This is a genomic window from Hoeflea phototrophica DFL-43 (assembly GCF_000154705.2).
GTDB lineage: Bacteria > Pseudomonadota > Alphaproteobacteria > Rhizobiales > Rhizobiaceae > Hoeflea > Hoeflea phototrophica.
Genome location: NZ_CM002917.1, coordinates 3,943,568 through 3,999,903, shown reverse-complemented (window position 1 = coordinate 3,999,903; position 56,336 = coordinate 3,943,568). Strand labels below are relative to the sequence as shown.

The following is a 56,336-nucleotide window of genomic DNA, read 5'->3' as shown; positions in this document are numbered from 1 at the left end:
TATCGGCTTCATTGCGGGGGCTGAGGATTCTTCGACCAATCGCGATCGCGAAGCCGGATTTTACAATGGGCTCGCTGAACATGGCCTGGCCGTCTTTGAACGCGTCGTCGGCGGCTACTCCTTTGAAGGTGCGGCCGCTGCTGCGCGCGTTCTGTTTGATCGGCCGGACCGTCCAGACGCGGTTTTTGTTGCCAATGACCATATGGCATTTTCAGTTATGGACGTGCTCCGTGACGAGCTGGGGCTTCGAATCCCGGAAGACGTTTCTGTCATCGGTTACGATGATGTGCCCCAGGCTGCATGGAAGGGGTATGACTTGACCACGGTGTCGCAAGCAGGTGCGCAGATGGTTGAAGCTACTGCCGAAATCCTGGTTGAGCAGATAGAACAGGCTGCTGTTCGTAAAAGGGCCGCCGTTCTTCCTGCAGAACTCATAGTGCGCAGTTCGGCCCGGATTCCCCAGGGCTGACGGGTCTCAAGACAAACCAAAAGTTTGCTCGCCCAAATGGCGTTCGTTTGAATGCCGTGTAATCAGAATTTGCCGCGCCGGAACTGACTTTGCAGGCGATCCATCACATCAAACCCCATCTGGTTGAGAAGGTCGAGCATATCGAGCGGGACCCAGTTTTCGCGGATCAGGCCTTCATGGTGGAGGTAGAAATCCATCACCCTCATGGTCACCGGTTTGCCGGTCGGCGTCGTTCCGGCGAAGCCGCCGCCATTGTGGATGGCGTAGACCGACGGCCATCCTCCGGTGACGGAATAGGGGCCGTCGCCGATGCGAATGTAATGGCCCGCACCCTTGGCATTGCGGGCTGCGTCAACTTCCTCGAAGGTGCCTTGAGGCCGTTCGAAGGCGATGCGGAACGGAAGTTGGTGGTAATCGACGAAGCCCTGTAGTCCGCGTGTGGTCCCGATTCCCGAGGGCCCATACCACATCATCTTCGGGTGCCAGTGTTCCTTCTGGGCCATGTTCATCAGGGATTCGCGATTCATGTTCCCGATATCGTTGTGCTCAAACAGGGTGCGATGCATCGCCAGTGTTTGCGTGATCGAAGCGCTGGATTGATCGGCGTCCGAGGGATCGAAACGAAGGCCGTCGCCGGTGATCGGTCCTGACCACATGCCTTCCATGCCGAGACTTGGCGCCAGCGGCCAGAAGCCCGCCTGCCGGATGAAATCGAGTATGTCCCAAAGGCAGTTGGCCTGAACGATCTTGCCATCTGCGATCTGATAGACCTCGCCGTAACGCAGATACATGGTTTGACCGTTCGAGGGGATGCCGAGCCAGTCCGAGCGAAATGTGCCGCAGTAATTTCCCACCGCGGCGATGTAGGTGCGGCTTTCATATCTGCCTGCGACGAAGATCTGGTCCCGGCGTTCGAGATCCGGTAGCGCCCGTTTGAGGGGTGCCCAGACGCTTTCGCCAACGGCCTCGACTCCACGCATTTCATTGATTGGATGGGCCGCGCGCCATTCTACGTCTGAAGCACAAAGCTCTGACAGAAAGCCAGATAATTTGTCCGAAGGCGCCTCCGCCAGCCTTTGCAGCATATCAAAAAGCCGCCGGCGCTCACCGGAACCAATCGCATTGTCGCTCATTGCAATACCCCTAAGATGTTCTCAGAATTCATGAAAAAACGATGCGTGCCAAGCCGATAAAAAAACTTTCATCAAGCCATTGCATACGTATTCAATTTTTGTCAATCTCTTCTCACGCTTCCCTTGCAGAGGAAGGTTAGGCCAGTTGAATATGGCTGGCATTAAAGAAACCGGAGTCCAGTCCGGCAACAAGGAGAACAGCAATGCTCAAGAAAATTTTGATCGCATCGGTGTTTACGCTGGCGAGTTCGGCTATCGCACAGGCCGGTTGCGGGCTGTCCGGCGGAACCGTGAAAATCCTCGGAAACGAATTCCCGGCAATTCAGACTGTCGCCAAGGGTGCAATGGCTTGCGCCGATGACAATGTGACGGTCACGGCCAACCTGACGACGGAGCACCGCGACCTGCAGGTTGCCGCGATGACTGCCAACCCGGCGGAATATACGGTTGCGATTGTGGCCAACAGCTCGATCGTCCCGCTGATGAACGACGGGCTCATCCGCCCGCTGAATGACCTGGTTGAAAAGTTCGGCGGCAAGCTCAAGAAGAACCAGCTGATCACCATTGACGGCAAGATCATGGCCGTGGCTTTCATGGCCAATGCACAGCATCTGTTCTACCGCAAGGACATCCTCGAGCAGGCGGGTCTGGACGTTCCGGCCACCTATGAGGACGTCATTGCCGCAGCCAAGGTCATCAAGGAAAAGGGCCTGATGGAATACCCCTTGTCTGGCACCTTCAAGTCCGGATGGAACCTGGGTGAAGAGTTCGTCAACATGTACATGGGGACCGGTGCCGACATGTTTAAGGCCGGCACCGCCGAGGTTTCGGTCAACAATGAGAATGGGGTTGAGGCGCTCAACATGCTCAAGGAGCTTGCGAGCTTTATGAACCCGGATTTCCTGACCTATGATTCCAATGCCGCTGCTGCGGAATGGGAAGCGGGCAACGTTGCGATGATGAACATGTGGGGCTCGCGCGCTGGTCCTGTCGTGGATGACGAGGGCTCGACCCCTGATATTGTTGCGGCAACCGCCTTCACCGGTGCGCCGACACTGGGCGGGGGATCCGTGCCGGCGACCACGCTGTGGTGGGACGGTTTCACCATTGCCGCCAATATCTCCGATGAGGACGCCGAAGCCAGCTTCCGCGCCATGGTCAATGGCGTTGATCCGAGCATTCTGACAGATGAAACCAAGTCGCAGGCTGTCTGGCTGATTGACGGCTTTGAGCCTGGCCTGACGGCAGAGGGCGTGTTTGCAACGGCCAATGCGGGCGCAAAGCCCTATCCGATGTTGCCGTTTGGCGGACTGCTGCATACCGCCGCAGGTGCCGAGCTTGCTGATTTCCTGCAAGGCAAGGAAAGCGCCGAGCAGGCGCTGACCGATCTCGAGGCTGCCTATACGACGGCTGCCAAAGAGGCCGGCTTCATCAAGTAAGCTGCTCTTTTCCGGGCGGGTGTTGAACGCCTGCCCGGATAGTCTGAAGCCGGGATTGGCGTGAAACAGCGCCAAACCAGACTGCATGCGCCAGAGCAAAAGGCTTTCAGGCATGTGATGACATCGGTCAGGCAAGATGTGTTTGCGAGGGTGGAAGGAAACCGGACATAGGGTTGCTTCCAGGGGCCCAAGAGTGCTGCAGCCGCCGGTCTTGGCATGACCTTGTAAGCATACCCTGATCAGTCCGATGGAAAGATCCGTGTTTTGAGGCGCCCCGTCGCGTCGAAGCGCAAAGTCAGCAGAGGGACCAATGCGGCACAGCACATTTTTTTGGTTTGTACTGCCATCGGCTTTGGCGATGTTCCTGTTCATTGCCTTGCCAATCGTCTCGGTTTTCATGCAGTCTCTGTATATTGCCCACGATCAGGTGGTCGAGGAAGTTGAGACCTGTGCGGTCTTCAGCTGCGAAACCGAACTGCGGGTCAACGCGGAGGCCACCGCACAACTCTATGACGAGGCACCGCTGGGCAAATTTGCGGGCCTGAGCAACTACACCAACCGTTCGCATCTTGCGTTTGAGGAATTGGGTGCTGTCTGGGCGAGTTCGGATGGCTTGGGAGACTTTCTGGGTGGCATGTACAATCTGCCATTCTACAAGGCGCTGAGTTTCACGCTCATTTATACGTTCATTGTCACACCTTTGGTGATCATCTTCGGGTTCATGATCGCGGTTGCGGTCAACTCGCTGTCGAGCGTCTTCAAGGGACCGGTCATTTTCGTGTCGCTGCTGCCGATGATGGTGACGCCTTTGATCGGGTCGCTGATCCTGTTCTGGATGATCGATGCGCGCGGTATTCTTGGTGCGACGCTGCAATCCCTGATGGGTGATCCATCGCTCTCGCTCAAGGCCTCGTCGACGCTGACCTGGGTGATGCTGATGGTCTACGGCGTCTGGCACTCTGCTCCCTTCGCGTTCGTCGTGTTTTACGCCGGGCTGCAGACGGTACCGCAGGACACGCTGGAATCGGCGATGATCGATGGCGCCAGCCGCTGGGAGCGAATTCGCTACGTAGTGCTTCCCTACCTCATGCCGCTGACGCTGTTTGTCGCGCTTATACAGTTGATGGACAATTTCCGGGTGTTTGAGCCGATTGTCGGCTTCAACGCGGAGGCGCATGCCACCTCGTTGTCCTGGGCGATCTACAACTACATGAACGCGGATTCGAAGCTTCTCAATTCAGCCGCCACCACCTCCATGCTGACCATCCTCGGTGTGGCCATTCTGCTCTCGCCGGTGCTGGTGCGCACCTGGCGCGACTTTAACCGGCGCTAGGGGGACGACGACATGAGCCAAGTTGCACAAAGGCGGTCGCCTCTTCTGACCATCGTCTCGATCTCGTTCCTGGTTGTCTGGCTGATCATGGCCGCATTCCCGTTCCTGTGGACCCTTTGGGGTTCGTTCAAGGTGCAGGGGGATTTTTTCTCCAAGGCGGACTGGAGCAACGCGATCTTCGGCGTTCGCACCCTGGCCGAGACCGGCAGCACCTTCACCGGAGCGGGTTATTACGGCGCCTGGGTCCAGGAGGAGTTCTGGCGTGCAGTTCTCAACACCGGCATCGTGGTGATCTTCGTCGTTATCATCTCGCTTACCTTCGGCGCGCTTGGCGGCTATGCGCTGTCGCGGTCGAACTTCCGTTATGTGTTCTGGCTCTTGATGCTGGCGCTGATCTTTCGGGCGATGCCGCATATCACGCTGGTGTCGGGCTACCTGTTGCCGTTCTTCGAATGGAACCTGTGGGGGCATCTCTCGACAACGGTGATTGTCCTGGTGGCGATCAACCAGCCGTTCACGCTGTGGATGCTGCATTCGTTTTTCCAGAACATTCCCAAGGATCTCGATGAGAGCGCGATGGTGGATGGTTGCACCCGCTTTCAGGCATTCCGCTACGCGATCGTGCCGGTGATGTGGCCGGGCATCGTGACCACCGGGCTGTTCTCGTTCCTGCTGGCCTACAATGATTTTGCAGTGACAGCGCTTTTGCTGACGAAGGAGAACCAGACCATGGTTCCCAAGATTGCGGGCTTCCTGGGATCCACCCAAACCGAGGGCAACGTCATGTTTGCCGTCGCATCCGTCGTTTCCGCAACCGCGCCGCTGTTCGTGCTGGTGCTTTTCTTTCAGCGTCAAATTGTCAGCGGACTGACCGCTGGCGCTGTGAAAGGTTGAAATCATGGCTGGTATCACACTCAAGAACGTCACCAAGCGCTGGGGCAATTTTGTCGGCGTCGAGAATTTCGATCTGGAAATCGCGGATCGGGAGTTCCTAGTGTTGCTGGGACCATCGGGCTGCGGCAAGACCACGACGATGCGGATGATCGCGGGTCTGGAAGATGTCAGCGATGGCGAAATCTGGATCGGCGACCGGATGGTCAACAGTCTCGAGCCCAAGGACCGGGATATCGCCATGGTGTTCCAGTCCTATGGGCTCTACCCGAACATGACGGTGAAGGAGAACATCCGGTTCCCGCTCAAGATCCGCAAGGTCGATCCGGCGACACACGAGGAGCGGGTGGCGCGGGCCGTCGCCATGGTGGAGCTCGAGGATTTCGTCGACCGCCGGCCTGCTGCGCTCTCCGGCGGGCAGCGTCAGCGGGTGGCGTTGGCGCGCGCTATCGTGCGCGAGCCCACCGTGTTCCTGATGGATGAGCCACTGTCCAATCTCGACGCCAAGCTCCGGGTTTCGACGCGTGCGCAGATCAAGAACCTGCAACATGAGCTCAAGACAACAACCATTTATGTCACCCACGACCAGATCGAGGCGATGACGCTCGCAGACCGGGTCGTGGTCATGAACAAGGGCGTTGTCCAGCAGGTCGGCACGCCCAAGGAAATCTACAGCCGCCCCAACAATGTATTTGTCGCGGGCTTCATGGGAACGCCGGCCATGAACCTGATCGACGGTGAAATCGCCGACGGGGTGTTTGCCGCGCATAACATCCGGGTGCCGGGCTTGTCAAAGCAGGTGAATGGCAAGGTTACGCTGGGCTATCGCGCGGAGGATGCGAGCCTTTCTCATGGGGATGCCGCAGGTGAAATCACCGCGCCGATCTACACGTTCGAACTGCTGGGCGATGCGTCTATGGTTGCGGTCAAGGCCGGTCAAAGCATCGCCGCCGTCAAAACGGACAAGGACTACAAGGCCGAGATCGGCGAGCCTGTTTCGATCTCCGTGCCGGCTGGGATCTGTCACCTGTTTGACGCAGAAACCGGCGGACGGCTGGACGGCTAGTCCGGGAGGAAAACGCTTGGGATCAAGGCCTCGGACTTGCTGTCGGCGGACGGCACGGAGGCCGGACCCAAGACAACTGAAGCTGATAACTGGTGCCATCGGGAGATCCAGGAATGAACAAGACGACGAGCGGCTTTGAAGACGCCGGTTTTGATGCGGTCGAGCACGCGCGCAAGAGTGCTGAAAGCCTCGCGGTGGTGCGACGCATGGAAGATGCGTTGGCGTCCGGATCAAACGACATGCGGGCGCACTTCCATGATGATTTCCGCTGGATCGGCAATTACGGCTGCGGCACCAAACATGGCGTCGACGCCTTTCGCCGGGCCTGGCAGCTGCCGTTCCGGGCTGCCTTTAGCGAACGGGATTACCGGACCGAACGCTTCATGGCGGACGGCGAATGGGTGTCCTGTTTCGGTCATATCGACGCGACGCATTCGGGTGTTTTCATGGGGATAGAGGCGACCGGCAAGCGCATAAAAATCCCGTATATCGATTTCTGGCTGATCCGCGACGGCAAGATTGCCGACAATTGGGTTTCGGTCGATTTCGCGCTGGTGCTGGCGCAACTGGGCAAGGACGTTTTCGCCGGGGAAGGCTGGGAGGCCTTTGACAGCAATGAGAAGACGCCCCCGTCACCTTCTGTAAACTGAGGATCACCATGACCATCCGGCATCTCAAAACCGCCAGGACTGCTTCGGATCGCAACGATGATGATGCGAGGGTCCGGGCCACCGTTGAAACCATCCTGAACGATATTGGAACGCGTGGTGACGCGGCCGTGCGTGAGCTGTCCAAGACGTTCGATTCCTATGCGCCTGCTTCGTTCCGGCTGAGCGCCTCGGAGATTGAAGCGCTTGTGAACCGGGTTACGGCCCGCGAGATGGAAGACATCAGGTTTGCGCAGGCGCAGGTGCGTAGATTTGCCGAAGCCCAGCGCGCCTCGATGCTCGACATCGAGATCGAAACCATGCCCGGTGTGGTTCTCGGCCACAAGAATATCCCGGTGCAGTCAGCGGGTTGCTATGTGCCCGGGGGCAAGTTTCCCATGGTGGCTTCGGCGCATATGTCGGTGCTCACGGCATCGGTTGCCGGTGTGCCGCGGATCATTGCCGCAACGCCGCCATTCAAGGGCGAGCCCAATCCCGCGGTCATCGCAGCGATGCATCTGGGCGGAGCGCATGAAGTCTATTGCCTAGGTGGTATTCAGGCGGTGGCGGCGATGGCGCTGGGCACCGAGACAATCAAGCCGGTTGATATGCTTGTCGGGCCTGGCAACGCCTATGTGGCGGAGGCCAAGCGCCAGCTCTTTGGCAGGGTCGGGATCGACCTTTTTGCAGGTCCGACGGAGACCATGGTGATTGCGGATGAAACCGTGGATGCCGAAATCTGCGCAACCGACCTGCTCGGTCAGGCCGAGCACGGCTACAATTCACCGGCGGTGCTGGTCACCAATTCGGAAAGACTGGCACAAGGGACGATTGCCGAGATTGCGCGGCTCCTGAAGATCCTGCCCACGGCCGAGACCGCATCAAAAAGCTGGGAAGACTATGGCGAGATCATCGTCTGTGACAGCCATGAAGAGATGCTCGATGTTGCCAATGATATCGCGTCAGAGCATGTGCAGGTGATGACCGACCGGGATGACTGGTATCTTGAGAACATGCATTCCTATGGCGCGCTGTTTCTTGGGTCCCGCACCAATGTCGCCAATGGCGACAAGGTGATCGGCACCAACCATACGCTGCCCACAAAGAAAGCCGGCCGCTACACCGGCGGGCTCTGGGTCGGCAAGTTCCTCAAGACCCATTCCTACCAGAAGATCACGACCGACGAGGCGGCGGCCGAGATCGGCGAGTACTGCTCGCGTCTGTGTATTCTCGAGGGCTTTGTTGGCCATGCGGAGCAGGCAAATGTGCGGGTCCGCCGCTATGGCGGACGCAATGTTGCTTACGGGGCGCCGGCGTTGCCGGTCAATGAGGCAGCCGAATAATGCAACTCCCGCGCACCCCATCTTTCCGCCTCGATGGACGGACGGCACTGGTGTTTGGTGCCTCGTCCGGCATAGGGCTGGGAGCCGCGATGGCGTTGGCTGAAGCCGGCGCACATGTGATCTGTGCGGCAAGGGGCGCGGAACGCCTCGAGGAGGCAGCTGCCGCTATCCACGAGGCGGGTTTTGATGCTGAAGCTCTGGTGCTCGACATCGCCGATATCGACGCGGTGAAGACGGCGATTTCAGCTCTCGACCGGCTTGATGTCATGGTCAACTCGGCCGGCACTGCCCGCCACGCTCCGGCGCTTGAGACCTCGCCGGAAGACTTTGACGCGGTCTCCATGGTCAACTGGAAGGCTGCGCATTTCGCTGCCCAGGCCTCTGCATCAAAGATGATTGCCGGCGGGAGGGGTGGTTCGATCATCACCATTTCGTCACAGATGGCGCATGTCGGCGGAATCGACCGGGCGGTCTATTCCGCATCAAAACACGCGGTCGAGGGCATGACCAAATCGATGGCGATCGAATGGGGCGGAGAGGGGGTCCGGGTCAATACGATTTGCCCGACCTTCATCCGCACACCATTGACCGAGCCGACATTCAACGATCCGGCGCGCGTGGCCTGGATCAGGGACAAGATCAAGCTCGGCCGGGTGGGCGAGATTGAAGATATCATGGGTGCGGTGCTGTTTCTGGCGTCCGACGCTTCGGCGCTGGTGACCGGCGCTTCATTGCTGGTGGATGGCGGCTGGACCGCCGGATAGGAGAGACGATGAGTGTTCCAGGCTTTTCACAGCGTTGGAAGGATTTCCCTGATTACATAATCGGCATCACCAAGGAGATCTGGGAGGATCGCGGTGTCGAGACGCTGAACCGGTATTATTCCAAGGACATTCCGGTGCGTTCGCCGATGGGCATCCAGACCGGCAACCAGTCGGTGATCGCCGCGACGATGGCGACGATCAATGAGTTTCCGGACCGCGAACTGCTGGGCGAAGACGTGATCTGGTCGGGTGATGAAACCACCGGGTTCCTTTCGTCCCACCGGCTCCTGACCACGGCCGCCCACACACGAGACGGTGCATTCGGCAAAGCGACGGGCAAGCGCTGGAAGGTCAGGGTGATCGCTGACTGCGCGGCAAAGAACGACACCATCTATGACGAATGGCTGGTACGCGATTACGGCGGCATCGTCCGGCAGCTGGGCATGGAGCCGCGCGACTATGCGGCCGGCCTGATCGCCCGCGAGGGCGGGGCAGATAACTGTGCGAGGCCGTTTACACCAGAGATCGATGTCGATGGCGGGTACCACGGAACCGGCAATGACAATGGCTGGGGGCTGAAATACGAAGGCATACTTAACCGCCTGATGGACAAGGATTTCAATCTGATCCTTGCGGAGTATGACCGTGCGGTCATTGGTGAATACCCGGGCGCGGTGACGGCTGTCAGTCATCGCGAGGTGACGGAATTCTGGGTCGGACTGCGCTCATCATTTCCAAACGCAACATTTGCGATCCATCACCGTATCGGCATGGATGCCGACATGCTCAGCCCGCGCGCAGCGATCCGCTGGTCGCTTGATGGCCTGCATGAGGGTTGGGGCGCGTTTGGCGAGCCGACAGGGGCAAAGGTGCATGTGATGGGCATGAGCCATGCCGAATTCGGCCCCTGGGGCTTGCGGCGTGAATACACGCTCTACGATGAAATCGCGATCTGGAAGCAGATCCTCATGCAGGCCGGAGTTTGATCAATGACACCACAAGAGATGGACAAACGGATCGTCCGGTATGGAGAGCTCAAGCCCTGCAAGACCGCTTTCATCGATGCGCATACGCCCGGATCGGATCAGAAGGAGAACTTCACCATCATCGGTGGCGGGGTTTCGGAAAGCCCCGATCAGCATGTCCATATCGGCATTCCGCATGGCTTTAACATCGGCGCGGCGGGACAACCGCCGAAATGCCGCAATTCGCTGCATTCGCACCGCACCGCGGAGGTGTTCTTCGTGTTTTCGGGCCGCTGGCGTTTCTTCTGGGGCCGCTGGGGTACCGCCGGGGAGGTGGTGCTCGAGGAAGGCGATATCTTCAACATTCCAACCGGCATCTTCCGCGGCTTTGAGAACATCGGCACCGATTACGGGATGATCATGGCGATCCTCGGCGGTGACGACGCCGGTGGCGGTGTGATCTGGGCACCACAGGTCATCGAGGACGCCAAGGATCATGGCCTGGTGCTTGGTGCCAATGGCAAGCTTTATGACAGCAAGAAGGGCCAGGCACTTCCTGACGGCATCGATCCAATGCCAATCCTGAGCGAAGACGAACTGAAGCAGTTTCCGGAACCCGCGACGGCGGATGTGGTCCCCAATTTTGTCGCCCGCTACTGGGATCTTGTGGCGCTGGCAGACCGCGAGCCCGCCAAAGTGATTGGCGAAACCGGGAAGCTGCGCGACAAACCGGGTTTCGAGGTTGATCTGATCACCCGCGGATCAGCCAGTGAGACAATGCACAGCCACGACCGGCCTTCTGTATTGATGCCGGTCAAGGGGCACTGGCGTGTCGATTGGGAGGGTGGTTCGGCAGTTTTGGCCCCTGGCGACACGATGAGTGTGCCGGAGACCATCGCCCACCGCGCGCTGCCGTCGATGACGGGCGAAGCAGCGCTTTATCATGTCGTTTCCACGGGTGATCCGGCGGGCTTGACCTGGGTCCCAAAGTGAGGAGAGGTGCATGACCAAAATCAACGTTACTCATGTCGGCTCGTTGCCACGCACTCAGAAGGTGGTCGATTTCATTTTCGCGCGCGAGCGCGGGGAGAGTTACGATCAGGCGGATTTTGACGCGGCCATGCGTGAGGCGGTGGACGAGACTGTGGCGAAACAGGTTGCCGCCGGGGTCGATATCGTCTCCGATGGCGAAACCTCGAAGATCTCCTACGCGACTTATGTAAAGGACCGCTACACTGGCTTTTCCGGCAACAGTCCCCGCAACGCACCGGCGGATCTCAAGCTGTTTCCCTCATTTCTCAAGCGCCTGGCGGATTCTGGCGGAACGCCGACCTATGCAAGACCGATGTGCACCGGTGATGTGGCATCGAAGGGCCAGCAAGAGCTTGGCAAGGACATCGCCAATCTGAAGGCGGCCATGACGAAGCACGGTGCCGATCGCGGGTTCATGAATGCTGCGTCACCTGGGGTGATTTCCCTGTTCCTGCAGAACGACCATTACCCGACGCGCGAGGCCTATCTTGCAGCTCTGGCTGACGCCATGCGTGAGGAGTATGAAACCATTGTCGCCGCCGGGCTCGATCTGCAGCTCGACTGTCCTGATCTGGCGCTGTCGCGGCACATGCTTTTCAACGATCTGAGCGACGCGGAATTTGTCAAGATTGCCAAGAGCCATGTGGAGGCGCTCAATCATGCGCTCGAAAATGTGCCGCAAGACAGGGTACGGGTGCACATCTGCTGGGGAAACTACGAAGGTCCGCATGTCTGCGACATCGATATGGCCAAGGTGTTTCCTGTCCTGATGAAGACCAAGTCACGCTATGTTCTGTTTGAGACCTCCAATCCGCGCCACGGTCATGAATGGACGGTGTTCCGCGACCGCAAGGCCGAGATTCCCGATGAAAAGGTGCTGGTGCCCGGCGTGGTCGACACCACCACCAATTTTGTCGAGCATCCGGAACTGGTGGCCCAAAGGCTTGAGCGGTTTGTGCCGCTGGTGGGTGCTGACCGGGTGATTGCCGGCTCGGATTGCGGCTTCGGCACCTTTGCCGGATATGGCGCGGTCGATCCCGAGATCGCCTATGCAAAGCTCAAGGCCTTGCGCGAGGGTGCTGATCTGGCCGCGGCCCGCGGATAACGAGCGTGGCTGCGCGGGAAAAACTCATTCTGTTGCCGGGTATGCTGTGCGACGCGCGGCTCTTCACGCCCCAGGCTGAGGCATTGAGCCGGACCCATGATGTGGAGATTGTCATGATCGACAGTGCCGACAGCATAGAGGCGCTGGCGGATCATGTGCTTGAGCGGGCCCCGGAACGGTTCGATCTTGCCGGGCTCTCGATGGGTGGCATTGTCGCCATGGCGATGGCCGGGAAGGCTCCGGAGCGGATCCTCCGGCTTGCTTTGCTCGATACCAACCATCTGGCGGACGCCGAAGGCCGAGACAAGATCCGCAACCGGCAAATCGATGCCGTCGGCAAGGGGGACATGCGCAGGGTCGTGGTTGATGAGATGAAACCCGTCTATCTTGCAGCGAGGAACCGGTCTGATCAGGCGCTTTTGGATCTTCTGGTGGACATGGCGATGGATCTCGGGCCCGAAGTGTTCGTGCAACAGTCGCTGGCGCTGCGCGATCGTGGCGACCAGACTGCTGCGTTGAAGGCCTATACCGGGCCTACACTGATCCTGTGTGGCGAAGAAGACATGCTGTGCCCGCCTGAGCGGCACCGGGAAATGGCCGGGCTGATGCGCAGGGCAGAGCTCAGACTGATTCGCGATGCTGGCCACATCTCGACGCTTGAAAACCCTCATGCGGTCAATGACGCGCTGAGCAGTTGGCTGGGTGCAGCTGTTTCGCCATCTGCCTGATCGACCCCTGCCAGAAGCCGGCTTTCGTGCCTGAAAAGGAAACACAATGGACCAGAACCTGATTGATCTGCTCAAGCGCGTTGATACGCCAACGGTCTGCAACGCCATTGAAGTGGCGCAGGGCAAAAGGGGCTTTGACCGTTTCACCCGCCAGACCGTGCTGAGCGCGGACCCGCAGCTGCCAGCGATTTGCGGCCGCGCCAGAACCGCGCGGATTCGCGCCGCAGCGCCGCCAAGTGAAGCCGCTGAGGTGATCCGTGCCCGGCGGATGGCCTATTACAAATACATGGCCGAAGCACTGTCACCGGCGATCACTGTCATCGAGGATCTGGACTGGCCCGATTGTATTGGTGCCTTCTGGGGTGAAATCAACACAACGGTGCACAAGGGGCTCGGTATTGCCGGAGTGCTGACCAATGGCGTGATGCGCGATCTTGGCGATCTGGCGCCAGGGTTTCAGGTGTTGGCGGGTTCGGTCGGACCCAGCCATGGCTTTGTGCATGTGGTGGATTATGACCAGCCGGTTGAGGTGTTCGGGCTCGAGATCCGCCCAGGGGACTTCATCCATGCGGACCGGCACGGGGCTGTTGTGGTGCCTGAAGATGTTCTTCCCGTCCTCTCGGGCGCGATAGCAAAAATGCAGGCCAGCGAATCACTCATACTGGACCCCGCGCGTGAAACCGGGTTTGATTTTGCGAAATTCGAGGAAGCCTGGGCTGATTTCGAGCGCGCGCGTGTGTGAGTGTTGCCGGAGCTGTTAGCGCTTTTTCCGACGCTGGGGTGTTGTTCGAAGTGTTTTTGTGGGTAGATGCGATGGGCTGTTACGTCATTCCGGAGGGCTTCTGATGGGTGCTATACACCGTTTGGTTCACTGGAAATTAAGAAGCGGCAACGATTTGACACCCGAATATGCAGCAGTCACTGGCAACTCCATGACTGATGCGGGGCAATTGTCGGCATGAACGCTGCGTTGGGCGCCACTCTCCTTGTAGCAAATGACAGCCGAGGCGAGGTGCTGGTTTGCCAGGAAGGCTTGAGTTTTTGGGGCGGCGTCGACCCCGATACCGGAATGATCATCGATGCGCACCACCCGAACCACGGGGCCAACCTCGCAGGCCGTTTCGTGCTGATGCCAACTTCCAGAGGGTCTTGCAGCGGAAGCGGTGTGTTGCTGCAGCTGGCGCGCAATGGACAATCGCCGGCTGCACTCGTTTTTCGTGAAAGCGAGGATATTCTGACCCTCGGCGCGATCATTTCGACGCGGCTCTTCGATCGCCCAATTGCGGTTCTGCGTCTCCCATCCGTTCTTTATGACGAACTTTCCTATGCGGGTGAGGCCGAGATAAAGGGCAATACGCTGCATTTTTCTGGCCAATCCGTGCTGCTGTTGCAACCGGACACACAACATCTCCGTCTGAGTGAATCAGACCGGACGTTGCTCGCAGGCCACGATGGCCAAGCCCGGCAGATCGCGATGGAAGTCATCTGCCTGATGACGGCGGTGCAAGGTGCGCATGAGTTGATCGATGTGTCGCGCGCCCACATAGATGGATGCATTCTGGCCCATGACGCCAATCTCGATTTTGCCGAGAAGATGGACCAGATGGGCGCAAAGACCCTGATCCCGACCACCATCAACGCAATTTCCGTGGACAGGGAAAACTGGCACTCCCAAGGTGTCATGCCGGATTTCGGCAACAGAGCCAGCCGGCTTGCGGATGCTTACGTGCACATGGGCGCACGTCCGACATTCACGTGCGCGCCCTATCTGCTTGATGATGCGCCCGGTGAGGATGAAGCCATCGGATGGTCGGAATCGAACGCTGTTGTGTACGCAAACTCCGTACTCGGCGCACGCACGCAGAAACATCCGGATTATCTTGATCTGTTCATCGCGATCACGGGACGCGCGCCCAAGACCGGTGTCTATCTGACCGAGAACCGGGTGCCGGTTTGCGAGTTGCGCGTGATCCTGCCTGAGCGTGCCGATGATTCCCTGTGGCCCATGTTGGGATGGCTGGCGGGGAGCAAATCTCCCTCTGGCATCCCGGTGCTCACGGGTCTTGAGAAATTGTCTCCAACGCCAGACGATCTCAAGGCGCTCTGCGCCGCGTTTGCCACAATGTCAGCAGCGCCGATGTTGCATGTGAGAGGACACACGCCAGAAGGCGATGTGCCTCTGTCTCCCGGCGCGAAGCGGCTCGACATCACTATGGGGGATCTGAGAGAACTCTGGCAGGGGTTCAATGCGGCCGATGATCAGGTTGACCTGGTGGCAATCGGCAGCCCGCATGCGTCCCTGGCTGAAATGCGTAAATTCGCTGATTTGCTGAGCGGCCAAAGCTGTCCCACCATGATCAAGACGATTGTCACTGTTGGCCGAAAGGTTCTTGCTGATATGACAGAGGAGGGCATTCTGGACCGATTGCAGCGGGTTGGCGTTCAGGTGATCCCGGATGTTTGCTGGTGTTCAATGACAGAGCCGGTTTTCCCGATGACTGCATCGGTCTTGATGACAAACTCCGGAAAATATGCCCATTACGGCAAAGGCCTGACAGGGCGGGGAGTGCGGTTCGGGAGTCTGGAAGACTGCGCGAAAGCCGCCGTGAGCGGGTATGCAGACAAAGGGCTTCCCGCCTGGCTTTCATCAGAGTCTTGAGTGGAGCCAACGACGGTCTTGGTTTGGTCCCGGGCCGCTGCTTTACCTGTCTGGTCCTGCGTGTAGTGAAAATGGAAAACCGTACGTTACATCGCGGGTTTCAGGCTGCCTTGCACATCGCGCATACACCACGCAGTTCGATTGTGGTTTTCTTCAATGCGAAGCCCCGCTTTTCGGCAAGGCCCTTGAGATGATTTGCCAGCACCATGTCTGACAGTTCAGTGACCTGACTGCAGGTCTCGCAAATCATGAAGGCAAGAGTTTCGTGGCCGTCGCAGTCGGGATGGCGGCAGGCGACAAAGGCATTGAGGCTTTCGAGACGATGGACAAGCCCGAACTCCACCAGCTTGTCGAGCGCCCGGTAGACCTGGAGCGGGGCGCGGAAGCCGTGATCGCGCAGCTGGTCGAGAATGGTGTAGGCGCTCAGCGGGCCGTCGGAATTCGTCAAAGCCCCCATGACCAGTGACTGGTTCTTGGTCAGGTCCACGGGTGCGTGCAAATGATCATTCATGGCCGGCTCCTTTCTGAGGCTGGGGGCCCTTGTCGAGGTCAAGCCGGCGACGCAAGTGGATTGCAGGCCAGGGCAGAATCGAGAGGACAAACAGGCCCAGCGCCGCCACGACGATGCTTGGGCCTGCGGGGGTGTCCCATTCCAGCGAACCGAACAGGCCGCCGACAACCGATGCGGCCCCGATCACTGCAGCGAGTATGGCCATCTGTTCTGGGCCTGAGGCAAACCGGCGTGCGGCGGCAGCGGGGATGATCAGCATGGCGGTGATCAGAAGCACGCCGACGATTTTCATGGAGATGGCGATGACTGCCGCCATCAGAAGCATGAAAATGATGTTGGCGCGATCCGGGTTCATGTTCTCCGCCTCCGCCAGCTCGCGGTTGACGGTGGCGGCAAAGAATGGCCGCCAAATCAAGGCGAGAATGACCAGCACGATCGCGCCGCCGAGCCAGATGATGCCCACGTCGATTCTGGAGACGGCAAGAATATCGCCGAACAGGAAGCCCATGAGGTCCATTCGCACCCAGGTCATGAAGGCGAGCACAACAAGGCCAAGCGCCAACGCGGAATGGGCCAGCAGACCGAGCAGTGCGTCGGATGAAAGTGTGGCGCGCTTCTGAAGCAGCAGCAGTGCGATCGACACACAGGCCGATACTGCAAACACGGCCAGTGTGATGTTGATTTCAAAAAGGAAGGCCAGCGCCACACCGAGCAGAGCCGCATGCGACAGTGTATCGCCGAAATACGCAAGGCGGCGCCAGACAATGAAACAGCCGAGTGGTCCAGCGACCAGCGCCACGCCAATACCGGCCAGAACCGCGCGGGTGAAGAAGTCGTCAAGCATTGCGATTTCCTCCGCCGCCGGGATTGGCGTGATCATCGGCCGGATCTGAATGATGGTGATGATGTCCGTCTTCGGGATGGCAATGATCGGTGATGCTTCCGTCGCCGTGGCGCACGCGTCCATCGGGCAGATGGGTGTGGTCATGGTGATGCTCATAGACCGCCAGCGTCGAGGCGGCGCGGGCGCCGAACAGGGCCTTGTATTCCGCGCTCGAAGCGACCACGGTCGGTGTGCCGGAGCAGCAGACGTGGCCGTTGAGGCAGATCACACGGTCAGTGGCTGCCATGACCACGTGCAGATCATGAGAGATGAGAAGAATTCCGCAACGGAGATCGTCACGTATCTTTTGGATCAGATTGTAAAGAGAGATCTCACCAGTGAAGTCGACGCCCTGTACAGGTTCGTCGAGCACCAGCAGATCAGGTTTGCGTGCCATGGCGCGCGCCAGCATCACCCGCTGGAACTCACCGCCTGAAAGCGTGCGCACTTCCGCTTGTTCAAGGTGACTGACGCCTGTGGCAGCCATTGCATCGTCCGCTTCGGAAGCGCTGACCTCACCGGTGAGACTCATGAAGCGGCGCACAGTCAGTGGCAGAGTCCAGTCGACTGTCAATTTCTGCGGCACATAGGACACTTTCAGATCCGGACGGCGGCTGACTTCGCCCTCATCGGGTTTGAGGATTCCGAGTGCCATTTTTGCGCTTGTGGATTTGCCCGACCCGTTGGGGCCGATCAGGGTCACGATTTCGCCCTTGTCGACTGAAAAGCTCACACCGCGCACCAGCCATCGGCCGGAACGGTGAATACCCGCATTGTCGAGCGTTGCGAGCGCGTCAGGTTTTTTCAACATGGCTTTGAACGTATCTTTGTCAGGAGTCTCGAAGCAGGGGCTTGTCACACCATATCGCACACGTTATACAGTTACGCAATCATGTTATGAGATAACGTGACGTTGCTGTGAACAACAAACATGCCATACGCAAATCAAAAGGGATTCCCATGTGCAAAGCCCGAGCCATTCTTCTCGCCTCAACGCTGCTTGCCGCATCGGTAATCTCGGCTCATGCTGAGGTCAATGTGGTCGCGTCGATCAAGCCTGTCCACTCGCTGGTTGCTGCGGTCATGGAAGGTGTTGGTGAGCCTGGGCTGATTGTGGACGGTGCCGGTTCGCCGCACAATTACGCACTCAAGCCATCGCAAGCGCAGATGCTCGAGTCTGCTGATGTGGTGTTCTGGATAGGTCACGAATTGGAGGCCTTCCTTGAAAAGCCTTTGGAGACAATCGCGGCGAACGCGAAGTCCATCGAACTGATCAATGGGCATGATCTGGTAAAGCTCGGCTTTCGCGAGGGCGGCGCATTTGAGAGACATGATCACGGCGACGAGGATGGTCATGAGGATCATGCGGAAGCCGGGCACGAACATGACCATGAGGAGAAGGCAGAGGCTCACGGCCATGATCACGACCACGATCATGATCATGAAACCGCAGCGCATGAGGACGATCACGACGAACATGCCCATGGCGAATATGATGCGCATATCTGGCTCGATCCGATCAACGCCAAGGCAATGGTGCATGAAATCGAGGAGGCACTTGCCAGCGCAGATCCGGCGAATGCGGCGAAATATGAGGCCAATGCCGAAGCTGTCTCAGCCAGGCTTGATACGCTGATCACCGAGGTCTCGGCCAAGCTGGAGCCGGTCAAGGGCAAGGGCTTCATCGTGTTTCACGATGCCTATCACTATTTCGAGAATCGCTTCGGCGTTACCGCCGCAGGTTCGATCACGGTGTCGCCCGAGGTGATGCCCGGCGCGGAACGCGTCACCGAGATCCGTGCCAAGGTGCAGGAACTGGGTGCGGCCTGCGTTTTCGCCGAGCCGCAGTTCGAGCCGAAACTGGTTTCGACCGTGATCGAGGGCACTGCGGCAAAATCCGGCATCATCGATCCGCTGGGCGCGGAGCTCGCGGATGGGCCGGACCTCTATTTCGAGGTGATCGAAAACATGGCTGATTCCATCAAGACCTGCCTCTCCGAGGCAAGCTGAACCTCCGGATCCTAAAATCCACGGGCGGCTCTAGGCCGCCCGTGACAGCAATCAGGTCTCTGATCCAGCAGATGATCACCGCTCCCAGGCTGGCTTGGTTGGGTTGTCCCGGTATCCGGTTGAAGCTGGTGTCTTAGAATTCCAGCTCACCCACGTCGCGCAAATAGGCCTCGAAGAAGTCTGAAAAACTGGCGACGAGTGGCGGCAGGGTTTCATAGGGCGGATAGAACAGGGTGAGCCAAAGAGGCTGGATTTCCCAGTCATCAAGCAGCTGTTCCACTTCCTCGCGGGCAAGTGCATCCTTAAAGATGAAATCCGGCAGCACGGCTATCCCGTCGCCGGATTTGACCAGGGAATAGAGAAAATCGCCGCTGTTTGAGACCAGCTCTGTTCCAGCCGGAATGTTCCGCGTGATCTGCGCCTTGCGGAATCTCCAGATCTCCGATCCGCCGTTGGCGGAATAGGACATGCAAAACTCTCGTTTGAGGTCGTCAGGGGTCTGCGGCCGGTCGATCCGATCGAACAGGCCTGGCGCGGCGATCGCGTGGCGCGGTACCTCACAGATCTTCCGCCAGATTGTCGATTTGTCAGTGGGCGGACCCGATATGCGGATTGCCAGGTCACAATTTTCTTCCACGATGTCGACGAGCGTGTCGGTCAGCTGCACATTCAGGGTGACGTTAGGGTAGGCGAGCCGGAAGCTGTCTATCAGGTCGGGCAGCAAGCGCAGACCCAGTGACATCGGAGCATTGATCGCGAGCCGCCCGTGATCCGGCCGTGCGGCGCGGGCGACCTCTCCGGCGATCTGATCGAACTGTTCCACAATCGGTGCAAACCGAGCAGCAACCCGTGCTCCGGCACTGGTCAGTGCGACCTGGCGGGTTGTGCGCTTCAAAAGCTGGGTGTCCAGATCATTCTCAAGTCTGGCAACAATCCGCGTCACCGATGCCGGAGTCATGTTCAGGTTGCGCGCAGCCGCTGCAAAGCTTTTAAGCTCTGCGACCTTTAGGAAAACGCGAATGGGTTTGATGTCCTGCACTGCCCATTATTGCAATAACGACAACAGTAAATGCAAGCGGGTTTCTATTCTTGGGACCGCTTGTTTTCCCTATCTTGTTGGCAGCAGCAATTCCAAACCTACGGAGCGCCATTATGATCAAACAGATCAAGGGTCTGCACCACGTCACATCAATGGCGGCAGATGCGAATGAAAACAACGCATTCTTCACCCACACACTCGGCTTGCGCCGGGTTAAGAAGACGGTGAATTTCGATGCGCCGGATGTCTACCATTTGTACTATGGCGACGAAGTCGGCACGCCCGGCTCGGTGATGACCTATTTTCCCTTTGGCGAGATGCCGCGCGGCCAGCGCGGCGCGGGCGAAGTCGGTGTAACCGAATTTGCAGTGCCCAAAGGTGCGCTCGAATTCTGGAAGGGCCGGCTGTCCGGCAAAGGGGTTAGCGGACTTGCCGAGGATTCCTTCCTGGGAGAAGCCCGGCTGACATTCGATGGACCGGATGGCGACGGGTTTGCCCTGGTGGAAAGTGAAGCGCAGGGCCGGACAGCCTGGACGGGATCAGATGTGCCCGATGATGCAGGGATCTTGGGATTTCACGGTGCCCGGTTTCTGCTGCGCGATGCGGCGGCGACTGGAGAGTTGCTGTCTTACATGGGGTACCAGAAGGAAGAGACATCCGGTGTGGTTACCCGTTACCGGGTGGCTGGCGGCAACGCTGCCGACACGATCGATCTGGAAGAACTGCCAGGCGCGCAGGCTGCCGGTCAGGGCGCAGGTTCGGTACACCACATTGCCTTTGCAGTTGAAGATCGTGCTGCACAGCTCGAGGTTCGCCGCGCCTTGATGGAAACCGGCTATCAGGTCACCCCCGTGATCGACCGGGATTATTTCTGGGCGATCTATTTCCGCGCCCCGGGTGGCGTGCTGTTCGAGGTGGCGACCAATGAACCGGGTTTTGATCGCGACGAAGACACCGCCCATCTCGGTGAGGCGCTGAAGCTGCCCACGCGTTATGAACCGCACCGCGCCCAGATCGAGGCACTGCTGCCTCCGATCGCAGGCTGAGGAGAGCAGGATGTCGATCGATAGCTATCATGCCTTGACCAAGGCACCCGCTCCTGGCGCACCGTTGATGTTCGCCTTTCATGGCACCGGTGGAGATGAAACGCAGTTCTTTGACCTGGCACAGCAGATCCTGCCTGAAGCGGGAATTGTGTCGCCGCGGGGTGATGTGTCCGAGATGGGAGCCGCCCGCTTCTTCCGCCGGACAGGGGAGGGCGTCTACGACATGGACGACCTTGCGCAAAGAACCGAGGCGATGGCCGGGTACGTAGCAGCTCACAAGGCTCTGCACCCGGACGCCGCGATATACGGCTTCGGTTATTCGAATGGCGCCAACATTCTCGCGTCTGTGGCCATGGCGCATCCGGAACTGTTTGACCGGATCGGGCTGTTGCACCCCTTGATACCGTGGGAACAGTCACCTGTTCCCGGGCTTGAAGGCCGGCATGTGCTGGTGACAGCCGGTCGGCGGGACCCGATCTGCCCATGGCCGCTCAGCCAGACGCTGATCGACTGGCTTGCGGCTCAGGGTGCAAAGGTTGTCACCGAGGTGCATGATGGCGGACACGAGCTTCGCCAGCCGGAGCTTCTGGCCTTGCAGGCGTTGCTGACCGCAGCCTGACCAACCGACTGCGAGATATTACAAGGTAATCGCCTACCGCCAGCTCTGGTCCTGTCGTTTCAAGTTCTGGCGTTGGTAATCGCCGGACTGAAGAGCATCAGGCTGAGGATCTCGAACAGCACCTGAGCGCCTGCATGGGCGGTGGTTGTGGCGTCATGTTGCGGGGCGCTCTGACCACGTCACCACTGGCGATCTCTCCGCCCTGACTCTGCCCGTATTTGTCTTTCAACGCATCAAGCTTGGTTTTGTTCCAGATCATGCGGCCACCTTTGCCAGCTGTTTCGGTGCCCTGCGGGGCACGAAGGAAAAATGTTGCAAAGCAGTATGGCGAAAGCAGTTGATATTGTTTGCAGGGGGAGGGCATGACAGGTTCAGATCGAAGTCTTCCTGAGCGGTGCAGGCCGTTCGGACAATCATTCGAAAGTTCCGTCATGCCCAGTCCTCGCATAAGTCCTTTGGTCGCAAACCTTACGGCGCCACCGATCCCCGAAGTTCAGGCCTGGAAGCAGGACTATCCCGGCCATTTAGGCCCCTTGATCGATCTGTCTCAGGCTGTGCCCGGGTATCCGCCGCATCCTGATATGCTGCGATGGCTTGGTGAGGCCGCGAGTTCTGTGGCGATGGCTGGCTACGGGGACATCGAAGGCGAGCCGGAATTGCGCTCGGCCTATGCTGGTTGGATCAGTGACCTCTATGAGGCCGAGATCAGACCCGCGCATATCCATGTGACCTCAGGCTGCAACCAGGCCTTCATGGCAGCGATGATGACGGTTGCCGGCCCTGGCGACCGGGTGATGTTGACCAGACCATGCTATTTCAACCATGAGACAACACTTTCGATGTCGGGCGTCACGGTCGACTATGTCGATTGCGAGGCGGAGAACGGCTTTCTGCCCAGACCCGCTGATGTGCAGGCGATGATCAGCGATGGCGTTCGCGCGCTGGCGGTGGTCACGCCCAACAATCCCACCGGTGCCACCTATCCGGCGGGTTTGTTGCAGGAGCTGTTCGACCTTTGCCGGACCCATGAGATCTGGCTGTTTGTGGACGAAACCTACCGTGACTTTCTGCCATTTGATTCGGGTCCGCCGCATGGGCTTTTTGCGCAGCCTGACTGGCAGGATACCCTGGTCGGTCTTTACAGTTTCTCGAAGTCTTTCTGCATTCCAGGCCATCGGGTTGGTGCGGTGACCGCGGGGCCGGAAATGGTAGCCCAGATTGCCAAGGTGATGGACAACCTTCAGATCTGCGCACCTCGGCCGCCGCAACAGGCGTTGACCAGGGCGATCCCCGAGCTTGGTACTTGGCGTCGTCACAACACGGTGGAGATCACCGCCCGCAGCGCGGCGCTGACAAAGGCCATGCTCGGTGCGCCTGGTTGGGAGATTGAGGCGTTGGGCGCATATTTTGCCTTTGTTCGCCATCCCTTCGACGATCTCAGCGCCTATGAGGTTGCCCGCCGACTGGCTCAGGAGACCGGGGTGATCACTATCCCCGGCTCGTTTTTCGGAGCCGGGCTTGAGCGCTACCTGCGGGTTGCGTTTGCCAACGCCGATGTCGCCACCATCGGCGGGCTTGGAGCGCGGTTCTCCGCTTGCTCCGGTTGATCCGTGAGTTAGGGTTTTGAGACTCCAGGCCTGACAACCGCTTCGGCTTCGATCTCGACGCGGAAATCCCCGATCAGATTGCCGACCAGAAAGGTCGTATTGCCGTCGCGATGCTGATCGGCAACCTGCCACAGGCCGGTCAGAATCCGGCTGATTGTCAGCCCGGGAGCGAGGTCTTTGCGATCGGGTTGCATGGTCATTTGTCCTCGTTGCGGCGTCCAAGGTGACGCGAGACGGAGCGGGTTTCGGGCAGGATGCCCTGGGGCCGCCACAGCAGAATGATACAGAGCATGACCCCGATAATGACGATCTGCAAAGATGCGGCTCTCGCCTGCTGGTCGGCGGTGTCAACGGCGGAGTAAAAACCGGCCTGATGGCGGCATAAAACCCGGCCACTTGCGGCGCGCGAGCTGCTCGGGCATCGCAGGCTCACAGTGGTCACCAATTCATCCGATATCGCCCGGACGCTGGCCACGGTCAACGGCAACAAGGTTTACATGGCAGGAGGCGAACTGCGGAGCGATTCCGGTGCCGCCTTCGGGGTTTCAGCCATTGAGTTCATCTCCAAATTCTCTGTCGCCCACGCCATAATATCAGCCGGTGCAATAGATGCCGGCTCCGGGGTCATGGATTATGATCTCGAGGAGGCCGAGTTTGCGCGGATGATGCTCTCGCGCGGCGAGAACACCTATGTGGTCACGGATCACAGCAAGTTTGGCCGTCGCGGACTGGTGCTTGTCTCCGGCTTTGACGCGGTCGGTCATCTTCTGACTGACCAGCCCGCCAGTCAGGAGATTGCCGGAGCCCTGGACGCCAATGAAACTCGATTGATTGTTGCTGCGGAAACCTGATTGCAATTGGAGCTCGGGTGCTGGAGAAATGGGCCGTGTCTGGCCTCTCCAATCAGCCTGTTTTCGCGTGCCTATACGTTCAGTAGAACACAGTGTTTCCGTTTGCGGTACTTCGCATCTGCACAGAGTCGTGACAATGGGTTCGTTGGACTGACGTGTTTCCTGTGATCTTGCCCATGGCTATACGGGGTGTCGCGTTGTAAAAAGCGCCGTATCGCAATCAGGTTTGGAAGCCATGGTCACAAAAACCGCATCATCTCTCGCCTGTCTTGTCGTGTTTCTTTTCACGGTGCCAGTGCCTGCCATTGCGCAACAGCCGCTCGCGGTTGAGATTGTCGAGGCGGTCAGGGCACCGGAACATCGTAGCTATTCACTTACTGGTGAAATTCGTGCCGATCAGAGCGTAATGTCAGCCTTCCCAGTTGGGGGGCGGGTCATTGAGGTGCTGGCCGACGTAGGCGACATGGTCGAAAAAGACATGATATTGGCGCGACTGGATCCAATCCAGAGCGAATTGGCGGTGAGAGCTGCCGAAGCCGGGCTGGTGACGGCGCAGGCCGACCATCGGCAGGCAATCGAAGATTATGAACGCGCGAAATCCTTGCTTGTCAGTGGAGCGGGCACCCTGGCGACGCGGGATTCTGCCGAAGACGCGCTGGGTGTCGCGCGAGGCGCTCTGCAAAGGGCCAGGGCGGAACTGCAGAGTGCGCGTAAAACACTTTCTGATACAGTTTTGCGCGCACCGTCGGCATCGACGGTTCTGGACCGAATGGTCGAGCCCGGACAGATCGTCGGGGCAGCACAAGCGGCAATGGAACTGGCACTCGACAAGGGGTACGAAGCAGTTTTTGAAGTCTCTGAAGCGATGGTGCTGCAGGGGGCGCCAACATCGGATATTCAGCTGTCACGATTGTCGTCGCCGCAGAGGACTTTCCTGGGGCGCATCAAGGAGATCTCGCCTCTGGTGGATGTCAGCACCGGAACAGTTGAAGCCAAGGTGGAGGTGATAGATCCGCCGACCGGTCTTGATTACGGCGAGCCTGTGCGAGGCACGGCGACCCGCTACGAAGGTGATTTGATCCGTCTGCCGTTCGAAGCGATCAGTGCTTCGCGCGAAGGGCCGGCGGTGTGGAAGGTCGATCGCGAATCCATGCAGGTTTCGCTGCAACAGATCGAGATTGATCGCCACGAAACCGGCCTTGTGCTCGTTTCAAACGGCATTGAAGACGGCGACTGGATAGTAACGAAGGGTTCGCAGTTGCTCTACCCTGGCCGCAAAGTTAGACGCGTCGAGGTGAGCCAATGAGAACGCTCATTGCAATTCTGGCGATTGCTGTCGCAATGCCAGCCTTTGCCCAGGATAGGCCTCGTCCGGTGGCCTCGATTCTTGTTGATGCCAAAGAAGCAATTCTTCGCAGCTACACAGGAAGCGTCGTAGCGGGTACGGAAGTCGAACTCGGATTTCCGATGATTGGTACCATTTCGAACCGTCCAGTCGATGTGGGCGATCAGGTTTCAAACGGTGATATGCTGGCCCAATTGAGCGCCGAAGACCTGACTTCCGATCTGAGAAGCGCCGAAGCTAGTGTTGTGGTTGCGCGTTCTCAGCTTCGCTCGGCAACCAATGCCCGCGATCGCGCCAAGGAATTGGCGGAGCGTGGAGTAAGCAGCAGCACCACCCTCGAGGACAGGGAGCGTGCGCTGGTTGCCGCTCAAGCGCAATTGGATCAGGCTTTGTCTGGAAGTGCCCAGGCTCAGGATTTGCTTGATCTGGCAACTTTGAAGGCCCCCTTCGATGGTGTGGTTACCGAAACCGAAGCCGAAATCGGGGCGACAGTTTCCGCCGGCCAAACCGTCCTTCGCTTTGCTGATAGCGGCACCCGTGAAGTCGTCATAGACGTCTCTGAACAGGATGCGGGTCTGGTCAATAAGGGAGACCGTTTCACTGTGCGGCTTCTGGCAGATGATTCTGTTAGCGCGGAAGCTGTTCTTGACCGGATCAATCCTGTTGCCGAGCGGGCAACGCGTACCCAGCGCCTGCATCTGGTGCTGGAGAATCCTTCACCATCGTTCAGGCTCGGTGCGCTTGCCCGTGTCGAACCCTCCCGGAATGCTGCCTTGCAAATCATTGTTCCACTCTCTGCCGTTCTTGAACCACCAGCGGTTTGGCTCGTTGAGCGAGGATCCAACACGGTTGCCAAGCAACCAGTGGTGATTGCTGAGACCAACGAGGATTTTGCGGTGATCGCATCCGGGCTGACCCCCGGAGACGAGGTGGTCACCAAAGGTACACATTCTCTAGAAGACGGCCAAATTGTTGGCCCGCGGATTTCCGAATGAACAAGTTCAATCTGTCCGACTGGGCTCTCCATCACCGTTCCTTTATCTGGTTCCTGATGCTCATCTCAACGGTGGCGGGTATTCTGTCATATATGTCGATCGGACGTGAGGAAGATCCGAACTTCGATATCAAGACGATGATCATCGCCGCTTCGCTTCCTGGTGCCGATACCCGCGAAACGCTCACCCAGGTTACCGATCGGATTGAGAAGAAACTCGAGGATCTCAATGAACTGGATTTCACCCGTTCGGTAACGCGGCCCGGAGAAAGCATAGTTTATGTCGAACTGCTGCCTTCGACCCCCGGCAAGGATCTTAAAGAAATCTGGCAACGCGTACGTAACATGATGGCGGATATCCGACCTGAATTCCCGACTGAGTTCGCAGGATTTCAGTTCAACGACAATTTTGGTGACGTCTTCGGGAATATCTACGCCTTTACATCGGACGGTTTTTCACCGCGCGAAGTCCGCGATTATGTGGAAACTGTTCGTCGTGGTGTTCAGGCGCTTCCCGACGCGGGGAAGATCGAGCTCTTCGGAACCCGCGACGAGGTCATTTATCTCGAGTTCTCAACCGACCGCCTCGCTGCGCTCGGCCTCAACCAGCAAGCGGTTCAGGCAACACTTTCTGAGCAGAATGCCATTATTCCGTCTGGTGTTATCGATGCAGGGCCTGAGCGGGTTCTGGTGCGCATTGGCGGACAGTTCTCGGATGCACAAAGCCTTGAGGACATCAATCTTCGGGTTGGTGACCGGTTTTTCCGTCTGGCTGATGTTGCTGACATACGCCGTACCTACGAACATCCGCCATCGTCCATGTTTCGCTTCAAGGGGGAAGAGGCAATCGGGCTGGCTGTGGGAATGCGGCAGGGTGCCAACATTCTAGATTTCGGAGCTGAGCTTAATGAAGTCATTGCCAAGGCTCAATCAGAGTTGCCGATTGGTCTGGAGATCCATCAGGTCGCAGATCAGCCAGATGTGGTTGATGAAGCCGTCGGCCACTTTCTCAAGGCGCTCCTGGAAGCGGTGCTGATCGTTCTGGCGGTGAGTTTTATCTCGCTTGGGCTTCGAGCCGGTCTTGTGGTTACACTCACCATTCCGCTGGTTCTGGCCATTACCTTTGTAATCATGGACGTCGCCGGGTTTACGCTGCAGCGTATCTCGCTGGGCGCGCTTATTATCGCCCTGGGACTTCTTGTTGATGATGCCATGATTGCAATCGAGACGATGATATCGCGATTGGAGAAGGGTGAGACTCTTGCAAAGTCCGCCTCGTACGCCTGGACCTCAATCGCTTTTCCGATGCTCACCGGAACCCTGGTCACGGTTTCCGGGTTTATTCCAATCGGCCTCAACTCATCGGCTGCAGGCCAGTTCACCTTCTCTCTGTTTGTTGTGATTGCTGTATCGCTACTGATCTCCTGGGTTGTGGCGGTCTTGTTTGCGCCGCTGTTGGGCGTGACGTTCCTGCCAGCAAGAATGAAACACCACGAAATCAAGGCTGGGCGGGTGCGTCGGGCGTTTCGTGCAGCGCTGCGATTTTGCATGGGTCATCGCTGGATTACGATTTTCTCGACCATCCTCGTGTTCGCGGTATCGGTTTATGGGATGCGCTTTGTGGAGCAGCAGTTCTTTCCAAATTCTGACAGACCGGAATTGATCATTGATTTTACACTGCCTCAGAATGCATCGATCACCCAGACATCCGAAGAAATTGCACGAATGGAAGAGGTCCTTGGCAACAGCGACAAGGTCCTTTTCTGGTCAGCCTATGTGGGTCAAAGCGCGCCGCGTTTTCTTTTGTCCTATGACGTGCTCACACCTGGCCCCAACGTTGGTCAGATTGTGATTCAGACGCGATCTATTGAAGCGCGCGATGAACTGAAAAAAGAACTCACGGAAGTGGCCGCGGAGCAGTTTCCGGGAGTTGATCTCTTCGTCAAATTGCTCGAAATCGGGCCGCCTGTTGGCCGGCCGGTGCAGTACCGGATGTCGGGGCCTGACATTGAATCAGTGCGTGACCGGGCTCGGGACCTGACAGCGATAGTTGCATCTGATGACCGTCTCGATAGCATCATCATGGACTGGAACGAACCGGTGCGGGTGGTTCGCGTCGAAATCCTGCAGGACAAGGCGCGCCAGCTCGGTATCTCCCAATCCGAGATATCCGCAGCTTTGAGCGCGATTTATGATGGAACGACGATCACGCAATTGCGCGACCGCGACTATTTGATAGATATCGCTGCACGCGGAGATGATGCATCCCGGCAGTCGGTGGAAGCGCTGTCCGAATTGCAGCTCTCAGGTTCCGGGTCGGTCACGATACCACTGCGATCAGTGGCAACCTTCAGCTATGAAACCGAGCAACCGGTTATTCACCAGCGCGGTCGCATGCCGACCATTACCATCAAGGCTGCCATTCTGGGCAAGGATCAGCCGGCAACGATCGTTGCGTCGCTGTCTGACAAGATTGCTGCGTTCAATGAGAGTCTGCCGTTTGGATACAAGGTCGAGGTTGCGGGATCAGTCGCCGAAAGCGCAAAAAGCCAAGCGCCGATCGCTGCCGTGGTGCCGATCATGCTGCTCATCATGCTGACGCTGATCATGATCCAGGTGCAGAGTTTCCGCCTCATGTTTGTTGTTGTCTGCGTTGCGCCGCTGGGCCTTATCGGGGTTGTTGGTGCACTGTTGCCGTCCGGCGCACCATTGGGGTTCGTCGCCATTCTGGGTGTGCTCGCCCTTATTGGCATCCTGATCCGCAACTCGATCATCCTGATTGATGAAGTCGAGGTGCTGCGTGCAAAAGGCCACTCGGCGTGGATTGCAGTGTTCGAGGCTTCGGACGCTCGAGCTCGTCCGATCGTGCTTACGGCGGCCGCCGCCAGTCTGGCGCTTATCCCGATATCCCGCCAGATTTTCTGGGGCCCGATGGCCTATGCGATGATGGGCGGCATTATCGCCGGAACCGCCATCACGCTGTTTTTTGCACCAGCGCTGTATCTGGCGGTATTCCGGGTCAAAAAGGATGAAGAGCCGCCGGTGGAAGAGACCCCGGACGGTGAAGCGTTGGAAGCCCAGCCGACGACATAACGTGTTCTTGAACAAAGCTGGGGACGGTTTGTCTCGGCCCGGGGACTGCCGTGTTCCCGTTCAGGCGCCCTGAGCTGTCTGTTTTGCTTTTGCCATGTGCGCATCAAGCCCCTCTGTGTATTCGGCGATCAGCGAGCGCACGACCTCTTTCTGAGCTTCCTTCGCGCTGGCTCCGGCTGCGATTGCATGGGCATGAACCGATCGCTGCCGGTCTGCACTGGTTCCATTCTTGACGATGCGGCGCGCCGATTGCACCTCCTGCCAGCAGCCGAGCGCTTCAGCGTCCTCCTGCACCATCTCGATGATCTCTTCCAACAACTCCGCGACCGGAACAACCTCGCCCCTGGCATAATCGATCAGGCCGTTGGAGACTCCGTAACGCTGGGCGCGCCAGCGGTTCTCGCCAATGAGAAAGCGGTCATAGATCCGCCAGCGCTGGTTTCTGGTGCGCAAACGCCACAGCATATGGGTGATCGATTGTGTCAGTGCCACGATCGCAAGTGTGTCATCGAGCCTTGGCGAGACATCGCAAATGCGGGACTCCAATGTGGGAAACCGGTCGGAAGGCCGCAAATCCCACCAGATCTTGGTGCAATCCTCGATCAGGCCGCTGTCGATGATGATCTGCACCGAGCGTCTGTATTCCGACCATGACGAAAAGCGCGGCGGCAATCCGGTGCGGGGGAGATTGTCGAACACCGTCAACCGGTAGGCGTTAAGTCCGGTATCGTCACCTTTCCAGTAAGGGGATGAAGTGGAAAGTGCCAGGAGATGGGGCAGGAAGTAGGGAATCTGCGACATCAGATCGATGCGGGTTTCATCATCGTCGATGCCCACATGCACATGCATCCCGCAGATCAGCATGCGCCGTGCAACGCCGCCCAGATCGCGCTCAAGCTCACGGTAGCGCTGCTTGTCGGTAAAGTGCTGCTTGTGCCAGTCGGCGAAAGGGTGGCAGGAGACTGCAAGAGGGGCCAGACCGTGTTCGCTGGCAATGCGTGCGATCACGGTGCGCAGGCGGGCAAGATCGCCCCCCGCTTCCGAAACGGTCTGGCAGACCTCTGTGCCCACCTCGATCTGGCATTGCAGGAATTCGGGGCTGACCTGGCCCTCGAGCTCATCCATGCATTGCTGCATCATTTCTTCAGGGGCTGCGCAAAGATCAAGACTGTCGCAGTCAACCAGAAGGTATTCTTCTTCCACGCCGAGGGTAAAACTGGGACGGTGGTAACTCATGGAATGATTTGAACCTGAAAACCCCGACCGTGCAAGAGTGAAAGCCTCAGAGCAGATCCTTCGGCGTGTCGCCGCGGAAAAACGCGTCGAGATTATCGAGTGCGCGAAACCCCATGGCATCGCGGGTGCGCGTGGTGGCGCTGCCGATATGGGGCAGCATGAAGATGTTCTGATGTTCCGCGAAGGCCGGATTGCCGCCGGGTTCTTTGACGAAACAGTCGAGACCCGCGGCTGCGAGATGTCCGTCTGCAAGTGCTTCAAGCAGAGCTGCTTCATCGACCAATGCGCCACGGGCTGTGTTGATGAGGATGGCGCCTGCCGGCAGCTGCGCCAGTCTCTCAGCGTTCATGAGACCAGTGGTTTCGGGCGTAGCCGGGCAATGCAGTGACAGGAAGTCCGACACGGCAAGCAGGCTTTCGATGGTCTCATGGAAGGTCGCACCAGCCTCCGAACCGGGGTCAAGCCGGCTTCGGTTGTAGTAGTGGATCTCCATGTCGAAGCCGCGCGCCTTGCGCGCGAAGGCCTGGCCGACGCGACCCATGCCGATGATGCCGAGCCGCGCGCCGGTTACCTGCTTGCCGACCATGAAGGACGGGCTCCAGAAATCCCACTGGCCGGAGCGGACCAGGTGATCGCCCTTGACTGCATGACGCGCCGCGCCGAGCATCAGCAACATGGCGATTTCCGCAGTTGCATCGGAGAGCACGTCCGGCGTGTTGGTGACTGCAATGCCGCGGGCTTTCAAGGCGGGCAGATTGCAGTGGTCTACGCCGACGGAATGATTGGCGATGATCTTCAGCCTGGGGTCGAGGCGGTTGGCAACGTCCTCGGTGAAATGCTCGGAGTGACAGGGGATGATGGCGTCCACTTTCGCGCTCATGGCAACGATCTCGTCAGCGCTGCTCAGACCATCATCCATGTTGATGATGGCATCATAGTCTCTTGCGGCCCGCTCAAGTGTTGCGTCGGACAGCTTTCGTGCAATCCAGACCTTTGGCTTGGCGCTCATCATTTTTTCCTGCGTATGCATTCATCCCAGAAGTCATAGATCGCCATGGAAAGCACAACGAATGAGATGATCATGAAGGGAAAGCCGCCCCAGAAACCGGCAAAGCCGGTGGAGATGCTGTGCGACAGACCAAGCACAAAGATGACAAGCAATGCGGTTCCGACGAACCCGGCGAACAGTTTGACTGTGTAGGACATGATCGTCTCCTTGGGTCTCTAAGCGGATTCAGATGCCAGTCTGGTTTGCAGCCAATTGGCCGTTCTGAGAAGTCGGTCGTCTTTCTCGGCGGGTCCGATCAGCTGCACGCCGATGGGCAAGCTGTTCTCACCAACAAGCAAAGGCAATGTGACCGACGGCAGGCCAGCCAGTGTCCACAACGTGCAGAAAATCGGGTCTCCCGTGCCATCGGCGAGAGGTGGTGCTTCGCCTGCGGCGCTCGGTGCAATGATGGCATCGAAATCAGTGAAGAAGTCCGCGAAGAACGCTTCAGCCGATGATTTTACCGCCAGTGCGTCTTGGTACTGAGCCTGGGTTATCAGCCGCCCACGCTCGACAACGCCCTGGAGCATCGGGCTCACCTGATCCCAGTGGGCATCAAAGCTCTCAGCAAGATGCATGCAGATTTCATATTCATGGATGGTTGCCTGCACCGCAACCAGTTCGGCCATTGTATCAGCCGGCTGCATCCGTGAGACACGGCTGCCCAGGACTTCGATCACTGCATCAAGTCCCTCTCGGGCGTCAGCGGAAAGGCGATCGTGAAACGGCATGTCAAAAAAGGCCAAATCCGGTTCGACCGGAACCTCTTCTGCGGCACCCCTCGCCATCGCGGGACGGGGCCGTGGAAAACTTACCGGATCGCTCTGGTCGTAGCTGCCGAGGGCATCGGAAAGCAGGGCGACATCACCCAGTGAACGGGCAAAGACGCCGACCTGATCGAGCGAGACGGAGGTTTGAAGAATCCCGCGTCTGGAGATGATGCCGCGGCTGGGTTTAAAGCCGTAGACGCCACAGAAAGATGCGGGCCGTATTACCGAGCCGTTGGTCTGGGTGCCGATTGACAGTGGTACGTGATGGGCCGCGACCGCAGCCGCCGAGCCGCTCGACGAACCTCCCGGCGTGTGCTGTGGGTTGTGCGGATTGCGCGTATGACTGGGATTGAGAAAGGCGAGCTCGGTGGTCACGGTTTTGCCCATGATCACCGCTCCGGCATCGCGCAACCGCTCGACAATCGCAGCGTCCCTATCGGGCTGCCGGTCTTTGAAGATCGGCGTGCCCCGCTCGGTCGGCATATCGGCAGTGTCGACGATATCCTTCAACGCCACCGGAATGCCGTGCAGGGCGCCGAGGGCAAATCCCGCGCGGCGTATCCGGTCCATCTCGGCGGCCTGACTCAATGCCTTGTCCGCATCAAGATGCGCCCAGGCCTGGATGGAAGGCCCGCTTTGTTCGATCCTGGCCAGGCAAGCCTTGACAAGGTCAACCGAGCTCACTGCACCCTTATCGATCAGACTGGCGGCCTCTTGCGCCGTCAGGGATGAAGGATCGACCCTCATGGGATGTAGGTGCCGAAGAGGTAGTCAGGGAACCAGAGCGCAATGCCCGGGAACTGGTACATGATGACCATGGTAAGGATCACGATGCCGAGATAGGGCATGATCCCACGGAAGATCTCCATGAGTTCGATCTGCTTTTTGAGCACCCCTTTTAGGTAATAGGCCGACATTGCCATGGGCGGCGTCAGGAATGAGGTCTGCAGATTGAGCGCCACCAGCATTGCAAAGAAGTAGGGGTTCACACCAAACACTTCGAGCAGAGGCAGGAAGATCGGCACGAAGATGATCAGGATTTCCGACCACTCCAACGGCCAGCCCAGCAGGAAGATGATGATCTGGGCCAGGACCAGGAACTGCCATGGTTCAAGGTCCATCCCTCCAACCCAATGGGCGATGATGTCGTGCCCGCCGAGATAGGAGAAGACTGACGCGAAGGTCCAGGAACCGACAAAGAGCCAGCAAACCATTGCGGTGGCTTTGGCGGTCAGGAACACGCTTTCCTTGAGTTTGGTCCATGTCATCGACCGGTAGAGCACAGCCAGAACCATACCACCCATCGCGCCCATGGCGGCAGCTTCGGCCGGCGTCGCCAGGCCGCCAAGGATGGAACCAAGCACAAGTGCGATGAGCACCGTGAGGGGCACAAAGCTGACCAACAGGTTCCAGTAGATTTGACGCGGTGGGGGCACGTCCTCCATCTGTGGCTTGGGGGCCAGGCTTGGCGTTATCCAGACCCGAACGATCACATAGACGATGTAAAGCCCGGCCAACAGCAGGCCTGGGAACACTGCGGCTGCATAGAGCCGCAATGGCGACAGATCCGCGATGGCCGAATAGACAATCAACATGATGGATGGCGGGATCAGGATGCCCAGCGTACCGCCGGCACAAATTACGCCCGACGCAAAGCTCTTGTTGTAGTTGGCGTTGGCCATGGCCGGAAAAGCCAGAAGGCCCATCAGCGTGACCACGGCTCCGACGATGCCGGATGCCGTCGAGAACACCGCACATGTCAGCAGGGCTGCAATGGCCAGGCTGCCTGGCAGGTTGCGTGCGGCCATGTAGAGCGAGAAGAACAGCTTGTCGACGATGTTGGCGCGCTCCACCACATATCCCATGAACAGGAACAGCGGGATCGCCACGAGGGTCGGGTTCTCCATCACCGAATAGGTGTTCTGGTTCAGCAGGTAGAAGATGTTGTTGTTGAAGATGTCGCCGAATGTCTCGATCGGGTGACCCTGGTGGTAGGCATAATAGCCAAACGCAACCCCCATCGCCAAAAGAGTGAAGGCAATCGGGAAACCCAGCAAAACCAGAAAAATGAACAGGCCGAGCATCAGCAGGGCGACTTCAGGATTTGTCATCTTTTTATCTTTCTCACAGCGCCATGCGACTTGTTATTTGCCAGGAATGACCGACCGGATCTGCTCCATATCGGCTTCGGTCAGCAGGTCTTCTGTTTCCTTGACATCAGCAAGCCGTTCCGGCCAAGCACCGGTGCGCATTGCAATGACGCAGCGGACCAGCTCAGCGACGCCCTGGATCATCAGCAATACGCCTGAAACAGGGATCAAGGATTTGAAGAAATAGATCTGGATGCTGGCCGGGCTGTTGAAGCTGACTTCCTTGTAGCGCCAGCTGTCCGAGGCGATTTCATAACCGAACCAGACCAGCGCCAGAATGCCTGGGAAAAAGAAGATGAAGTAGAGGAAGAAATCCAGTCCGGCCTGCACCTTGACCGGAAACAGCCGATAGACCACGTCGGCGCGCACATGCGTGTCCTGCGCCAAAGCATAGGCTCCGCACATCAGAAACAGCGCGCCATACATCTGGATCATCATGTCAAACGCCCAGACGGTAGGGGCATTGAGCACGTAACGCACGAAAACTTCGTACGTCACCGAGAGTGTAAGAAGCATGATGCACCATCCAAAGGCGCGACCAACCCAGAGGCTCAGACCCTCTACAGCGTGAACAAATTTCATCTGATTGCTTTCCCCCAACAGACGGCCGGGCCGTTTATCGGCACACCCCTAAAGCGTATGATATCCGGAGATCTCAGGGACCCCCGGACATCTTGCTTTTTCTAGACTTCGATCAGCCGAAGTAGTGGTTGTAGGCCAGCTTGTAGTCGGGCTGATTGAGGTTGAGATAGTTCATCACATTTTTGGCGTAAGCCTTTTGCGATTCCATCACCTTGGCGAAGAACGGATCGTCTGCGGCAATGCGCGATGTCACCTTGTCCCAGGCTTCCAACTGCGCCGCCATCACCGAGTCCGGCGTGCGATACACATTCACGCCATCGGCTTCCTGCAGTTTCAGCAGATCGTCAGAATAACGCTTGGTGTTGCCCCAGTAGAATCCGGAGTTTTCCGCCATGGATGCATTCCTGATGATCGCCTGATGCTCAGCCGCCAATGCGTTGAACTTGTCCTTGTTAATGGTGACCTCAAAGAACTCCTGGCTCTGGTGATAGGACGCAAGATGGTAGTGCTTGGAAACGTCCTGCATGCCGAAGTCACGGTCCGAAGTCGGATTGTTGAATTCGGCCGCATCGATCAGGCCGGATTTCATGGCCGGCTGGATTTCCCCACCTGGAAGCTGAACCACCGACATGCCCATTTCCAGCAGAACGTCTGCAGCCAGACCGACGGTGCGGTACTTCAGGCCCGTCATCTGCGATGCATCCTTGATCTCCTCCTTGAACCAGCCAAGCGGCTGGGCCGGCATTGGAGAGTTAAAGAACGAAACCACGTTGAGGCGCAGGGTATCCATCAGTTCATCGAACAATTCCTGACCGCCACCTGCGTAAATCCAGCCCAGCACTTCCTGGCTGGACCAGCCGAAGCACGGTCCTGTGCCAAACAGCGAGGCCGCCTTGGATTTGCCGTACCAATAGGCTGGCACATAGTGGGCTGCGTCCAGAACACCGCGGTGCACCGCGTCCTGCATCTGGCTGGTCTTGACCACGGCGTCGACCGAAAGAACTTCGATTGTCAGTGAGCCGCCGGACATCTCGTTGACCCGTGCAGCGAACGACTGGGCGTTCTCAAGGAAGATGCCGCCGCCCCAGGCTGCCTGCATCTTCAGGGTGGTTCCGGCATTTTGTGCAATGGCCGGCGTTGCGAGTGCTGCGGCGCCGGCCATTGCCGACCCACGCAGGAATCTTCTGCGGTTTAGTGAGTTAGTCATGTTTCCTCCCACGGAACTACCACTGTCGCCTGCCGCCTTTGATCCTCCTCCAGGATCTCGGCACCTTCTGGTTGGTTCAGGAAACTCCTTTACCGGCCGAAACGGCATGACAGCGTGACATATACTTGCATTCGCATGCACCAAAGACAATAGCCATATATTGGGTGTTTCCGTCTGTTGAGAAGTCGCGGCATTGGACTCTGGTCGGTTGAATTGGTGCACAGAGTAAGAACCTGGTTCAACTGGAGCTGGCCGATTCCGGGGTTTGCCGATTGCCGATTTCGCGAATGGCGTATTGGGTGAAGAAGGGACCAACAAGCTCGAACACAATCGTACTGGCCACCGCAATGGTGAGCAGATCTTCGCCGATTTCTGGGAAGCGTTCACTGGCAACCAGCGCCATGCCGATGGCGACGCCGGCCTGAGGCATCAGGGCGATACCGGTCAGGCGGCTTTGACGATCGGGCATCCCGGCGACACGGCCACCTATCCAACCGCCAATCAGTCTCGCAAGAATGCGCAGTGCACAATAGGCGAGGAAGATCCAGGCGGTTTTTGCAAGGTTTCCTATCTGGAGCGATGCGCCGGCCATGACGAAGAACAGCAGCATGAAGGGCCATTCGATCCGTTCGATCTCGTGAAACGGGCGGTCGTGATGGCGCGCGAAATTGACGATCACCGCGCCGCAGACCATTCCGGTCAGCAAGAATGAAACTCCGAAGTAAAGCGCAGAGCCGGAGCACAAAAACACCAAGCCCAAGGCCTCTATCAATGTCGGCTCGCCCGGCTTGATCCTGCCGGTCAAATAAGCGGCCGGGAAACCTATCACGAGGCCGAGCAGGATTGCACCGCTGACTTCCATGGCGCCATGGGCAAGCGCTTCGGTTGCATTCGAATCCAGAAGAATCCCTGCAACCGCAAGTGCCATGGAAAAGGCGATCAACCCCCATGCGTCGTCGATGGCGACAATGCCCAGAATGCTGGTAATGAAGGGGCCGCGGGCATTGCTTTGGCGAACAACGTCGTGCGTGGCAGCAGGGTCGGTGGCAGCCGAAAGGCTTCCCAGAATGACCGCAAATCCTGCCGGCAGGCCGAGCAGCCATAAGCCGCCAGCGACCAGCATCACCGAGACGATCACCAGGGCCAGCGAGATGATCAGGATTTCGCGCCCATGGTTCCTGAGTGTTTGGGTTGTCAGCGATCCGCCAAGCAGAAAAGCCACCATTGTCAGGGCGGTGGGCGCATAGATTTCATCCGAGCCTGCGAAAGCGTCGGGAAGCAGATCGAGAACCGGCTGTCCGATTACCACGCCCAGGAGGATCAGCAAGGTGACGCGCGGAACGTGAACAATGCGTCCGACGCTGTCGAGCGCAAGACCGAGCAGCAACAAAACGCCGATGGCGACGAGTACCTCCGAATTCTCCATCAGTTTTTTCCGGCCGGGGCTTGTTTATCCTGCTGCGGTGCTTGCCTTCCAGAACAACAGCCCGGAACGCCTGTCAGGGTTCCGGGCTGGGGTCTTCGGTTGACGATGCTCAAGGGCATTGCTTAAGGGCGATTCATGCCGGACATGTCACCGTCCGTGCTGGCCGCCAGATCTTCGAGGCTGTCGTACAGGATCTGCATGGCGTAGCGCGGATTGTGCGCATAGGCGCCAGAGTCTTTGGAGACGAACTGATAATTGTACGCAGCACGCAGCAGGCGCGGTGTCCAGCTCTGATATCTGTTCGGGAAGGCGGCTTCATCGCCATTCGATGTGCCGTCTGCATTGGTGTCGTTGAAAAAATAGGGATAGGCATGAGAGTCGTAGACGATGGGTTGGCCTGCGAGCTCTGATCCGTAAAGCGTGATCGCGTCGCCGAGCTTGTCGTGCAAGGTGGCAATCTCGGCGCTGATGCCTTCGCTTGCGTCACCATCTCCGTCAAAATCACCCGGAGTTGTCCGAATGGCCCGCGCAGTGTCGATGTCCTCGTGGCAGGTGGTGCACTGATCGATCGCAACAGTCTTTGTGGTGTGAGGCTCGTGACAGGTCGTGCAGGAGTTGAAGTCCGGCACATGGGCAAATTTTTCGGCATAGACCTTGCCGTCATACTGATAGCCACCGCGCACAATGCCACCAAACAGGGTGGCGGCTGCAGCGCTGTAATGGACATTGATGAAACCCAGATCGCCATTGATGACGTCGTCATCCATCCCGTCGACAGCCGCGTTGACTGCATCGGCTGATGCACGGCCCTGGTGGCAAACCATGCAGATCGCCGAGGAACCGGTTTCGGTCACCATCTCTCCGGAGGGGAATGTGATTTGCTCGATTTCGCTGGCGGCCTTGTTGTGGCAGGCCACGCAATCAATTGGCGATCCGGTCGGTGCGGGAGCATCCACCTTGCCGGCCATGGATCCGTCAGCGCCAAGAAAATCCATCAGCCCGGGGCCGGAGTGGCATGTGGCGCAGTTCTCGGGGACGGCGCCATCAGCGTTCCAGTGTATGAAGGACTCGGATGCCCGGTTGCCGTGTGGCGATGCGATCCAGTCTTCCACGATTGACGTGAGTGGCGACTGATCCTGGGCTTGTGCTGCTGGTGTGGCCAAAGAGGCGCAGAAAACGACGCCCAAGGCTAAGAAGCTGTTTCGGAAAATAGGCAAGGTGGACCTCCAGTGGTTTAGTCAGATTGATGTATCCGGCATGTCTGGATGCAGTTTCACCCAATCACTATGGCGCTGGTTGCCGTCTGCCGCATTGATCTCGCTCAACGCGTGTTGTTTTCACCCTGCTAGTGTCGGCACAGTTTGGGTGCCAGGCATCACACAAATGCTGTGGCGGCCCTTCTGCAGCGAGACTAGGGGTCATTCGTGTTTCCATGGTTCAAGACAGAACGCGCCGTTGCGCCTGTGCAGAGCATAAGGACGGGTGCGGAGATTGGCCGGGTGGCGATTCTCGGGGTAGACGTTCCCGGGCTTCGGCCGAAAATGCTTTGCGAGCAGGGAAGCGAGGTGCTCCAGGGGCAACCGGTTTTTCATGATCGCTCCCACCCGGACGTGGTCTTCGCTGCTCCGGTGAGCGGTACGGTGGAGTCGATCACCTATGGTCCGCGGCGAACCTTGTCTGCGCTGGTGATCCGGCTTGCGCGCCACGCAGCCTCGCCCAAGCCTGCCTCTGTGGATGCCGGCACTGCTGCAGATCTGCGTGCCGCTCTCCTGGCTGCCGGGTTGTGGCCATCGTTTCTAACCCGGCCCTTCGGACGAATCCCCACGCCTGACGCCGTTGCGGATACGATCTTTGTGACCGCGACCGGTGACAATGCCCAAGCCCCTGATGCGGGTGTGGTTCTCGAAGGTCGTGAGGACGCGTTCGGCCGGGGCATCAAGGCGCTGATGCTTTTGACGGAAGGCCCGGTTTTTCTGTGCCAGCCGCCGGGAAAGGATCTGGTGTCCGGGCTTGAAGACCGGATCCGCATTGCGCAATTTGCCTCAGGCCCGCTGACCGGACTTGCGGGTCATCATATCCACCGGCTGCATCCGGTGCGAGCAGGGCGCATGGTCTGGACCGTGGGCTATCAGGATGTCGCAACCATCGGAGAATGGCTTGAGACCGGCGTGGTCAACCCGACACGGGTGATATCGCTGGCCGGCCCTCAGGCAAGCAGCCCGCGGCTGATCAGGACCCTGGCCGGCGCAAGTCTGACCGAGTTGATTGCCGGAGAAACCCGGTCGGGAAACGCAGAGCCGGATGTTGCCGTTGTGTCAGGGTCTCCCGTCAGTGGCCGACCAGCGGCATGGCTTGGGCGCTATCATCAGCAAGTCACGCTTTGCAAAGCCGCGCCAGCCCGCCGCGCTTCGCCCAATCGCGGCCTCAAGGCCTGGCTTTCTCCATCACAGCAAAGTCCCGCAGCACTGATCCCAACAGCGGCGCTTGAGCGGGCGCTGGGCTTTGGTGTGCCGGTGGTGCCGTTGATGCGTGCCTTGAGTGTCGGTGATAGCGATGCCGCGCGAAAGCTTGGTTGTCTCGAAATGACCGAAGAGGATCTCGCTGCCCTTTCGATGGTTTCCACCAGCGGTGCCGACTACGGCCAGATGCTGCGGCATGTGCTTGATGAACTGGCGGAGGACGCATGACAGGCTGGCTTCTTGATCGGCGCCGTCGGCTCCAACGGCCGTCATGGACCCCGGCAGGGATTACGCTGATTCAGCTGATTGCGCTTGTGCCGCCGGTCGCGGTGACTGTGCTCGAGCGCGGTGCGGGGCAACTCGCGGTGCTGATCGCGGCTCTGATCGTCAGCCTGGGCTGGGAGCTTGCCTTCGCCCTGCTGCGAGGCCGGGCGCCGAGTTGGCATGGCGCAAGTGTTGCTCTGATCTTCGCTGTGATGGCACCGGCGGATGCCGCGTTGTGGCAAGTGGCGCTGGCGGTGAGCTTCGGTGTTGTGTTTGGCGAACTGGTGTTTGGTGGCCGGGGCTACGGCTTCCTTTCTGCAGCAGCGGCGGCGCTGGGTTTTTTCGTCTTTTCGTTTCCGGGGGTTCAGCTTTCAGGGGCCGGACAAGGCCTCGGGCTGACGGTCATCCCGGGGGCTCTCGTCCTGCTTGTTGGCGGATTGGTATCGTGGCGGGTGCTTCTGACAGCCGGACTTGTCGTGATCTTGCCCGGTCTTTGGGATGGCGGGCTATCGGGGTCCTGGCAGACCTGCGCTGGAATCGCTTTTGGCCTGGTTTTTCTGGTTGGGGATCCGGTTGTGACAGCCTCAACCAATCCGGGCCGTTGGGCCTACGGCATCCTGGCGGGTGGCTTGATCGTGCTTTTTGACACGATCAGTGGACCGGGGGTGTCTCCAACCGCGATCGTGTTCGCGGCACTGCTCGCAAGTATTTTTGCACCGCTGATCGACTATCTGGTTGTGGAATGGAACGTCCGGCACCGGAGGGTCAAGAATGGCTGATCCGTTTGCTCCAATCCGAGGTTTTTTTGCCCGACCCAATGATGACCGGGTCAAAATCATCGGCATGGCAATCCTGGTCGCGCTGTTCAGTGCGGCTGCAGTGTCGGTGACTGCGGTCACGCTCAAACCCTATCAGGAGGCCAATCGCGCTGCCGAGCGTCAGGCGCGGCTGGACCGGATGCTCGATACACTTCCTGCCATGCGGGAGCTGATGCTTGAAAGCGGTGTCGATACGCTTGAAACCCGTCTGGTCAATCTCGATGACGGCAGCTTTGCCACCGGCACAGACAGCGCTGACTTCGATCTTGATGCTGCGTTGCAGGACCCGGATGCGAGTGTTGCGCTGGCGCCGGAGGCCGATCTCGCCGGGATCAAACGGCGTGCCAGGCAGTCACCGGTCTATCTGCTCGCCAAGGAGGGGGAGCTGATGCTGGTTGTGCTGCCGGTCTATGGTGCGGGGTATCAATCCACCATTCGCGCGGCCCTCGCGCTGGAGGCGGATCTCAACACCGTTGCAGCACTGGCAATTGTCGAGCAGGGCGACACGCCCGGATTTGGTGCCCGCATCGAGGAACCGGAGTTCCTGGCGCAATGGCCAGGCAAGATGATTGCCGACGGAGATGGTGTCCTTCGCATCGAGCTCGTGCGTGGCGGTGCTTCGACACCCTATGAAGTGGACGGGATTTCCGGGGCAACCAGAACCAGCGACGGCATCACCAATTTGCTCCGGTTCTGGCTTGGTGAAGACGGGTTCGGCCCCTTCCTTGCGCGTCTTGAAGAAGAGGGCCTGTAAGATGTCATTGAGGCACCATCTGTTCTCGCCGCTGATCGGCAACAATCCGATCACGCTGCAGATCCTCGGGATCTGCTCGGCGCTGGCGGTGACCACCACGTTGTCAACAGCGCTGACCATGTCGGTTGCCCTTACGATCGTGCTGTGTCTGTCGGGCGCGGTGATCAGCTTGATGCGCAATCACATACCGCCCTCGATCCGGCTTATCGTGCAGATCACCATCGTGGCGTCGATCGTCATCGTCATCGACCAGTTTCTCCAGGCCTTCATGTTTGAAATGAGCAAGCGCTTGTCGATTTTTGTCGGCCTGATCGTGACCAATTGTCTTGTGCTTGGACGGGCTGAAGCCTTTGCCATGCGCAACCCTGTAATTCCGAGTGTGCTCGACGGTCTTGGCAACGGCCTGGGGTACAGCCTGATCCTGATCAGCGTAGGCACGTTGCGTGAGTTCTTTGGCACCGGCGCCCTGATGGGCGTGCCAATGGTTCTGACGGTTGCCGAGGGTGGCTGGTTTCAGCCATTGGGCCTGATGCAGCTTGCGCCGAGCGCATTCTTCATCCTGGGACTTGTTGTCTGGCTGGTGCGGGTGTGGCGTCCCGACCAGGCTGAGCGCCCTGAATTCCGGTTGGATGAACCCGAGGATCGGCGGCCATGATCGAGATTCTTGTCAAATCCGTCTTTCAGGAGAATCTGGCGCTCTCCTTCTTCCTCGGGATATGCACCTTTCTGGCCGTTTCCAAGCGCGTCGAGACGGCGCTTGGTCTGGGGCTTGCGGTCATCGTGGTTCAGGCGATCACGGTTCCGGTGAATTATCTGATCTTCAGCCTGCTGCTGATCGAGGGGGCCTGGGGCTGGGCAGGTTTGCCCGATGTGGATCTGACATTTCTGAAGCTTGTGAGTTTCATCGGTGTGATCGCGGCCATGGTGCAGATCCTCGAGATGACACTCGATCGCTTCGCGCCTCGGCTTTACCGGGCACTCGGAATCTTTCTGCCTCTGATCACCGTCAACTGCGCGATCCTGGGGGGCAGTCTCTTCATGGTCGAGCGGCGCTATGATTTCCAGGAATCGCTGGTCTATGGTCTGGGCAGCGGCTTTGGCTGGGCGTTGGCGATCGTCACCTTTGCAGCCATCCGGGAGCGGCTTAAATATTCCGATATGCCGCGGGGTGTGGAAGGGCTGGCTAGCGCCTTCATCGTGACCGGTCTGATGTCGCTCGGCTTTTCCGCATTCGCGGCGGTGACGCCATGACCGAGATTGTTCTGGGCACATTGCTGCTGACCCTGATTGTGCTGGCGCTGGCGTTGACGGTGATGCTGGCGCGTTCGGTTCTTTCCCCCTCGCGTCCCGCGACTCTGACCGTCAACCGCTCGACCGAGTTGGAGACCCGGACCGGGACAAAGCTGCTGGCAGCACTGAACGACAATGGCATTCTGGTGCCGTCGGCCTGCGCCGGCGCCGGGACATGCGGGCTGTGCAAGGTCAAAATCGTTGATGGCGGTGCACCGCCATTGCCGACCGAAACCGCAAGGCTGACCAAATCGGACCTGCGAGACGGTGTTCATCTGGCGTGTCAGGTGGTGCTTCGCGGCGATCTTCAGGTTGAGGTCGACAATGATCTGATGGCGGCTGAGAGCTTCGTCTGCAAGGTCGAAACCGTGCGCGCGCTCACGCCCCTGATCCGCGAAATCGTGCTGCGGCAACCCGAGGGCATGAGTGTCGGGATCGAGGCTGGTTCCTTCGTGCAGGTCACCGCGCCGGCTTTCGAGTGTGACTACTCCCGGATAGATGTCCCCGAGGCGCACAAGGCTGTCTGGGCGACATTGCGTTCGCTCAAGGTCACCAGTGCTGAGGATGTGACGCGGGCCTACTCCGTGTCGAACCGTCCCGAGGACACCGAAGCCGGGCGGATCGTGCTCAATATCCGGCTGGCACTGCCGCCACCTTCGGTGCCGGACGCACCGCCGGGCATCGTTTCCTCCTGGCTGTTTGCGCTCAAGCCTGGTGACCGGGTGGATGTTTCGGGACCCTTCGGCAGCTTCCGTGCGCAGCAGGGTGAGGCCGAGATGGTGTTCATCGGAGGTGGCGTTGGCATGGCGCCGTTGCGGGCGATTATTTTCGACCAGCTCGAGCGTGTTAAGAGCGGTCGCCGCATCAGCTATTGGTATGGCGCACGCAACAAGGCCGACCTTCCCTATCAGGAGGAGTTCGACAGTCTGGCGGAGGCTCATCAGAATTTCAGCTGGACGGTCGCGTTGTCGGATCCGCGGCCCGAGGACCATTGGTCAGGCCGCAGCGGTTTTGTTCACATGATCGCCTGGGAGGACTATCTGCGCGATCACCCGGCGCCGGAAGCCTGCGAGTATTATCTGTGCGGCCCGCCATTGATGATCCGCGCGGTGCTGGCGATGCTTGATGATGCCGGCGTCGATCCATCTCACATCTTCACCGACGATTTCGGAGTCTGAGCCATGCGCATCACACGCCGCAGCTTCTTGTTCTCGATTGCAACAGTGGGCGCCGTTGCCTCCGGACTTGGCAGATCGCCTGCTTATGCTGGTGTCACGACACTCAGTGGTCGAGCCTTTGGGAGCAGCTGGCGTGTGGTCGTGCCGGCGGCAGCCGATGCCAGGCAGGTGCGCGCACTGGTGGCTGCAATCGTTGCCGAGACCGACATGGCGATGTCGCCCTATCTGGCGCAATCCGAGTTGTCCCGGTTCAACCGGTCGAACGCGGCCAACTGGCAGCGGTGCTCAAGGCATCTTGCTGTTGTCGCGTCTGAAGCTCTCAGGATATCGCAGGTCACAGGCGGCGCATTTGATCCCACCGTTGGTCCGCTTGTAGGCCGTCTTGGCTTTGGACCGATCAGCGGTGCGCGGGGGCTGCCCGGTGATATCGCAGCCGGGGCGGAAGGGCTGCGAAAATCAGCCTCCGGCTTGACGCTTGATCTGTGCGGGATAGCCAAGGGGTATGCGCTGGACCGGATTATCGAAGAGTTGGTCTGGATCGGGATTGCCTCGGCATTTGCGGAGCTCGGAGGCGAGGTTCGCGCTCTTGGCGAACATCCGGAAGGAAGAGCCTGGCGTGCCGGAATCGCAAGGCCGGATGGTCCGGCGGGTGCGGTTTACAGCGTGATCGAACCCGGTGGATTGGCTTTGGCAACCTCCGGAACCGGCCAGCAGGGTATTGAGTTCGGTGCCAACGGTCTGACACATCTCATCGAGCCCCGGGCCTGGCGTTCGGTGAATGCCGCTCCAGCCTCTGTTTCGGTCCTGGCGCAGACGGCCATGCGCGCGGATGCGCTGGCGACGGCGCTGATGGTGATGGGCCCGGATACAGGGCCGGTGTTTGCGGAGGAGAACGGAATTTCGGCCCTGTTCCTCAATCAGGATGGTGATGGCTGGCGTGAAACCATGACGGTGGATTTTGACCGCCATATTTTGGCTTAGGAGCGCGAGGGTATGGGAACTTTTCTGCTTGCATTTGGCCTGATCGGGCTCTCTCTCGCCGGGCTTGGCATCGGGGTTATGTTCGGCCGGCCGCCGCTCAAGGGGTCTTGCGGCGGGCTTGCCTGCGCCAAGGGGCTCTCCTGCAGCGGATGCCGCAAGGGAGATGGCCAATGACCGGACGTCCTCGGATCAAGAGCTACATGACCACTGAGCTGATTACGCTGGCGCCCGAGATGGAGATAAACCGGGCGATGCACATGCTGATTGACCACCGCATCTCCGGTGCGCCGGTGGTTGATCGCACCGGGCATCTGGTCGGGGTCTTGTCAAAGAAGGACTGTCTGAAGGCAGCGCTGCATGCGAGCTACTATCGTGAGTGGGGTGATACGGTAGTAAGCTACATGTCGACAGAGGTGCAGACGCTCGACGCCGAACTCGACCTGATAGAGGCTGCGGAAGCCTTTCTCGCAAGTTCGTTCAGGCGGTTTCCGGTGATGTCGGAGGGACGCCTTGTCGGCCAGATCAGCCGATCAGACCTGCTCGAAGCCCTGGCCGGCAATTGGCAGTAACCAAGGTCATGCGTGTGTTTCAACCGAGCATTCGCGCCACGGCTTCGGCGATCACATGCTCCTCGTCGGCCGCGATGATGTAGGCGTGGCGTGAGCTGTCTGGCGTGGTGATGCATTGCGCCGCAGCTTTGTTCGCCTCGGGATCGCAATCAAAACCGAGCCAGCTGAGACACTCGAGTGTCCTGTCGCGGATCGGGGCCGCGTTTTCGCCGATGCCGCCGGAAAAAACGATGGCGTCACAACCACCGATGCTTGCCGCGGCGGTTCCGATTTCCTGCACCAGCCTGTCGACAAACATCTCGATTGCGAAGGCTGCATCGGCGGAATCACTTGCCAGCAGGGTGCGCATGTCGCCTGACAATCCGGAAACGCCGGAAAGCCCGCTTTGCTTGTTGAGCAAACTGTTCACGGTGGCGGTGTCGCCCTGGTGCTGGTCAACAAGCCATAGAACCGCGCCGGGGTCGAGCCTGCCCGGACGCTGGCCCATCATCAGGCCGTCGAGCGGGGTGAAACCCATCGACGTCCAGGCGCTGCGGCCATCCATCATGGCGCAGATCGAGGAGCCATTGCCCAGGTGACAGGCGATCACCCGTCCCTGGGACAGTCCAAGCGCGGGCAGGCTTGCAGCCACATGCTGATAGGACAGCCCGTGAAAGCCGTAGCGCAGAAGCCCCTGCCGGGCGTAGCTTCGGGGCAGGGGCATTTCACGGCGCACCGCTGACACCGTGGTGTGGAACGCGGTGTCGAAGCAGGCCACTTGTCCGACGCCGGGCAGTGCTGCGGCGGCTGCATCGATGCCTGCGAGGTTGTGAGGCTGATGGCCGGGCGCAAGCGGTGCCAGTTCGGCGATGGCCTGCCTGGTTGCCACATCGATGCGAACCGGCGCGCCAAACCTTTCGCCGCCATGGACAACACGGTGGCCGATACCGGTAATCTGGCCTGCATGGGGCAATATGATGTCATTGATCAGTCTTGGAAGCAGGTCGGCATGGCCTTGGTCAGTCGCGCCAAATTGCCGTGCTTCCTCTCCTGATATACTGAGCCGTGGTGTCTGCCCCCGGCCGATGGCCTCAATCAGGCCTGAGAGTGTTCGTTCAAGCCCTGGCGTGAACAGTGCGAACTTGATCGAAGAGGAGCCGCAATTGAGAGCCAACAGGCTGCGCTGATCGCCAATGGTCATACTGGTCCGATCCTTTCAGATGGCGCGCGGACAGGCGGTCCATGACGGAGATGGTGTCGCCTCCGATACACCATTGCTGTTGTGCCCGACTGGGGCAAATGTGCAACCCCAATTGGCGACTGGCCTGATCTGATGTGGCCAATTGGCCCGGTTGGCTGACCGCAGGATTGCGTGCAATCGGGAGCATAGTAGCGACCGTAAGTGGTGTTTTTGTAAGATTGATTCAGTGTCTTGCCAAGACCGCAAAGGCGTTTTATCGTTTGGTCAAAAATAATAACGGGTACAGCCATCATCACAGTTCAACAGGAGCGTCAGCCATGCCCACAATCAAGACTTCCAATCCACTTTCTCTTCTCAAACGCCGCCAGGTGCTCGCCGGCGCGGCGGCCGGTGCAGCAGCGCTTTCCATGCCGGGTCTCATCGGCAAGGCGCGCGCTGAAGGGCCGCTGAAGGTCGCTGCAATCTACACCGTACCGGTGGAACAGCAGTGGGTCAGCCGCATTCACCTGGCCGCCAATGCGGCGGTGGCGCGTGGCGACATCGAGTATGTGTTTTCGGAAAACACCTCGAACAATGACTACGAGCGCGTCATGCGCGAATATTCGGAAGCCGGTCACGACCTGATCATAGGCGAAGTCTTTGCCGTTGAGGATGCCGCACGCCAGGTGGCGCGCGATTATCCTGAAACCGCCTATCTGATGGGCTCGAGCTTCCTGCCCAAGGATGACACGCCCAACTTTGCCGTGTTTGACAACTACATTCAGGATGCGTCCTACCTTTCCGGCATCATCGCAGGCGCCATGACCAAGACCAACAAGATGGGTATGGTCGGCGGCTTCCCGATCCCCGAGGTCAACCGGCTGATGCATGCCTTCATGGCAGGCGTTCGCGAAACTGCACCCGACACAACTTTCCAGGTGGCCTTTATCGGCTCCTGGTTTGATCCGCCGAAGGCCAAGGAAACTGCCTTCGCCCAGATCGATGCCGGTGCTGATGTTCTCTACGCGGAGCGGTTCGGTGTGTCCGATGCGGCCAAGGAGAAAGGCATTCTGGCGATCGGCAATGTGATCGACACCCAGGCAGATTATCCCGACACCGTCGTCGCCTCGGCGATCTGGCACTTCGAGCCAACGCTCGACAAGGCCATCGAGATGGTCAAGGCGGGTTCCTTCAAGGCTGACAATTACGGCGTCTACTCCTTCATGAAGGAAGGCGGCTGCTCGCTGGCACCGCTCGGCACTTTCGAGGGCAAGGTGCCGGACGCTGCGGTGAAGCTTGCCATGGAGCGGGAAGCCGCGATCAAGGCCGGCGATTTCGTGGTCGAGATCAACGACGAAGAGCCCAAGTCCAGCTGATGAACGCGGACGCGCGCCCGGAGGCGGAGACTGTTCTCCGCCTCACGGGCATTACCAAGCGCTTTGGTCCGCTGGTGGCCAACGACGCCATTTCACTGTCGCTGGGACGCGGCGAAGTGGTGGCGCTTCTGGGTGAGAACGGCGCTGGAAAAACCACGCTGATGAACATCCTTTTCGGCCATTACACCGCCGACGAAGGCAGCATTGAAGCCTTCGGAAAGGCGCTGCCGTCAGGTGACCCGAACGCGGCGTTGGCGGCGGGTATCGGCATGGTGCATCAGCACTTCACGCTCGCCGACCAGATGAGTGTGTTGGAAAACATCGTGCTCGGCACCAGACCGCTCTGGTCTTTGAGCCTCGGCAAGGCCGCCGCGCGGACCAGAATCCGTGCGTTGTCGGCGGATTACGGGCTCGAGGTCGATCCGGACCGGCAAATCCTGGATCTCTCGGTGGGCGAACGGCAGAGGGTCGAAATCCTCAAGGCGCTGTACCGTGAGGCTCGTATCCTCATTCTTGACGAGCCGACTGCAGTACTCACGCCGATGGAAACGGAAGCTTTGTTCGCCACTCTGAAGAAGCTGGTGGCTGCAGGTCTTTCGGTGATCTTCATTTCTCACAAGCTGGGCGAAGTCCAGTCGGTCGCAGACCGTGTGGTGGTGTTGCGCGGTGGCAAGCTCGCAGGCGAGCGCGTGACCAGCCAAGCCACAAGGCGTGAACTGGCGGAGCTTATGGTTGGCGGTCAATTGCCGGTCAACGAGGTCGGTCCGCCCAACCCCGGCCAGACCCTGTTTGAACTCAAATCCGTTTCGACCCGCAGTCTTGGCGGTTCGGGGCTGAACCATGTCTCGATGCAATTGCTTGGTGGCGAGATCACTGGGCTGGCCGGGATTTCCGGCAATGGTCAGGCTGCGCTTGCGGCCCTGATCGCCGGCACGCTCGAAGTCGGCGAGGGCGAGATTGTCGTCCATGGCAGGCCGGCTGGCAAATGGTCCCCGCGCGCAGCGCTTGAAAACGGCCTTGGCCGAATTCCCGAGGACCGCCATGCGACTGGCATGATCGGCGACATGAGCGTTGCCGAGAACGTGATTTCGGAAGCCTATCGCAGCCCGCGGTTTTCAAAATTCGGCTTTCTGGACTGGGGTGCTGCGGCCGGCTTCGCCAGCGACATCATCAAGGCCTATGATGTCAAATGCCCGTCGCCGGAAGCGCGCGTGCGGCTGCTTTCGGGTGGCAACATGCAGAAGCTGATCCTCGGGCGTGCGCTTGATGGCGACCCGGACATCATCCTCGCAAGTCAACCGACGCGCGGGCTTGATGTCGGTGCGGTCGCCTATGTTCATGCAAGGCTGATTGAGGCGCGGGACCGTGGTGCGGCAGTGCTTTTGATTTCCGAGGATCTCGACGAGATTCAGACGTTGTCGGACCGCATTCTAGTGATTCATCGCGGACACCTTTCGCCGCCTTCCGAGCGCGGCCAGCTCTCGGTGATGGAACTGGGAGAACTGATGGCCGGCCATGGGCTGGATGGAGGCGAACATCATGCGGCTTGAACCCAGAGCTGCAACCTCCGCCACGGCGACGGTCTTGTGGCCCTTGGCTGCGATCGCTGCAACGGTCGTCTTTTCCTCGGTGCTGGTGATGATCGCCGGGGCCTCTCCCATCACCGTGTTTTATCTGGTCTTCAAGGGCGCCGCCGGGTCGCAATTCGCTTTGGTGGAAACGCTGACCCGTGCCACGCCGCTTATCTTCACCGGACTTGCCGTGGCGGTGGCGTTTCGCGCGCGGCTCTGGAACATCGGCGCCGAGGCGCAGCTCTATCTGGGTGCCGTGATGACCGTCGTTCTGGGCACCGGGGCGGTGACGCTGCCCTCGGCCGGGCTGATCCCGCTGATCATCTTTGTGGTCATGCTGACCGGCGCACTGGCGCTTCTGGGGCCGGCCATTCTCAAGACCCGGTTTGGCGTCGATGAGGTGGTTACCACGCTGTTGCTGAATTTCATCGTGATCCTTTTTGTCTCGATGCTGCTTGAGGGGGTCCTCAAGGACCCGATGGGCCTTGGTTGGCCGCAATCCAGGCGGGTGATCGAAGAGGCGCAATTGCCCCGGCTGATCCAGGGCAAGCGGCTGCATTTTGGTTTCATCCTGGCCATCGTCTCGGCGATCATTGTGTGGGTGATCATGAAGAAGACCGTGCTTGGCTATGAGATGCGCGCCGTTGGCCACAATGCGGAAGCGGCACGCTTCGCAGGCATTCCGGTCAATCGCGTGATCGTCAAGACGGCGCTTCTGTCCGGTGGGCTGGCAGCTCTTGCCGGCTTCTCGGAAGTGGCGGGGCTCAAGGGCAATCTGACGCTCGATCTGTCGCCGGGCTATGGCTACACCGGTATCGTGGTGGCCATGCTGGCGCTGCTCAATCCATTGGGGGTCGTTGCCGCTGCGATCTTCGTGGCGGGGATCTTCGTGGGTGCCGACGCTATGAGCCGCAGCGCCAATGTGCCGAGCTACATCGCGGATGTGATGGTGGCGACCTCGCTTCTGACAATGGTCACGGCGATCATGCTGATGCGCTACCGCGTGCGCTGGAGGTGACATGACAGAAGCCATCGAAATCCTGTTCACTGCCAGCTTCTGGGTCGCGGCGATCCGCATCGCCTCGCCGCTGATATTCGCCACCATGGGAGAACTGATCTGCGAGCGCGCCGGCGTGCTCAATCTCGGGATCGAGGGAATCATGGTCGCTGGAGCGTTCACCGGCTGGTTCACCGTCTATATGGGCGGAGATCTTTGGACAGGTGTGTTTGTTGCGGCGATGACCGGGGCGATGTTCGGACTGTTGCACGGGTTCCTCACCGTGCCGCTCGGGCTGTCGCAGCATGTCACCGGGATTGGCATCACCCTGCTTGCGTCGAGCCTGACCTATTTCACCTATCGGATCCTGCTTCCGGAGGTGTCCTCACCACCCAAGATCGAGCCGTTCGAACCCTTCGCAGTGCCATTGCTGTTGGACATTCCGGTGCTTGGTCCGGCCTTGTTCAATCAGACACCACTCACCTATCTCGCCTATCTCACGGTCGCTGTTGTCGCCTTTGTGCTTTACCGCACACCGGTGGGCGTCGCTGTGCGTGCGGTTGGCGAAAATCCTTCAGCCGTAGAGGCCCAGGGCATTTCGGTCACTGCCATACGGATCGGCGCCGTGATGGCGGGCTCGGCGTTGATGGCAATCGGCGGGGCGTTTCTAACCATGTCGGCATTCAACTCGTTCTTCTTCGAGATGATCAATGGCCGTGGGTGGATCGCCATCGCGCTGGTGGTGTTCGGTTCCTGGCGGCCGGGCAAGGCGCTGATCGGTGCGATCCTGTTTGCGGCCTTTGATGCCTATCAGATCCGCTTGCAGCAGATTACCGGTGGCGTCATTCCCTATCAGATCTTCCTGATGATGCCGTTCGTGCTCTCCATCGTGGCGTTGGTCGTCGTCGCCAGGCGGGCGACCTATCCCAAGGCGTTGATGATCCCCTATCAGAAAGGCGAGAGATGAGTTTCGACACATTGCTCAAGGGTGGCGTGCTGCCCGACGGAACGATAGCTGATATTGCGATAGCAAATGGATCAATCGTGGCCATTGCACCCGACATCGAAGCTGAAGCCGGTGAGACCCTTGATGTGTCGGGCAACCTGGTGTCGCCGCCGTTTGTGGATCCGCATTTTCACATGGATGCGACCCTGTCTTACGGCCAGCCACGGATCAATTCTTCCGGCACACTGCTTGAAGGGATTGCGCTGTGGGGCGAACTCAAGCCGCTGCTCACTCATGAGGCGGTGATCGAGCGGGCTTTGGCTTATTGCGATTGGGCGGCCTCTATGGGACTTCTGGCGATCCGCACCCATGTTGATGTCTGCGACGACCGGTTGCTGGCAGTGGAAGCGCTGCTTGAGGTGAGGAAGCAGGTTGCGGACTATATCGATCTGCAGCTTGTGGCGTTTCCGCAGGACGGTCTTTACCGCTCACCGAATGCGCGTGAGAATACCATCCGGGCGCTGGATCTGGGAGTCGATGTGGTCGGTGGTATCCCGCATTTCGAGCGTACCATGGCCGATGGCCGTGCTTCGGTGACGGAACTTTGCGAGATTGCCGCCAAGCGTGGGCTGATGGTTGATATGCATTGCGACGAGACCGACGATCCGATGTCCCGTCACATTGAGCAACTTGCCTATGAGACCCAGCGGCTTGGCCTGCAGGGCCGTGTTGCCGGTTCGCATCTGACATCGATGCATTCGATGGACAACTATTATGTGTCCAAACTGCTGCCGCTGATCGCGGAGGCTCAAGTGGCCGCAATCCCCAATCCGCTGATCAACATCACCATCCAGGGCCGCCACGACACCTACCCCAAGCGCCGGGGAATGACCCGTGTGCCCGAGATGCTGGCCCAGGGGATCAAGGTCGGATTCGGGCAGGATTGCGTGCTCGATCCCTGGTATCCACTGGGATCCGCAGACATGCTTGATGTTGCCTTCATGGGGTTGCACGTGGCTCAGATGACAAGCCCTGCAGACATGCGCCGCTGTTTTGACATGGTGACCACGGAAAGTGCTGACATCATGGGGCTAAAGGATTATGGCCTCGCGGTCGGCAAACGGGCCGACCTGGTGGTACTCGACGCCGGCAACCCGATCGAGGCGGTGCGACTTCGTGCAACCCGGTTGATGGTCATAGCGCGCGGCAAGGTGATCGCGCGGCGTGAACGCTCTCCGATGCACATCGCCATACCCGGACGGGAGGCGGCGATCGACCGGCGCTTCGAGGTTCCGAAGGCCGCGGCCTCGAAGCTACGGCAATAGGCTCCGTTGGACCAAACAGTTGGCCGAAGTTAACACTTGAGAAAGCGGATACGGGTAAACAATAGCATCTAGTTTTGCGTAAAGGGTGTTGTTGGTATGGCTGCTGAGAAGCGCGGTCTTTTCCATGTGTTTCGAATGTCACGAAAGCTGGCTTTGCTTTCGGGCGTTTTTTTGCTGGTGCTGGGTGCGTCCGGAACAGCTGCGCTTGTTTTGGCGCCCGCGCACCTGCTTCCCGGTTACTCCGAGGAAACCGTCAGCTCCTGCAAAACTCTGTATCAATCAGAATTCCGCCGTGGCAGGGAAGAACGGCTGATTGCGGTGATATCAACCGACGCAGTCAAGCCTGCCGACCGTGTTCGCATCGGCATGCGACTTGCGCGCCATCTTGTGGAGACCTCAAAGCCGGACCTGGTTATCGTTCAGGTTGTGGATCACCAAGGTCCGACCGGACGGGCGGAGATCCGCGGCCCGGTTGTTGGTGCCGAGATCGCGCATGCGCCGAACCCCTCCAAGACGTATGCCACCGGCAAACCATGGGAGGCGCGATACATCGATGCATTGCCGACCAGTGGCGGACTTTACTTCGGGCCCAGGGTCGACATGCGATTGGCCGATCTTCAAACCATTGATAACGACTTCGAGCTTATCGAAGGCTGCGACGGCGACCTTGTCGATGAGGAAGCCCAGGCGGTTTCCGAAAAATCATCCGGGCATTGATCTGCGGCCAATCGCGGGCAAACACTTCGCTGAGTTGCCGCGGTCTGTCCGGGGGCGATTGTTGAAGCCCCGGGTCCAGCAACGCGGCATGCATCAATCTGCGCGGGTCTTGCGTGCCGGAAACAGGATTACGTCGCGGATCGAGGGCGCGTCGGTCAACAGCATAACCAGCCGGTCGACGCCGATTCCCAAGCCGCCTGCCGGCGGCATTCCCTGATCGATGGCATCGAGAAACTCGTCATCGAGGCGCTTGTCGGTTTCGCCGCGGGCATGGGCCTGCTCCAACTGCTCGACCATGCGCTTGCGCTGTTCTTCGGGGTCATTGAGCTCGGAGAACGCATTGCCCAGTTCCCAGGTGTTGCAATAGGTCTCGAACCGTTCGACCAATCGCGGCTCTCCCGGCACTTCCTTGGCGAAGGGGGAAATGTCCTTGGGGAAATGCGTCACATGGGCCGGCTGGATCAGCGTTGGCTCAACCTTCTCTTCAAAGATGAAGGCAAGGCATTCGCCCCAGGTCCAGTCATCCTCGATTTCAAAACCGGCTTTCTTTGCTGCCGCGCGTGCAGCTTCGTCGGTGTCGATGGCGCGGAAATCGATGCCGGTGGCTTCTTTCACGGCATCGGGCATCGGCACCCGCTTAAACGGACCCTTGAAGGAAAACTCGGTCTCGCCATACATGAAGTCGGTCTTGCCGTGGATGGTGAGAGCCAGCGTCTCGAACAGCCGCTCGACCAGATCCATGATGTCTTCGTAATCGGCATAGGCCCAATAGCATTCGAGCATCGTGAATTCGGGATTGTGCCGGGTGGATACGCCTTCGTTGCGGAAATTGCGGTTGACCTCAAAAACCTTGTCGGTCAGTCCGGACACCAGCGCGCGCTTGAGATAAAGCTCCGGAGCAATGCGCAGGAACATGTCGAGCTTGAGCGTGTTGTGGTGGGTCTTGAACGGTTCGGCCGTGGCACCGCCATAGACCGAGTGCAACATCGGCGTCTCGATTTCCATGAAGCCGTCATCTTCCATGAAGCGGCGAATTCCGGAGACGATCTTCGAGCGTTGCTGGAAGCGCACCTTTGAATCAGCGTTGGACAGAATGTCGAGATGACGCTTGCGGTAACGCAGTTCGATGTCGGACAGGCCGTGCCATTTTTCAGGCATCGGCAGCAGCGACTTGGTGAGCATCGTGATCTCGTGGGCGTTGACGGTGAGCTCTCCGCGCTTGGTGCGGCGTACCTCGCCGGTCACCCCGATGATGTCTCCCAGGTCGATCAGCGGCAGCAGCTCACGAGCCGCTTCCGGGGTGGTGTCCTTGTGGCTGAAGATCTGAACCTTGCCGGAGGCGTCATGGATGTCCATGAACATGCCCGAGTTGCGTGAGGAGTAGACCCGGCCCGCCACGGTGACGATGTCACCGGTCAAGGTATCCGGCTCGATGCCTTCATATTTCTCGCTCAGCTCTTCGTTGGTCAGCGTGCGATGAAAATGTGCCGGATACACTTCGGCGACGGTCTGGCGCAGAATGGCGAGTTTCTGCGCGCGCACTTCTGCCTGATCGGAGGAAAGGCCGGTGTCTTCGGGTGTCTGGCTCATGTCGGATCGTTTCCGCTTGTGGTCGTCAGTTGCGTTCGTCGTGTTGTTTTAGGCAGCGTTGGTTGCTGCGGTCAGCACCTGGTCGGCGGCTTTGAGGCGCTGGCGCACCATCGCGCGTCCGAGGATCGCCATGGAATCAAACAGGGGCAGCGAGCGCGGTGAGCCGCTCATGGCGACAAACAGCGGTGGCAGCATCACCCGCAGCTTGCGACCGGAGCTTTCCGACAACTCCCGGAGTTCGGCCTCAATGGCTTCCGCCGTCCAGTCGGGCATGGCTTCAAGCGCCGGAGCGACCTCGCGAATGATCTCAAGGCAGGCGTCGTAGTCGAGTTTCTTCAACCCATCGAAACT

54 protein-coding genes and 3 pseudogenes (2 of these 57 running past the window's edge) are annotated in these 56,336 nt (G+C 59.0%); 37 read left to right on the top strand and 20 right to left on the bottom strand.

All coding sequences use genetic code 11. The features are described from left to right. On the top strand, window positions 1-469 hold the 3' end of the coding sequence (locus tag HPDFL43_RS18900; RefSeq protein ID WP_245271071.1) for a LacI family DNA-binding transcriptional regulator. Its footprint begins 653 nt before the window's first position; only the last 469 of its 1,122 coding nucleotides appear in the window; the start codon falls outside the window, past its left edge; its stop codon occupies window positions 467-469. Window positions 470-531: 62 nt separating this feature from the next. On the opposite strand, the gene HPDFL43_RS18895 is transcribed toward HPDFL43_RS18900, so the two are convergent. Then, window positions 532-1,602 (bottom strand): nuclear transport factor 2 family protein, encoded by a 1,071-nt coding sequence (locus HPDFL43_RS18895; RefSeq protein ID WP_007199016.1) that lies wholly within the window; start codon window positions 1,600-1,602, stop codon window positions 532-534. Window positions 1,603-1,805: 203 nt separating this feature from the next. Between HPDFL43_RS18895 and HPDFL43_RS18890 the strand changes: the two genes are divergently transcribed. The 13 genes from HPDFL43_RS18890 to lhpI all read left to right on the top strand — a co-directional run bounded on the left by HPDFL43_RS18890 (window position 1,806) and on the right by lhpI (window position 15,574). Beyond that, window positions 1,806-3,041: an ABC transporter substrate-binding protein gene (locus HPDFL43_RS18890; RefSeq protein WP_007199015.1), complete on the top strand. Its 1,236-nt coding sequence runs from the start codon at window positions 1,806-1,808 to the stop codon at window positions 3,039-3,041. A 358-nt stretch (window positions 3,042-3,399) separates the two neighbouring features. After that, window positions 3,400-4,374, top strand: coding sequence for a carbohydrate ABC transporter permease (locus HPDFL43_RS18885; RefSeq protein ID WP_245271070.1), 975 nt, complete (start codon window positions 3,400-3,402; stop codon window positions 4,372-4,374). 12 nt (window positions 4,375-4,386) lie between these two features. Beyond that, window positions 4,387-5,268, top strand: a complete 882-nt coding sequence (locus HPDFL43_RS18880; protein WP_007199013.1) for a carbohydrate ABC transporter permease — start codon at window positions 4,387-4,389, stop codon at window positions 5,266-5,268. A gap of 4 nt (window positions 5,269-5,272) precedes the next feature. Continuing rightward, a complete protein-coding gene (locus HPDFL43_RS18875) occupies window positions 5,273-6,331 on the top strand; it encodes an ABC transporter ATP-binding protein (RefSeq protein WP_007199012.1) in 1,059 nt (352 codons plus the stop codon). A gap of 113 nt (window positions 6,332-6,444) precedes the next feature. Next, on the top strand, window positions 6,445-6,981 hold the full coding sequence (locus HPDFL43_RS18870; protein ID WP_007199011.1) for an ester cyclase: 537 nt from the start codon (window positions 6,445-6,447) through the stop codon (window positions 6,979-6,981). Between the two features lie 8 nt (window positions 6,982-6,989). Continuing rightward, the gene (gene hisD / locus HPDFL43_RS18865; protein ID WP_007199010.1) at window positions 6,990-8,321 is read left to right on the top strand and encodes a histidinol dehydrogenase; all 1,332 of its coding nucleotides are present in this window, start codon (window positions 6,990-6,992) and stop codon (window positions 8,319-8,321) included. Continuing rightward, window positions 8,321-9,085, top strand: a complete 765-nt coding sequence (locus HPDFL43_RS18860; protein ID WP_007199009.1) for an SDR family NAD(P)-dependent oxidoreductase — start codon at window positions 8,321-8,323, stop codon at window positions 9,083-9,085. Before hisD ends, HPDFL43_RS18860 begins: the two co-directional genes overlap by 1 nt. 8 nt (window positions 9,086-9,093) lie before the next feature. Continuing rightward, window positions 9,094-10,071 (top strand): nuclear transport factor 2 family protein, encoded by a 978-nt coding sequence (locus HPDFL43_RS18855; RefSeq protein WP_007199008.1) that lies wholly within the window; start codon window positions 9,094-9,096, stop codon window positions 10,069-10,071. Between the two features lie 3 nt (window positions 10,072-10,074). Beyond that, window positions 10,075-11,043 (top strand): cupin domain-containing protein, encoded by a 969-nt coding sequence (locus tag HPDFL43_RS18850; protein WP_040449349.1) that lies wholly within the window; start codon window positions 10,075-10,077, stop codon window positions 11,041-11,043. Window positions 11,044-11,053: 10 nt separating this feature from the next. After that, window positions 11,054-12,187 carry a cobalamin-independent methionine synthase II family protein gene (locus tag HPDFL43_RS18845; protein WP_007199006.1) on the top strand — a complete coding sequence of 378 codons (1,134 nt, stop codon included), beginning with the start codon at window positions 11,054-11,056 and terminating at the stop codon, window positions 12,185-12,187. A gap of 5 nt (window positions 12,188-12,192) precedes the next feature. Then, a complete protein-coding gene (locus tag HPDFL43_RS18840) occupies window positions 12,193-12,915 on the top strand; it encodes an alpha/beta fold hydrolase (RefSeq protein ID WP_210165609.1) in 723 nt (240 codons plus the stop codon). Between the two features lie 46 nt (window positions 12,916-12,961). Continuing rightward, entirely contained in the window at window positions 12,962-13,657 is a 696-nt protein-coding gene (locus HPDFL43_RS18835; protein WP_007199004.1) for an RraA family protein, read from the top strand. A 216-nt stretch (window positions 13,658-13,873) separates the two neighbouring features. After that, window positions 13,874-15,574 (top strand): cis-3-hydroxy-L-proline dehydratase, encoded by a 1,701-nt coding sequence (lhpI, locus tag HPDFL43_RS18830; RefSeq protein ID WP_007199003.1) that lies wholly within the window; start codon window positions 13,874-13,876, stop codon window positions 15,572-15,574. Between the two features lie 100 nt (window positions 15,575-15,674). Here lhpI and HPDFL43_RS18825 read toward each other — a convergent pair whose 3' ends face one another. The 3 genes from HPDFL43_RS18825 to HPDFL43_RS18815 are packed head-to-tail and all read right to left on the bottom strand — an operon-like array spanning window position 15,675 to window position 17,779. Further along, window positions 15,675-16,085, bottom strand: coding sequence for a Fur family transcriptional regulator (locus HPDFL43_RS18825; protein ID WP_007199002.1), 411 nt, complete (start codon window positions 16,083-16,085; stop codon window positions 15,675-15,677). Further along, the gene (locus HPDFL43_RS18820) at window positions 16,078-16,929 is read right to left on the bottom strand and encodes a metal ABC transporter permease (protein WP_040450544.1); all 852 of its coding nucleotides are present in this window, start codon (window positions 16,927-16,929) and stop codon (window positions 16,078-16,080) included. The genes HPDFL43_RS18825 and HPDFL43_RS18820 overlap by 8 nt, the downstream gene beginning before the upstream one ends. Further along, window positions 16,922-17,779: an ATP-binding cassette domain-containing protein gene (locus HPDFL43_RS18815; RefSeq protein ID WP_007199000.1), complete on the bottom strand. Its 858-nt coding sequence runs from the start codon at window positions 17,777-17,779 to the stop codon at window positions 16,922-16,924. The genes HPDFL43_RS18820 and HPDFL43_RS18815 overlap by 8 nt, the downstream gene beginning before the upstream one ends. A gap of 149 nt (window positions 17,780-17,928) precedes the next feature. Between HPDFL43_RS18815 and znuA the strand changes: the two genes are divergently transcribed. After that, window positions 17,929-18,978 (top strand): zinc ABC transporter substrate-binding protein ZnuA, encoded by a 1,050-nt coding sequence (gene znuA, locus HPDFL43_RS18810; RefSeq protein ID WP_007198999.1) that lies wholly within the window; start codon window positions 17,929-17,931, stop codon window positions 18,976-18,978. Window positions 18,979-19,111: 133 nt separating this feature from the next. Here the strand turns inward: znuA and HPDFL43_RS18805 are convergent, their stop codons facing one another. Next, window positions 19,112-20,017: a LysR family transcriptional regulator gene (locus HPDFL43_RS18805; protein ID WP_007198998.1), complete on the bottom strand. Its 906-nt coding sequence runs from the start codon at window positions 20,015-20,017 to the stop codon at window positions 19,112-19,114. A 113-nt stretch (window positions 20,018-20,130) separates the two neighbouring features. Between HPDFL43_RS18805 and HPDFL43_RS18800 the strand changes: the two genes are divergently transcribed. Beyond that, on the top strand, window positions 20,131-21,063 hold the full coding sequence (locus HPDFL43_RS18800; RefSeq protein WP_007198997.1) for a VOC family protein: 933 nt from the start codon (window positions 20,131-20,133) through the stop codon (window positions 21,061-21,063). 10 nt (window positions 21,064-21,073) lie between these two features. Beyond that, the gene (locus tag HPDFL43_RS18795) at window positions 21,074-21,682 is read left to right on the top strand and encodes an alpha/beta hydrolase (RefSeq protein WP_007198996.1); all 609 of its coding nucleotides are present in this window, start codon (window positions 21,074-21,076) and stop codon (window positions 21,680-21,682) included. Between the two features lie 59 nt (window positions 21,683-21,741). On the opposite strand, the pseudogene HPDFL43_RS22050 reads toward HPDFL43_RS18795, so the two are convergent. After that, a pseudogene (locus HPDFL43_RS22050) lies at window positions 21,742-21,875 on the bottom strand (agmatinase); the annotation flags it as partial. A 238-nt stretch (window positions 21,876-22,113) separates the two neighbouring features. Between HPDFL43_RS22050 and HPDFL43_RS18790 the strand changes: the two are divergent. Continuing rightward, window positions 22,114-23,289 carry an aminotransferase gene (locus HPDFL43_RS18790; RefSeq protein ID WP_040449347.1) on the top strand — a complete coding sequence of 392 codons (1,176 nt, stop codon included), beginning with the start codon at window positions 22,114-22,116 and terminating at the stop codon, window positions 23,287-23,289. Window positions 23,290-23,297: 8 nt separating this feature from the next. On the opposite strand, the gene HPDFL43_RS18785 is transcribed toward HPDFL43_RS18790, so the two are convergent. Both HPDFL43_RS18785 and HPDFL43_RS22295 read right to left on the bottom strand, forming a co-directional pair. After that, a complete protein-coding gene (locus HPDFL43_RS18785; protein WP_040449346.1) occupies window positions 23,298-23,483 on the bottom strand; it encodes a hypothetical protein in 186 nt (61 codons plus the stop codon). Between the two features lie 2 nt (window positions 23,484-23,485). Further along, window positions 23,486-23,629 (bottom strand): annotated as a pseudogene (locus HPDFL43_RS22295) (branched-chain amino acid ABC transporter permease); the annotation flags it as partial. A gap of 46 nt (window positions 23,630-23,675) precedes the next feature. Here HPDFL43_RS22295 and HPDFL43_RS18780 point away from each other — a divergent pair. The 4 genes and pseudogenes from HPDFL43_RS18780 to HPDFL43_RS18765 form a co-directional block, all read left to right on the top strand. Next, window positions 23,676-24,140 (top strand): annotated as a pseudogene (locus HPDFL43_RS18780) (DeoR/GlpR family DNA-binding transcription regulator); the annotation flags it as partial. A 235-nt stretch (window positions 24,141-24,375) separates the two neighbouring features. Beyond that, window positions 24,376-25,446 carry an efflux RND transporter periplasmic adaptor subunit gene (locus tag HPDFL43_RS18775; protein ID WP_007198990.1) on the top strand — a complete coding sequence of 357 codons (1,071 nt, stop codon included), beginning with the start codon at window positions 24,376-24,378 and terminating at the stop codon, window positions 25,444-25,446. 68 nt (window positions 25,447-25,514) lie between these two features. Further along, window positions 25,515-26,480, top strand: a complete 966-nt coding sequence (locus HPDFL43_RS18770) for an efflux RND transporter periplasmic adaptor subunit (protein ID WP_169743267.1) — start codon at window positions 25,515-25,517, stop codon at window positions 26,478-26,480. Then, entirely contained in the window at window positions 26,477-29,572 is a 3,096-nt protein-coding gene (locus tag HPDFL43_RS18765) for an efflux RND transporter permease subunit (RefSeq protein WP_007198988.1), read from the top strand. The genes HPDFL43_RS18770 and HPDFL43_RS18765 overlap by 4 nt, the downstream gene beginning before the upstream one ends. 60 nt (window positions 29,573-29,632) lie before the next feature. Here the strand turns inward: HPDFL43_RS18765 and HPDFL43_RS18760 are convergent, their stop codons facing one another. From HPDFL43_RS18760 to HPDFL43_RS18720, 9 genes are all read right to left on the bottom strand, one after another. After that, on the bottom strand, window positions 29,633-30,808 hold the full coding sequence (locus HPDFL43_RS18760; RefSeq protein WP_007198987.1) for a carboxylate-amine ligase: 1,176 nt from the start codon (window positions 30,806-30,808) through the stop codon (window positions 29,633-29,635). Window positions 30,809-30,854: 46 nt separating this feature from the next. After that, a complete protein-coding gene (locus tag HPDFL43_RS18755) occupies window positions 30,855-31,817 on the bottom strand; it encodes a 2-hydroxyacid dehydrogenase (protein ID WP_040450539.1) in 963 nt (320 codons plus the stop codon). Beyond that, on the bottom strand, window positions 31,817-32,014 hold the full coding sequence (locus tag HPDFL43_RS18750; protein WP_007198985.1) for a hypothetical protein: 198 nt from the start codon (window positions 32,012-32,014) through the stop codon (window positions 31,817-31,819). The genes HPDFL43_RS18755 and HPDFL43_RS18750 overlap by 1 nt, the downstream gene beginning before the upstream one ends. Window positions 32,015-32,032: 18 nt before the next feature. Then, entirely contained in the window at window positions 32,033-33,373 is a 1,341-nt protein-coding gene (locus HPDFL43_RS18745; protein ID WP_007198984.1) for an amidase, read from the bottom strand. Then, complete coding sequence (locus HPDFL43_RS18740) at window positions 33,370-34,737, bottom strand: TRAP transporter large permease (protein WP_007198983.1); 1,368 nt, start codon at window positions 34,735-34,737, stop codon at window positions 33,370-33,372. Before HPDFL43_RS18740 ends, HPDFL43_RS18745 begins: the two co-directional genes overlap by 4 nt. A gap of 33 nt (window positions 34,738-34,770) precedes the next feature. Next, complete coding sequence (locus tag HPDFL43_RS18735; protein WP_040449344.1) at window positions 34,771-35,358, bottom strand: TRAP transporter small permease subunit; 588 nt, start codon at window positions 35,356-35,358, stop codon at window positions 34,771-34,773. Window positions 35,359-35,470: 112 nt separating this feature from the next. After that, entirely contained in the window at window positions 35,471-36,565 is a 1,095-nt protein-coding gene (locus HPDFL43_RS18730) for a TRAP transporter substrate-binding protein (RefSeq protein WP_040449343.1), read from the bottom strand. Window positions 36,566-36,803: 238 nt separating this feature from the next. Beyond that, a complete protein-coding gene (locus tag HPDFL43_RS18725; protein WP_007198980.1) occupies window positions 36,804-37,991 on the bottom strand; it encodes a cation:proton antiporter in 1,188 nt (395 codons plus the stop codon). Between the two features lie 122 nt (window positions 37,992-38,113). Continuing rightward, window positions 38,114-39,154 (bottom strand): polyheme membrane-associated cytochrome C, encoded by a 1,041-nt coding sequence (locus HPDFL43_RS18720; RefSeq protein ID WP_210165608.1) that lies wholly within the window; start codon window positions 39,152-39,154, stop codon window positions 38,114-38,116. A gap of 261 nt (window positions 39,155-39,415) precedes the next feature. Here HPDFL43_RS18720 and HPDFL43_RS18715 point away from each other — a divergent pair, with 261 nt between their 5' ends. The 9 genes from HPDFL43_RS18715 to HPDFL43_RS18680 are packed head-to-tail and all read left to right on the top strand — an operon-like array spanning window position 39,416 to window position 46,304. After that, window positions 39,416-40,678 carry a hypothetical protein gene (locus tag HPDFL43_RS18715; RefSeq protein ID WP_084594719.1) on the top strand — a complete coding sequence of 421 codons (1,263 nt, stop codon included), beginning with the start codon at window positions 39,416-39,418 and terminating at the stop codon, window positions 40,676-40,678. Beyond that, window positions 40,675-41,493, top strand: a complete 819-nt coding sequence (locus HPDFL43_RS18710; RefSeq protein ID WP_007198977.1) for an RnfABCDGE type electron transport complex subunit D — start codon at window positions 40,675-40,677, stop codon at window positions 41,491-41,493. Before HPDFL43_RS18715 ends, HPDFL43_RS18710 begins: the two co-directional genes overlap by 4 nt. Next, window positions 41,486-42,286, top strand: coding sequence for an NADH:ubiquinone reductase (Na(+)-transporting) subunit C (gene nqrC, locus HPDFL43_RS18705; RefSeq protein ID WP_007198976.1), 801 nt, complete (start codon window positions 41,486-41,488; stop codon window positions 42,284-42,286). Before HPDFL43_RS18710 ends, nqrC begins: the two co-directional genes overlap by 8 nt. A gap of 1 nt (window position 42,287) precedes the next feature. Continuing rightward, on the top strand, window positions 42,288-42,941 hold the full coding sequence (locus HPDFL43_RS18700; protein WP_007198975.1) for an NADH:ubiquinone reductase (Na(+)-transporting) subunit D: 654 nt from the start codon (window positions 42,288-42,290) through the stop codon (window positions 42,939-42,941). Beyond that, entirely contained in the window at window positions 42,938-43,537 is a 600-nt protein-coding gene (gene nqrE / locus HPDFL43_RS18695; RefSeq protein ID WP_040449341.1) for an NADH:ubiquinone reductase (Na(+)-transporting) subunit E, read from the top strand. Before HPDFL43_RS18700 ends, nqrE begins: the two co-directional genes overlap by 4 nt. Then, complete coding sequence (nqrF, locus tag HPDFL43_RS18690; protein ID WP_040449339.1) at window positions 43,534-44,754, top strand: NADH:ubiquinone reductase (Na(+)-transporting) subunit F; 1,221 nt, start codon at window positions 43,534-43,536, stop codon at window positions 44,752-44,754. Before nqrE ends, nqrF begins: the two co-directional genes overlap by 4 nt. A 3-nt stretch (window positions 44,755-44,757) precedes the next feature. Further along, the gene (locus HPDFL43_RS18685) at window positions 44,758-45,735 is read left to right on the top strand and encodes an FAD:protein FMN transferase (protein WP_007198972.1); all 978 of its coding nucleotides are present in this window, start codon (window positions 44,758-44,760) and stop codon (window positions 45,733-45,735) included. Window positions 45,736-45,747: 12 nt separating this feature from the next. After that, entirely contained in the window at window positions 45,748-45,909 is a 162-nt protein-coding gene (locus HPDFL43_RS22140; RefSeq protein WP_007198971.1) for a hypothetical protein, read from the top strand. Then, window positions 45,906-46,304 carry a CBS domain-containing protein gene (locus HPDFL43_RS18680; RefSeq protein ID WP_007198970.1) on the top strand — a complete coding sequence of 133 codons (399 nt, stop codon included), beginning with the start codon at window positions 45,906-45,908 and terminating at the stop codon, window positions 46,302-46,304. Before HPDFL43_RS22140 ends, HPDFL43_RS18680 begins: the two co-directional genes overlap by 4 nt. A gap of 19 nt (window positions 46,305-46,323) precedes the next feature. On the opposite strand, the gene HPDFL43_RS18675 is transcribed toward HPDFL43_RS18680, so the two are convergent. Beyond that, entirely contained in the window at window positions 46,324-47,484 is a 1,161-nt protein-coding gene (locus HPDFL43_RS18675) for an acetate/propionate family kinase (RefSeq protein WP_007198969.1), read from the bottom strand. A 317-nt stretch (window positions 47,485-47,801) separates the two neighbouring features. Between HPDFL43_RS18675 and HPDFL43_RS18670 the strand changes: the two genes are divergently transcribed. The 6 genes from HPDFL43_RS18670 (at window position 47,802) to HPDFL43_RS18645 (ending at window position 54,395) form a co-directional block, all read left to right on the top strand. Next, a complete protein-coding gene (locus tag HPDFL43_RS18670; RefSeq protein WP_007198968.1) occupies window positions 47,802-48,839 on the top strand; it encodes a BMP family protein in 1,038 nt (345 codons plus the stop codon). Between the two features lie 74 nt (window positions 48,840-48,913). Further along, a complete protein-coding gene (locus tag HPDFL43_RS18665) occupies window positions 48,914-50,389 on the top strand; it encodes an ABC transporter ATP-binding protein (RefSeq protein WP_425348862.1) in 1,476 nt (491 codons plus the stop codon). After that, entirely contained in the window at window positions 50,379-51,428 is a 1,050-nt protein-coding gene (locus HPDFL43_RS18660; protein ID WP_040450535.1) for an ABC transporter permease, read from the top strand. Before HPDFL43_RS18665 ends, HPDFL43_RS18660 begins: the two co-directional genes overlap by 11 nt. A gap of 1 nt (window position 51,429) precedes the next feature. Beyond that, window positions 51,430-52,374: an ABC transporter permease gene (locus HPDFL43_RS18655; protein ID WP_007198965.1), complete on the top strand. Its 945-nt coding sequence runs from the start codon at window positions 51,430-51,432 to the stop codon at window positions 52,372-52,374. Further along, entirely contained in the window at window positions 52,371-53,678 is a 1,308-nt protein-coding gene (locus HPDFL43_RS18650; RefSeq protein ID WP_007198964.1) for an amidohydrolase family protein, read from the top strand. Before HPDFL43_RS18655 ends, HPDFL43_RS18650 begins: the two co-directional genes overlap by 4 nt. A 96-nt stretch (window positions 53,679-53,774) precedes the next feature. Then, window positions 53,775-54,395 carry a hypothetical protein gene (locus HPDFL43_RS18645; RefSeq protein ID WP_007198963.1) on the top strand — a complete coding sequence of 207 codons (621 nt, stop codon included), beginning with the start codon at window positions 53,775-53,777 and terminating at the stop codon, window positions 54,393-54,395. Between the two features lie 93 nt (window positions 54,396-54,488). Here HPDFL43_RS18645 and lysS read toward each other — a convergent pair whose 3' ends face one another. Next, window positions 54,489-55,985 (bottom strand): lysine--tRNA ligase, encoded by a 1,497-nt coding sequence (gene lysS, locus HPDFL43_RS18640; RefSeq protein WP_007198962.1) that lies wholly within the window; start codon window positions 55,983-55,985, stop codon window positions 54,489-54,491. A 48-nt stretch (window positions 55,986-56,033) separates the two neighbouring features. Next, window positions 56,034-56,336: the end of a glutamate--tRNA ligase gene (gltX, locus tag HPDFL43_RS18635; RefSeq protein ID WP_007198961.1), read on the bottom strand. It continues 1,155 nt past the right edge of the window; only the last 303 of its 1,458 coding nucleotides appear in the window; the start codon falls outside the window, past its right edge; it ends in the stop codon at window positions 56,034-56,036.

Bases quoted from the DNA above. Each gene is read 5' to 3' on its own strand.
- HPDFL43_RS18895 (WP_007199016.1), bottom strand. From the start codon at position 1,602: ATGAGCGACAATGCGATTGGTTCCGGTGAGCGCCGGCGGCTTTTTGAT.
- HPDFL43_RS18890 (WP_007199015.1), top strand. From the start codon at position 1,806: ATGCTCAAGAAAATTTTGATCGCATCGGTGTTTACGCTGGCGAGTTCG.
- HPDFL43_RS18885 (WP_245271070.1), top strand. From the start codon at position 3,400: ATGTTCCTGTTCATTGCCTTGCCAATCGTCTCGGTTTTCATGCAGTCT.
- HPDFL43_RS18880 (WP_007199013.1), top strand. From the start codon at position 4,387: ATGAGCCAAGTTGCACAAAGGCGGTCGCCTCTTCTGACCATCGTCTCG.
- HPDFL43_RS18875 (WP_007199012.1), top strand. From the start codon at position 5,273: ATGGCTGGTATCACACTCAAGAACGTCACCAAGCGCTGGGGCAATTTT.
- HPDFL43_RS18870 (WP_007199011.1), top strand. From the start codon at position 6,445: ATGAACAAGACGACGAGCGGCTTTGAAGACGCCGGTTTTGATGCGGTC.
- hisD (WP_007199010.1), top strand. From the start codon at position 6,990: ATGACCATCCGGCATCTCAAAACCGCCAGGACTGCTTCGGATCGCAAC.
- HPDFL43_RS18860 (WP_007199009.1), top strand. From the start codon at position 8,321: ATGCAACTCCCGCGCACCCCATCTTTCCGCCTCGATGGACGGACGGCA.
- HPDFL43_RS18855 (WP_007199008.1), top strand. From the start codon at position 9,094: ATGAGTGTTCCAGGCTTTTCACAGCGTTGGAAGGATTTCCCTGATTAC.
- HPDFL43_RS18850 (WP_040449349.1), top strand. From the start codon at position 10,075: ATGACACCACAAGAGATGGACAAACGGATCGTCCGGTATGGAGAGCTC.
- HPDFL43_RS18845 (WP_007199006.1), top strand. From the start codon at position 11,054: ATGACCAAAATCAACGTTACTCATGTCGGCTCGTTGCCACGCACTCAG.
- HPDFL43_RS18835 (WP_007199004.1), top strand. From the start codon at position 12,962: ATGGACCAGAACCTGATTGATCTGCTCAAGCGCGTTGATACGCCAACG.
- lhpI (WP_007199003.1), top strand. From the start codon at position 13,874: ATGAACGCTGCGTTGGGCGCCACTCTCCTTGTAGCAAATGACAGCCGA.
- HPDFL43_RS18825 (WP_007199002.1), bottom strand. From the start codon at position 16,085: ATGAATGATCATTTGCACGCACCCGTGGACCTGACCAAGAACCAGTCA.
- HPDFL43_RS18820 (WP_040450544.1), bottom strand. From the start codon at position 16,929: ATGCTTGACGACTTCTTCACCCGCGCGGTTCTGGCCGGTATTGGCGTG.
- HPDFL43_RS18815 (WP_007199000.1), bottom strand. From the start codon at position 17,779: ATGTTGAAAAAACCTGACGCGCTCGCAACGCTCGACAATGCGGGTATT.
- znuA (WP_007198999.1), top strand. From the start codon at position 17,929: ATGTGCAAAGCCCGAGCCATTCTTCTCGCCTCAACGCTGCTTGCCGCA.
- HPDFL43_RS18800 (WP_007198997.1), top strand. From the start codon at position 20,131: ATGATCAAACAGATCAAGGGTCTGCACCACGTCACATCAATGGCGGCA.
- HPDFL43_RS18795 (WP_007198996.1), top strand. From the start codon at position 21,074: ATGTCGATCGATAGCTATCATGCCTTGACCAAGGCACCCGCTCCTGGC.
- HPDFL43_RS18790 (WP_040449347.1), top strand. From the start codon at position 22,114: ATGCCCAGTCCTCGCATAAGTCCTTTGGTCGCAAACCTTACGGCGCCA.
- HPDFL43_RS18785 (WP_040449346.1), bottom strand. From the start codon at position 23,483: ATGCAACCCGATCGCAAAGACCTCGCTCCCGGGCTGACAATCAGCCGG.
- HPDFL43_RS18775 (WP_007198990.1), top strand. From the start codon at position 24,376: ATGGTCACAAAAACCGCATCATCTCTCGCCTGTCTTGTCGTGTTTCTT.
- HPDFL43_RS18765 (WP_007198988.1), top strand. From the start codon at position 26,477: ATGAACAAGTTCAATCTGTCCGACTGGGCTCTCCATCACCGTTCCTTT.
- HPDFL43_RS18760 (WP_007198987.1), bottom strand. From the start codon at position 30,808: ATGAGTTACCACCGTCCCAGTTTTACCCTCGGCGTGGAAGAAGAATAC.
- HPDFL43_RS18755 (WP_040450539.1), bottom strand. From the start codon at position 31,817: ATGAGCGCCAAGCCAAAGGTCTGGATTGCACGAAAGCTGTCCGACGCA.
- HPDFL43_RS18750 (WP_007198985.1), bottom strand. From the start codon at position 32,014: ATGTCCTACACAGTCAAACTGTTCGCCGGGTTCGTCGGAACCGCATTG.
- HPDFL43_RS18745 (WP_007198984.1), bottom strand. From the start codon at position 33,373: ATGAGGGTCGATCCTTCATCCCTGACGGCGCAAGAGGCCGCCAGTCTG.
- HPDFL43_RS18740 (WP_007198983.1), bottom strand. From the start codon at position 34,737: ATGACAAATCCTGAAGTCGCCCTGCTGATGCTCGGCCTGTTCATTTTT.
- HPDFL43_RS18735 (WP_040449344.1), bottom strand. From the start codon at position 35,358: ATGAAATTTGTTCACGCTGTAGAGGGTCTGAGCCTCTGGGTTGGTCGC.
- HPDFL43_RS18730 (WP_040449343.1), bottom strand. From the start codon at position 36,565: ATGACTAACTCACTAAACCGCAGAAGATTCCTGCGTGGGTCGGCAATG.
- HPDFL43_RS18725 (WP_007198980.1), bottom strand. From the start codon at position 37,991: ATGGAGAATTCGGAGGTACTCGTCGCCATCGGCGTTTTGTTGCTGCTC.
- HPDFL43_RS18710 (WP_007198977.1), top strand. From the start codon at position 40,675: ATGACAGGCTGGCTTCTTGATCGGCGCCGTCGGCTCCAACGGCCGTCA.
- nqrC (WP_007198976.1), top strand. From the start codon at position 41,486: ATGGCTGATCCGTTTGCTCCAATCCGAGGTTTTTTTGCCCGACCCAAT.
- HPDFL43_RS18700 (WP_007198975.1), top strand. From the start codon at position 42,288: ATGTCATTGAGGCACCATCTGTTCTCGCCGCTGATCGGCAACAATCCG.
- nqrE (WP_040449341.1), top strand. From the start codon at position 42,938: ATGATCGAGATTCTTGTCAAATCCGTCTTTCAGGAGAATCTGGCGCTC.
- nqrF (WP_040449339.1), top strand. From the start codon at position 43,534: ATGACCGAGATTGTTCTGGGCACATTGCTGCTGACCCTGATTGTGCTG.
- HPDFL43_RS18685 (WP_007198972.1), top strand. From the start codon at position 44,758: ATGCGCATCACACGCCGCAGCTTCTTGTTCTCGATTGCAACAGTGGGC.
- HPDFL43_RS22140 (WP_007198971.1), top strand. From the start codon at position 45,748: ATGGGAACTTTTCTGCTTGCATTTGGCCTGATCGGGCTCTCTCTCGCC.
- HPDFL43_RS18680 (WP_007198970.1), top strand. From the start codon at position 45,906: ATGACCGGACGTCCTCGGATCAAGAGCTACATGACCACTGAGCTGATT.
- HPDFL43_RS18675 (WP_007198969.1), bottom strand. From the start codon at position 47,484: ATGACCATTGGCGATCAGCGCAGCCTGTTGGCTCTCAATTGCGGCTCC.
- HPDFL43_RS18670 (WP_007198968.1), top strand. From the start codon at position 47,802: ATGCCCACAATCAAGACTTCCAATCCACTTTCTCTTCTCAAACGCCGC.
- HPDFL43_RS18660 (WP_040450535.1), top strand. From the start codon at position 50,379: ATGCGGCTTGAACCCAGAGCTGCAACCTCCGCCACGGCGACGGTCTTG.
- HPDFL43_RS18655 (WP_007198965.1), top strand. From the start codon at position 51,430: ATGACAGAAGCCATCGAAATCCTGTTCACTGCCAGCTTCTGGGTCGCG.
- HPDFL43_RS18650 (WP_007198964.1), top strand. From the start codon at position 52,371: ATGAGTTTCGACACATTGCTCAAGGGTGGCGTGCTGCCCGACGGAACG.
- HPDFL43_RS18645 (WP_007198963.1), top strand. From the start codon at position 53,775: ATGGCTGCTGAGAAGCGCGGTCTTTTCCATGTGTTTCGAATGTCACGA.
- lysS (WP_007198962.1), bottom strand. From the start codon at position 55,985: ATGAGCCAGACACCCGAAGACACCGGCCTTTCCTCCGATCAGGCAGAA.